This window comes from Chryseobacterium indologenes (assembly GCF_001295265.1).
GTDB lineage: Bacteria > Bacteroidota > Bacteroidia > Flavobacteriales > Weeksellaceae > Chryseobacterium > Chryseobacterium indologenes_A.
On record NZ_LJOD01000011.1, the window covers coordinates 1 to 57,671 of the forward strand.

General features: G+C 37.3%; 54 protein-coding genes and 1 tRNA gene (1 of these 55 running past the window's edge). 31 read left to right on the top strand and 24 right to left on the bottom strand.

Annotation, left to right across the window (positions count from 1 at the left end):
• Nucleotides 1-247 precede the first annotated feature (247 nt).
• Complete coding sequence (panC, locus tag AOB46_RS15430; RefSeq protein WP_062700981.1) at nucleotides 248-1,096, bottom strand: pantoate--beta-alanine ligase; 849 nt, start codon at nucleotides 1,094-1,096, stop codon at nucleotides 248-250.
• Between the two features lie 171 nt (nucleotides 1,097-1,267).
• On the opposite strand from panC, the gene AOB46_RS15435 reads away from it, so the two are divergent.
• The 9 genes from AOB46_RS15435 to AOB46_RS15475 all read left to right on the top strand — a co-directional run bounded on the left by AOB46_RS15435 (nucleotide 1,268) and on the right by AOB46_RS15475 (nucleotide 11,788).
• Entirely contained in the window at nucleotides 1,268-2,038 is a 771-nt protein-coding gene (locus tag AOB46_RS15435; protein ID WP_062700983.1) for a glycogen/starch synthase, read from the top strand.
• Nucleotides 2,039-2,051: 13 nt separating this feature from the next.
• Nucleotides 2,052-3,644 carry a DUF4270 family protein gene (locus AOB46_RS15440; protein WP_082377167.1) on the top strand — a complete coding sequence of 531 codons (1,593 nt, stop codon included), beginning with the start codon at nucleotides 2,052-2,054 and terminating at the stop codon, nucleotides 3,642-3,644.
• A 24-nt stretch (nucleotides 3,645-3,668) separates the two neighbouring features.
• A complete protein-coding gene (gene glmS / locus AOB46_RS15445) occupies nucleotides 3,669-5,522 on the top strand; it encodes a glutamine--fructose-6-phosphate transaminase (isomerizing) (protein WP_062700987.1) in 1,854 nt (617 codons plus the stop codon).
• 108 nt (nucleotides 5,523-5,630) lie between these two features.
• Nucleotides 5,631-7,049 (top strand): gliding motility lipoprotein GldK, encoded by a 1,419-nt coding sequence (gene gldK, locus AOB46_RS15450; protein ID WP_062700989.1) that lies wholly within the window; start codon nucleotides 5,631-5,633, stop codon nucleotides 7,047-7,049.
• A 59-nt stretch (nucleotides 7,050-7,108) separates the two neighbouring features.
• On the top strand, nucleotides 7,109-7,804 hold the full coding sequence (gene gldL / locus AOB46_RS15455; protein WP_062700992.1) for a gliding motility protein GldL: 696 nt from the start codon (nucleotides 7,109-7,111) through the stop codon (nucleotides 7,802-7,804).
• 52 nt (nucleotides 7,805-7,856) lie between these two features.
• Nucleotides 7,857-9,449, top strand: a complete 1,593-nt coding sequence (locus tag AOB46_RS15460; protein WP_062700994.1) for a GldM family protein — start codon at nucleotides 7,857-7,859, stop codon at nucleotides 9,447-9,449.
• A gap of 22 nt (nucleotides 9,450-9,471) precedes the next feature.
• Nucleotides 9,472-10,410, top strand: a complete 939-nt coding sequence (gene gldN, locus AOB46_RS15465) for a gliding motility protein GldN (RefSeq protein ID WP_062700996.1) — start codon at nucleotides 9,472-9,474, stop codon at nucleotides 10,408-10,410.
• Between the two features lie 54 nt (nucleotides 10,411-10,464).
• Nucleotides 10,465-11,499 (top strand): NAD(P)/FAD-dependent oxidoreductase, encoded by a 1,035-nt coding sequence (locus AOB46_RS15470; protein WP_062700998.1) that lies wholly within the window; start codon nucleotides 10,465-10,467, stop codon nucleotides 11,497-11,499.
• A 31-nt stretch (nucleotides 11,500-11,530) separates the two neighbouring features.
• Nucleotides 11,531-11,788, top strand: coding sequence for a SemiSWEET transporter (locus tag AOB46_RS15475; RefSeq protein WP_062701000.1), 258 nt, complete (start codon nucleotides 11,531-11,533; stop codon nucleotides 11,786-11,788).
• A gap of 74 nt (nucleotides 11,789-11,862) precedes the next feature.
• On the opposite strand, the gene AOB46_RS15480 is transcribed toward AOB46_RS15475, so the two are convergent.
• Together AOB46_RS15480 and AOB46_RS15485 are read right to left on the bottom strand one after the other, a co-directional pair.
• The gene (locus AOB46_RS15480) at nucleotides 11,863-12,294 is read right to left on the bottom strand and encodes an META domain-containing protein (protein WP_062701002.1); all 432 of its coding nucleotides are present in this window, start codon (nucleotides 12,292-12,294) and stop codon (nucleotides 11,863-11,865) included.
• A gap of 42 nt (nucleotides 12,295-12,336) precedes the next feature.
• Entirely contained in the window at nucleotides 12,337-12,726 is a 390-nt protein-coding gene (locus AOB46_RS15485) for a hypothetical protein (RefSeq protein WP_062701004.1), read from the bottom strand.
• A 543-nt stretch (nucleotides 12,727-13,269) separates the two neighbouring features.
• On the opposite strand from AOB46_RS15485, the gene AOB46_RS15495 reads away from it, so the two are divergent.
• The 8 genes from AOB46_RS15495 to AOB46_RS15530 all read left to right on the top strand — a co-directional run bounded on the left by AOB46_RS15495 (nucleotide 13,270) and on the right by AOB46_RS15530 (nucleotide 23,687).
• Nucleotides 13,270-13,659, top strand: a complete 390-nt coding sequence (locus AOB46_RS15495; RefSeq protein WP_062701008.1) for a hypothetical protein — start codon at nucleotides 13,270-13,272, stop codon at nucleotides 13,657-13,659.
• A 152-nt stretch (nucleotides 13,660-13,811) separates the two neighbouring features.
• Entirely contained in the window at nucleotides 13,812-14,894 is a 1,083-nt protein-coding gene (locus AOB46_RS15500) for an efflux RND transporter periplasmic adaptor subunit (protein WP_062701240.1), read from the top strand.
• Nucleotides 14,895-14,917: 23 nt separating this feature from the next.
• Nucleotides 14,918-18,109: an efflux RND transporter permease subunit gene (locus tag AOB46_RS15505; RefSeq protein ID WP_062701010.1), complete on the top strand. Its 3,192-nt coding sequence runs from the start codon at nucleotides 14,918-14,920 to the stop codon at nucleotides 18,107-18,109.
• A complete protein-coding gene (locus AOB46_RS15510) occupies nucleotides 18,090-19,538 on the top strand; it encodes a TolC family protein (RefSeq protein ID WP_062701012.1) in 1,449 nt (482 codons plus the stop codon). The genes AOB46_RS15505 and AOB46_RS15510 overlap by 20 nt, the downstream gene beginning before the upstream one ends.
• Nucleotides 19,539-19,701: 163 nt before the next feature.
• Nucleotides 19,702-21,234 (top strand): M20/M25/M40 family metallo-hydrolase, encoded by a 1,533-nt coding sequence (locus AOB46_RS15515; RefSeq protein WP_062701014.1) that lies wholly within the window; start codon nucleotides 19,702-19,704, stop codon nucleotides 21,232-21,234.
• Nucleotides 21,235-21,381: 147 nt separating this feature from the next.
• Complete coding sequence (locus tag AOB46_RS15520; RefSeq protein ID WP_062701016.1) at nucleotides 21,382-21,984, top strand: hypothetical protein; 603 nt, start codon at nucleotides 21,382-21,384, stop codon at nucleotides 21,982-21,984.
• A 162-nt stretch (nucleotides 21,985-22,146) separates the two neighbouring features.
• Nucleotides 22,147-22,692: a hypothetical protein gene (locus AOB46_RS15525; RefSeq protein ID WP_062701018.1), complete on the top strand. Its 546-nt coding sequence runs from the start codon at nucleotides 22,147-22,149 to the stop codon at nucleotides 22,690-22,692.
• A gap of 296 nt (nucleotides 22,693-22,988) precedes the next feature.
• Entirely contained in the window at nucleotides 22,989-23,687 is a 699-nt protein-coding gene (locus AOB46_RS15530) for a hypothetical protein (RefSeq protein WP_062701020.1), read from the top strand.
• 93 nt (nucleotides 23,688-23,780) lie between these two features.
• On the opposite strand, the gene AOB46_RS15535 is transcribed toward AOB46_RS15530, so the two are convergent.
• Together AOB46_RS15535 and AOB46_RS15540 are read right to left on the bottom strand one after the other, a co-directional pair.
• Nucleotides 23,781-24,584: a DUF2490 domain-containing protein gene (locus tag AOB46_RS15535; protein ID WP_082377169.1), complete on the bottom strand. Its 804-nt coding sequence runs from the start codon at nucleotides 24,582-24,584 to the stop codon at nucleotides 23,781-23,783.
• A 192-nt stretch (nucleotides 24,585-24,776) separates the two neighbouring features.
• The gene (locus AOB46_RS15540; protein WP_062701024.1) at nucleotides 24,777-25,676 is read right to left on the bottom strand and encodes a hypothetical protein; all 900 of its coding nucleotides are present in this window, start codon (nucleotides 25,674-25,676) and stop codon (nucleotides 24,777-24,779) included.
• A gap of 320 nt (nucleotides 25,677-25,996) precedes the next feature.
• Between AOB46_RS15540 and AOB46_RS15545 the strand changes: the two genes are divergently transcribed.
• The gene (locus AOB46_RS15545; protein WP_062701026.1) at nucleotides 25,997-27,244 is read left to right on the top strand and encodes a hypothetical protein; all 1,248 of its coding nucleotides are present in this window, start codon (nucleotides 25,997-25,999) and stop codon (nucleotides 27,242-27,244) included.
• A gap of 365 nt (nucleotides 27,245-27,609) precedes the next feature.
• Here the strand turns inward: AOB46_RS15545 and AOB46_RS15550 are convergent.
• Both AOB46_RS15550 and AOB46_RS15555 read right to left on the bottom strand, forming a co-directional pair.
• Nucleotides 27,610-27,696: transfer RNA gene (locus AOB46_RS15550), tRNA-Ser, on the bottom strand.
• Nucleotides 27,697-27,751: 55 nt separating this feature from the next.
• On the bottom strand, nucleotides 27,752-28,768 hold the full coding sequence (locus AOB46_RS15555) for an asparaginase (protein WP_062701028.1): 1,017 nt from the start codon (nucleotides 28,766-28,768) through the stop codon (nucleotides 27,752-27,754).
• Nucleotides 28,769-28,935: 167 nt separating this feature from the next.
• On the opposite strand from AOB46_RS15555, the gene AOB46_RS15560 reads away from it, so the two are divergent.
• Nucleotides 28,936-29,607, top strand: coding sequence for a TrmH family RNA methyltransferase (locus AOB46_RS15560; RefSeq protein WP_241489226.1), 672 nt, complete (start codon nucleotides 28,936-28,938; stop codon nucleotides 29,605-29,607).
• 94 nt (nucleotides 29,608-29,701) lie between these two features.
• Here AOB46_RS15560 and AOB46_RS15565 read toward each other — a convergent pair whose 3' ends face one another.
• The gene (locus tag AOB46_RS15565) at nucleotides 29,702-30,403 is read right to left on the bottom strand and encodes an RsmE family RNA methyltransferase (RefSeq protein ID WP_062701030.1); all 702 of its coding nucleotides are present in this window, start codon (nucleotides 30,401-30,403) and stop codon (nucleotides 29,702-29,704) included.
• 44 nt (nucleotides 30,404-30,447) lie between these two features.
• Nucleotides 30,448-31,464 carry a tRNA (adenosine(37)-N6)-threonylcarbamoyltransferase complex transferase subunit TsaD gene (tsaD, locus tag AOB46_RS15570; RefSeq protein WP_062701246.1) on the bottom strand — a complete coding sequence of 339 codons (1,017 nt, stop codon included), beginning with the start codon at nucleotides 31,462-31,464 and terminating at the stop codon, nucleotides 30,448-30,450.
• 4 nt (nucleotides 31,465-31,468) lie between these two features.
• Here tsaD and AOB46_RS15575 point away from each other — a divergent pair, with 4 nt between their 5' ends.
• The 3 genes from AOB46_RS15575 (at nucleotide 31,469) to AOB46_RS15585 (ending at nucleotide 37,313) form a co-directional block, all read left to right on the top strand.
• On the top strand, nucleotides 31,469-36,259 hold the full coding sequence (locus AOB46_RS15575; RefSeq protein ID WP_062701032.1) for a hypothetical protein: 4,791 nt from the start codon (nucleotides 31,469-31,471) through the stop codon (nucleotides 36,257-36,259).
• Nucleotides 36,260-36,393: 134 nt separating this feature from the next.
• Nucleotides 36,394-36,864, top strand: a complete 471-nt coding sequence (locus AOB46_RS15580; protein ID WP_029298841.1) for an Lrp/AsnC family transcriptional regulator — start codon at nucleotides 36,394-36,396, stop codon at nucleotides 36,862-36,864.
• Between the two features lie 71 nt (nucleotides 36,865-36,935).
• Nucleotides 36,936-37,313: a hypothetical protein gene (locus AOB46_RS15585; RefSeq protein ID WP_062701034.1), complete on the top strand. Its 378-nt coding sequence runs from the start codon at nucleotides 36,936-36,938 to the stop codon at nucleotides 37,311-37,313.
• Nucleotides 37,314-37,320: 7 nt separating this feature from the next.
• Here AOB46_RS15585 and gwsS read toward each other — a convergent pair whose 3' ends face one another.
• The 7 genes from gwsS to AOB46_RS15625 all read right to left on the bottom strand — a co-directional run bounded on the left by gwsS (nucleotide 37,321) and on the right by AOB46_RS15625 (nucleotide 45,016).
• Nucleotides 37,321-38,388: a grasp-with-spasm system SPASM domain peptide maturase gene (gene gwsS, locus AOB46_RS15590; RefSeq protein ID WP_062701036.1), complete on the bottom strand. Its 1,068-nt coding sequence runs from the start codon at nucleotides 38,386-38,388 to the stop codon at nucleotides 37,321-37,323.
• A 196-nt stretch (nucleotides 38,389-38,584) separates the two neighbouring features.
• Nucleotides 38,585-39,487: a grasp-with-spasm system ATP-grasp peptide maturase gene (gwsG, locus tag AOB46_RS15600; protein ID WP_062701041.1), complete on the bottom strand. Its 903-nt coding sequence runs from the start codon at nucleotides 39,485-39,487 to the stop codon at nucleotides 38,585-38,587.
• A 185-nt stretch (nucleotides 39,488-39,672) separates the two neighbouring features.
• Nucleotides 39,673-40,578, bottom strand: a complete 906-nt coding sequence (locus AOB46_RS15605; protein WP_117590583.1) for a hypothetical protein — start codon at nucleotides 40,576-40,578, stop codon at nucleotides 39,673-39,675.
• Nucleotides 40,579-40,655: 77 nt separating this feature from the next.
• The gene (locus AOB46_RS15610; RefSeq protein ID WP_062701043.1) at nucleotides 40,656-41,522 is read right to left on the bottom strand and encodes a hypothetical protein; all 867 of its coding nucleotides are present in this window, start codon (nucleotides 41,520-41,522) and stop codon (nucleotides 40,656-40,658) included.
• A 53-nt stretch (nucleotides 41,523-41,575) separates the two neighbouring features.
• Nucleotides 41,576-42,463 (bottom strand): hypothetical protein, encoded by an 888-nt coding sequence (locus AOB46_RS15615; RefSeq protein WP_062701044.1) that lies wholly within the window; start codon nucleotides 42,461-42,463, stop codon nucleotides 41,576-41,578.
• Between the two features lie 65 nt (nucleotides 42,464-42,528).
• On the bottom strand, nucleotides 42,529-42,759 hold the full coding sequence (locus AOB46_RS15620) for a grasp-with-spasm system A modified peptide (RefSeq protein WP_062701046.1): 231 nt from the start codon (nucleotides 42,757-42,759) through the stop codon (nucleotides 42,529-42,531).
• Nucleotides 42,760-43,144: 385 nt separating this feature from the next.
• Entirely contained in the window at nucleotides 43,145-45,016 is a 1,872-nt protein-coding gene (locus tag AOB46_RS15625) for a helix-turn-helix transcriptional regulator (protein ID WP_062701048.1), read from the bottom strand.
• A 242-nt stretch (nucleotides 45,017-45,258) separates the two neighbouring features.
• Here AOB46_RS15625 and AOB46_RS15630 point away from each other — a divergent pair, with 242 nt between their 5' ends.
• From AOB46_RS15630 to AOB46_RS15660, 8 genes are all read left to right on the top strand, one after another.
• Nucleotides 45,259-45,579, top strand: a complete 321-nt coding sequence (locus AOB46_RS15630; protein ID WP_062701247.1) for an import component protein — start codon at nucleotides 45,259-45,261, stop codon at nucleotides 45,577-45,579.
• Between the two features lie 6 nt (nucleotides 45,580-45,585).
• On the top strand, nucleotides 45,586-46,050 hold the full coding sequence (locus tag AOB46_RS15635) for a hypothetical protein (RefSeq protein ID WP_062701050.1): 465 nt from the start codon (nucleotides 45,586-45,588) through the stop codon (nucleotides 46,048-46,050).
• Between the two features lie 7 nt (nucleotides 46,051-46,057).
• Nucleotides 46,058-47,011, top strand: coding sequence for a DUF3829 domain-containing protein (locus AOB46_RS15640; protein WP_062701052.1), 954 nt, complete (start codon nucleotides 46,058-46,060; stop codon nucleotides 47,009-47,011).
• Nucleotides 47,012-47,028: 17 nt separating this feature from the next.
• Nucleotides 47,029-47,205 carry a hypothetical protein gene (locus AOB46_RS23410; protein ID WP_157845073.1) on the top strand — a complete coding sequence of 59 codons (177 nt, stop codon included), beginning with the start codon at nucleotides 47,029-47,031 and terminating at the stop codon, nucleotides 47,203-47,205.
• Nucleotides 47,206-47,314: 109 nt separating this feature from the next.
• Nucleotides 47,315-47,848 carry a DUF4303 domain-containing protein gene (locus AOB46_RS22960; protein WP_082377175.1) on the top strand — a complete coding sequence of 178 codons (534 nt, stop codon included), beginning with the start codon at nucleotides 47,315-47,317 and terminating at the stop codon, nucleotides 47,846-47,848.
• Between the two features lie 195 nt (nucleotides 47,849-48,043).
• Nucleotides 48,044-48,586, top strand: coding sequence for a hypothetical protein (locus tag AOB46_RS15650; protein WP_062701054.1), 543 nt, complete (start codon nucleotides 48,044-48,046; stop codon nucleotides 48,584-48,586).
• Nucleotides 48,587-48,651: 65 nt separating this feature from the next.
• Nucleotides 48,652-49,116 (top strand): hypothetical protein, encoded by a 465-nt coding sequence (locus AOB46_RS15655; protein WP_062701056.1) that lies wholly within the window; start codon nucleotides 48,652-48,654, stop codon nucleotides 49,114-49,116.
• The gene (locus AOB46_RS15660) at nucleotides 49,113-49,634 is read left to right on the top strand and encodes a hypothetical protein (RefSeq protein ID WP_241489227.1); all 522 of its coding nucleotides are present in this window, start codon (nucleotides 49,113-49,115) and stop codon (nucleotides 49,632-49,634) included. The genes AOB46_RS15655 and AOB46_RS15660 overlap by 4 nt, the downstream gene beginning before the upstream one ends.
• A gap of 93 nt (nucleotides 49,635-49,727) precedes the next feature.
• On the opposite strand, the gene AOB46_RS15665 is transcribed toward AOB46_RS15660, so the two are convergent.
• From AOB46_RS15665 to AOB46_RS15675, 3 genes are all read right to left on the bottom strand, one after another.
• Nucleotides 49,728-50,675 carry a transketolase family protein gene (locus AOB46_RS15665; RefSeq protein WP_062701058.1) on the bottom strand — a complete coding sequence of 316 codons (948 nt, stop codon included), beginning with the start codon at nucleotides 50,673-50,675 and terminating at the stop codon, nucleotides 49,728-49,730.
• A gap of 27 nt (nucleotides 50,676-50,702) precedes the next feature.
• Entirely contained in the window at nucleotides 50,703-51,557 is an 855-nt protein-coding gene (locus tag AOB46_RS15670; RefSeq protein ID WP_262486718.1) for a transketolase, read from the bottom strand.
• Nucleotides 51,558-51,662: 105 nt separating this feature from the next.
• Nucleotides 51,663-52,181: a hypothetical protein gene (locus AOB46_RS15675; protein WP_062701062.1), complete on the bottom strand. Its 519-nt coding sequence runs from the start codon at nucleotides 52,179-52,181 to the stop codon at nucleotides 51,663-51,665.
• Nucleotides 52,182-52,576: 395 nt separating this feature from the next.
• Here AOB46_RS15675 and AOB46_RS15680 point away from each other — a divergent pair, with 395 nt between their 5' ends.
• Nucleotides 52,577-54,811 carry a reprolysin-like metallopeptidase gene (locus AOB46_RS15680; protein ID WP_062701064.1) on the top strand — a complete coding sequence of 745 codons (2,235 nt, stop codon included), beginning with the start codon at nucleotides 52,577-52,579 and terminating at the stop codon, nucleotides 54,809-54,811.
• Between the two features lie 237 nt (nucleotides 54,812-55,048).
• Here AOB46_RS15680 and AOB46_RS15685 read toward each other — a convergent pair whose 3' ends face one another.
• The 5 genes from AOB46_RS15685 to AOB46_RS15705 form a co-directional block, all read right to left on the bottom strand.
• Nucleotides 55,049-56,608: a sodium:solute symporter gene (locus tag AOB46_RS15685; RefSeq protein ID WP_062701066.1), complete on the bottom strand. Its 1,560-nt coding sequence runs from the start codon at nucleotides 56,606-56,608 to the stop codon at nucleotides 55,049-55,051.
• Nucleotides 56,609-56,753: 145 nt separating this feature from the next.
• The gene (locus tag AOB46_RS15690) at nucleotides 56,754-57,041 is read right to left on the bottom strand and encodes a GNAT family N-acetyltransferase (RefSeq protein ID WP_185113876.1); all 288 of its coding nucleotides are present in this window, start codon (nucleotides 57,039-57,041) and stop codon (nucleotides 56,754-56,756) included.
• Between the two features lies 1 nt (nucleotide 57,042).
• The gene (locus AOB46_RS15695) at nucleotides 57,043-57,438 is read right to left on the bottom strand and encodes an OsmC family protein (protein ID WP_062701067.1); all 396 of its coding nucleotides are present in this window, start codon (nucleotides 57,436-57,438) and stop codon (nucleotides 57,043-57,045) included.
• Nucleotides 57,438-57,656, bottom strand: coding sequence for a (4Fe-4S)-binding protein (locus AOB46_RS15700; RefSeq protein ID WP_062701069.1), 219 nt, complete (start codon nucleotides 57,654-57,656; stop codon nucleotides 57,438-57,440). The genes AOB46_RS15695 and AOB46_RS15700 overlap by 1 nt, the downstream gene beginning before the upstream one ends.
• Before the next feature lies 1 nt (nucleotide 57,657).
• Nucleotides 57,658-57,671, bottom strand: the 3' portion of a protein-coding gene (locus AOB46_RS15705) for a TMEM175 family protein (RefSeq protein WP_062701071.1). It continues 565 nt past the right edge of the window; only the last 14 of its 579 coding nucleotides appear in the window; its start codon lies beyond the right edge, outside the window; its stop codon occupies nucleotides 57,658-57,660.

Genomic DNA, 57,671 nt, shown 5'->3' on the forward strand with positions numbered 1-57,671 from the left:
TGGGTCCTGGGTTCGAATCCCAGCCGGGTCACAAGTTTACTGAAAAGTAAATTTTTTTCATATTAATATTTTGTGATTTGGTGTTTCAAAGGTCTCCCTCAGGAGGCCTTTGATTTTTTATACCATTTTCTTACATCCGGCTCTGCATATCTTAAAAAGAAAGTGGTTTAACCATAATTCAGAATAAAAAACCCTGATCACGAGGCAATGATCAGAGTTAGTTATAAGTATTTTCTTTAAAATAAAGTTAATCCAGATGCATGTTGTCAATCAGTCTTACACCGTCTACAACAACTACGATAAATGCTCTGAAATTTCTGTCTTTGTAGAAGAAATCAGTCTCTTTTAGGGTATCTTCATCTGCAATCAGGAAATATTCTAGCTTCATTCCCTGCTGATGGTCAAAGATATCAGCTACTCTTTCTTTAATTTCGGGAATGGTAACAGTCCGGAACCAGTCATTTACTTTTTTTAATGTTTCATAAATGATTTTTGAAGCTTCTCTTCTGTCTTCATGAAGTCTTTGGTTTCTGGAGCTTAATGCCAGTCCGTTTTCTGCTCTGTAAATAGGTACTCCCTTTATTTTTACAGGTATCTGTTTTTTCTCGACCATTTTTTTGATAATAGCCAGCTGCTGAAAGTCTTTTTCTCCAAAATAAGCATTGTCAGGCTTTACTTGTCTGAAAAGTTCTTCCACAACAGTTCCTACACCGTCAAAATGTCCCGGTCTGGATTTTCCTTCCATTTCATTTTCGAGTCCGTCAAAATCATAATGAAGACTTTCAGTTTTTTCAGGATAAATATCAGTAACTTCAGGAATGTATACCGCATCCACCAGCCCGGAGTTTTCCAGAATTAAAATATCCCTGTTAACATCTCTCGGATATTTTTCAAGATCTTCGGCATTGTTAAATTGAGTAGGATTTACAAAAATTGAAGAAACAACCAGGTCATTTTCTTTTCTGGCTTCTTCATATAAGGAAAGGTGACCTTTGTGAAGTGCTCCCATAGTAGGGGCAAAGCCAATCCGTTTTCCCATTTCTTTCTGTCTTTCAATGAAATCCTGAAGGGTTTTCCTGTTTTTTATAACTTCCATAGTTTATTGTAATACTATTTCAAAAATACTAAAAATATCATAAAATAATATGTGTTTTTAATAATTTGAAAAAGGGAATTATCGTAAAAAAATGTTAATTAAAATAATGTTGGATGTTTTTTTGTAATTTTGCACATTAAAGCATTTTTACAAAAAAATAGATAGAAGTTTATGCCGAATCAAAAAATACTGTACATTACTACAGAGATGTATCCATATCAGGAAGATACAAATATGGCTGCAGTGGTTAACAAAATGGCACTTAAGATGCACAATGAAGGCAATGATGTAAGAGTTTTTATGCCAAGATTTGGACAAATAAGTGAGAGGAAATTCCAGCTTCATGAGGTGATCCGTCTTTCAGGAATGAATATTATTATCAATGACCTGGATCAGCCCTTAATTATTAAAGTAGCATCCCTTCCGGGAGAAAGACTTCAGGTTTACTTTATCGATAATGAAGAATACTTCAAAAGAAAACAATACTATTTCGATGACGAAGGAAATCCTTTCGGAGATAACGACGAAAGAGCTATTTTCTTTGCCAGAGGCGTTATTGAAACCATTAAGAAACTGAACTGGGTTCCGGATGTAATCCATCTGAACGGATGGATGTCTTCTTTTGTTCCGATTTATCTTAAAACCTATTACGAATCTGATACTTATTTTAAAGACGCGAAAATTGTTCTTTCTTTATATAATGAGAAAGATGCGGATCTGGATAAGAATATTGCTGAAAAGCTGGCCTTCGATAATATTTCCGGGCTAAAAGCGTTAGATAACCCGACGATAAAAAGCTTTGTTACCGAAAGCATGAACTATGTAGATATGGTAGTGAAAGGAGATGAGTTTCTTGATGAAGATCTTGACAAAGGCTTCAATGAAACAACAACTCCCAAATCAGAATACGTAGACGTAGATTCTATAAACCAACTTTATTAAAAACACTTTTTTAATGACTCATACTGTTAAAAGGACTTTCGCCATGCTTTTACTGGCGTTTTTCGGGAGTGCACTTCTTTATAACTGTGAACCGGAGGCAGATTCGCTGGGAGAACAGCTGTTTATAAAAGACGCCACAGACGGAAATGAAAAATCATACCCTCTTATCGCTTACAATATTGATAACAAAGATAGTATAAGCAGTGATGCCTCAAGACTGATCAACCAGATCAATACCAACGGAGTATCTCCATCCACAGCTGTTTTAGGAGCTTTTTCCGAAGGTCAGTTCGGAATGCAGAAAGCATCTTTTATTTCCCAGCTTAGGTTAACCCAATACGATTTTGATTTTGGTACCGCACCAAAAGTAGATTCTGTTGTAATGGTAATCAGGCCGGCAAATGAGACTCAATATAAAAAAGATTCCGTAGATGCAAAACCTGCACAGGATATAGATTTCCTGGTTGGTACTGAAACGGTAAAGGCTTCCATTGAGAAGAAATTCTATCCGGTTGTAAAATACGGAAGAGGTAAAATAGGAAGTACAGAGGTGTTGTACCATGTGAAAGTACAGGAAGTTACTACTTTCTTAGATGCTAATAATCCGGATTTGAGTAAATCAAATGCCAATATAAGTACCGGAGATCTGTTGGGAAGCACAACATTTAACGGAAATTACAGTGAAGTAACGGTGTCTAAAAAATCAGATAACACCATTATCTTTACAGGAGCTGTCGGAATGAGAATTCCTTTGGATAAAAATATTTTCCAGACCAAAATCCTGGATAAAAATAAGAAACCTGAACTTCTGAATGCTGCTAATTTTGTCAGATATTTTAAAGGTCTTAAAATTTCTGTAGATGAAACGAACGGATACCTTTTCCAGTTTTCTCCTGATAATACAGAAATAATTATGTATTACAGTAATGAAACCACATCGGGTGGAACTGTAACAAGAACACAGCAGACGCCATTCAGATTTACTCTTGGAGGAGCACGTCTTGGTCATTATGAATATAACAGATCAGGAAGTGCCTGGGAAACAGCAAGAACGGCTATCAATACACAGGATGGAGATCAAAAGCTTTTCCTTCAGGGAATGGGAGGTCCTTCCATTGCTGTTAAAATTCCTGATGCTAAAATTGATGAACTTAGATCTTTATATCAAAATAATAAAGCTGCAATCATCAATGCAAGAATCAGAATTTATACAGACCCTACAGACTGGGCTAACAATTATCAGAAACCACAAAAACTAACGTTGGTGACTGCCTCTGCATCTCCAACAACATCAGCGCTTCTTCCTGACGGGTTTACTTCAGATCTTACTTCAGGCTTTGGATTGTTTAACGGTTACGATTTAGATAAAAACCCAGCTTATTATGAGTTTTACGTAACCAAAACACTAAAGGATATTGTTGAGAAAAATACGACGAATAAAGTATTGGTTCTGAATGCAGGAGATTTCATAAAAGATACATCAAGCGTATTAGCCGGATTTAAATATACCACCAGAGCATTTGCAATGGACAGAGCAGTATTTGTAGGTACAGCGAATAACCCAAATAGCATTCAGCTAAAAGTAACTTACGGTACAAAAAAATAACACAATAAAAACACTAGAAAAAATATGTGCGGAATAGTAGGATATACAGGATTTCAGGATGCGTATGATATTGTGATCAACGGTCTTAGAAGATTAGAATATAGAGGATATGACAGTGCGGGAATCGTTTTGGAAGATGCAGACCGAAAGTTTGAAGTAGAAAAAACGAAAGGAAAAGTAGATGACTTGGTTAATATTTCTGCGCAGCTAAAAGGGAAAGCCAAAATAGGAATGGGGCACACCCGTTGGGCAACCCACGGAGTTCCAAGCGACAGGAATTCCCATCCCCATTTATCAAACAATGGTAAAGTAGCCATCGTTCATAATGGTATCATTGAAAATTATGATACCATCAAAACAATGCTTACCGGGAAAGGATTTACCTTTAAATCAGAAACAGATACAGAAGTATTGGTGAATCTTATCCAGTATTTTATGGATCTGAATCCGGAAACGGATTTTCCTTCAGCAGTAAGATTTGCACTCAATGAAGTATACGGTGCCTACGCTATAACCGTAATGCATGAAGATTATCCGGGAGTGCTGGTAGTAGGAAGATTAGGTTCTCCACTGGCTATCGGAATCGGAGATAAAGAATATTTTATTGCTTCTGACGCTTCCCCTTTTGTAGAATTCACAAAAGAAGCTATTTATCTGGAAGAGGGGCATATGGCAACAATCTCTTTAGAAAATGGAGTAGATATCAGAACGATTACAGAGAATTCTAAAATTGAGCCGGAGATTCAAAAGCTTAAACTGAGCTTAGAGCAAATCGAAAAAGGAGGATATGAGCATTTTATGCTTAAAGAAATTTTCGAGCAGCCTAAATCCGTACATGATACCATGAGAGGAAGACTTCTTGTAGACGAAGGAATTATCAAGATGGCCGGAATCTGGGATCATGTAGAAAAGTTCAGGAATGCCAACAGAATTATCATCATTGCCTGCGGAACTTCATGGCATGCCGGTCTTATCGGAGAATATCTTATTGAAGAATATGCAAGAATCCCTGTAGAAGTGGAGTATGCATCGGAATTCAGATACAGAAACCCTATTATTACCGATAAAGATGTTGTTATTGCAATTTCCCAGTCCGGAGAAACTGCAGATACCATGGCTGCACTAAAGCTTGCTAAAGAAAAAGGAGCATTTATTTATGGTATATGTAATGTAGTAGATTCATCTATTGCAAGAATTACCGATGCCGGTTCCTATACACACGCCGGCCCGGAGATCGGGGTGGCTTCTACAAAAGCGTTTACAGCACAGCTTACCATTCTTACTTTAATTGCATTTAAACTAGGAAAACATAACGGAAACCTTGGTAATGCTGAATTCATGAGCTTAATTGCTGAGCTGGATGCAGTTCCTAAGAGAATTGAAGAAGTTTTGAATTCTACGCATGAACTTGTTCAGAATATTGCAAAAGACTTTGTGGATGCTACCAACTTCCTTTATTTAGGAAGAGGATACAACTATCCGGCGGCACTGGAAGGAGCTTTAAAGCTAAAAGAAATCTCTTATATTCATGCAGAAGGATATCCGGCAGCAGAAATGAAGCACGGACCAATTGCTTTGATCGATGAAAACATGCCGATCGTTATTATTGCTCCTAAAAAAGGTCATTATGATAAGATCGTAAGCAACGTTCAGGAAATTAAAGCAAGAAAAGGAAAAATTATTGCAGTGGTTAATAAAGGAGATCAGCAGGTAAGTTCAATGGCAGATTATGTTATTGAAGTTCCTGAGACTTCAGAATGTTTCTCACCAATCGTTGCGTCAGTGCCTTTACAGCTGTTAGCATACTATATAGCAGTGTATAGAGGAGCTAATGTAGACCAGCCGAGAAACCTTGCAAAATCAGTAACCGTGGAATAAAAAATTGTTGTAAATAAAATAAATTTAGATTTCTTCCGTTATTTCAAAAAAAATCTTAAAAGTTTCTTAAAAAAATTATATATTTACGGCTTAATTATAAAAATTAACATGAAAAGGATATTTCTTTTATTATTGTCTGCGTCAGTAGCATCGGTATCTTGTTCAGGTGGTGGCAGCTCTTCAGTTGGGAAGCCAGGAACAAAAGGAGAATTGATACCAAGAGAAAAAACGAAATCATTTGTTGCGGAAAGACCATACGGAATGGTCGCAATTCCTGCAGGTTCATTTGTTGTTGGTTTAGCAGACCAGGATCCAACAAATACTCCTGAAAAAGCTTCATTGAAAACAGTTACTGTTTCTTCTTTCTTCATGGATGAAGCAGAGACTACCAATGCAGAGTACAGGGTATTTATCAACTATGTAAGAGATTCTATCGCTAGAACACTACTTGCTGAGGCTGCCGGAGAAGGCGGAGAAGGCGGACGTAGAGGAGCAAGCATAGGAGATTATGCATACCTTGCTAAAAAAGAAGAAAATTTAACACCTTATCAAGAATATTTAGAAGGCCAGGGAGGAAGAGAAGACGGAAGTTATGATGCAAGCAAAAGACTAGACTGGAAAATCCCGTTACATTGGAGTACAGGTAAGTATCCTGATGTAGAATATGCGGAAGTTTTAGAATCTATGTATCTGCCGGCTTCTTCCAGAATCGGAAACGAAAGAATCCTGGATGTAAGTAAGCTTAAATATACCTATCAGTGGGGAGATATGGATGCTGCAATTGCTGATAACGAAAGAGGGGCAAACTACCTGAAGAGTTCAAGCATTGCGATCTATCCTGATACTACAGTTTGGGTAAAAGATTTCCATTTTGCTTATAATGAGCCATTGTTTGAACAGTATTTCTGGCACAAAGCTTATAAAAACTATCCTGTAGTAGGGGTTACATGGGATCAGGCTAGAGCTTACTGTAACTTCAGATCTAAACTGAAAACAGACTATAACGAAAGTTTAAAAAGAAAAAAACAAAGACCATTGACATTCCGTCTTCCAACTGAAACAGAATGGGAATACGCTGCAAAAGGGGGAATGCAAAATGCTACTTATCCATGGGGAGGTCCTTATTTAATGGACGACAGAGGTTGCTACCTTGCCAACTTCAAACCTAAGAGAGGTAACTACATGGAAGACGAGAAAAAAGGTACTTATACATATACAGCTCCAGTTAAGAAATTTAAGAAAAATGGGTTTGGGTTATTTGATATGGCTGGAAACGTTTCTGAATGGACAGCATCTGCTTATAACAACTCTTCTTATGGATTCTCTTCTACTTTAAATCCTTCTACGAAAGATAAAGTAGATACAAAAAGATCTGTAAGAGGTGGATCTTGGAAAGACGTTGGCTATGCGCTGATGACCGGTGCAAGAGATTGGGAAAGAAAAGATTCCGCAAGAAGTTATATCGGATTCAGAACTGTACAGGATATTCCTGAAGCAGCTGTTAAACCAAGAAGAGTTAACAGATAATCAATCAGACAATTATTTTTCAATACAATTTTATTTAACATTAAAAAAACTAACTTAATATGTTTAAGACTAAAGATGCTTGGATGAATTTCTTTTATTCATTCGGGGCTGCAATTGTAATTCTTGGAGCTTGGCTTAAAATTACTCACATTACCCTGGGACCTATTAACGGAAATATGGCTCTTACTGTGGGACTTATTACGGAAGCTATTATCTTTATCATTTTCGCATTTGACCCTCCAAAATCAGAAGAGTCTTATGCTTGGGAAAATGTATATCCTGAATTATTAGATAAACATGCGAATCCAAACCCGCTTCACTCTAATGTATCTACTAAAGTGAATGCTCAACAGCAGTTTGCAGAATTAGAAAATTCTCTTTCGACGAAACTAGATAAAATGCTTGAAGATGCTAAACTTGATGTTCAGTTATTCGAAAGATTAAGAACAGGAATCGACAAGTTTTCAAATTCTGTAGACCAGATCAACCAAACCGTTGATGTATCTGCATCTACTCACAAGTACAATGACCAGCTTAATAAAGCAGCTCAGCACATGGAAAGCATGAATGCTCTATATGCAATGCAGCTTGAAAGCGGAAAAAGACAATCTGAATTTGCTAATAAATATGTAGCAGATATGCAGAAGTCTGCAGAGCAGTCTGAGAAATTCAATCAAGAGCTACAAGGTTTAACATCTAATCTGAATAACTTAAACAGAGTTTATGGCGGTATGTTAACTGCTATGAAGTCTTAATCCTGAACCATTTCTAAATTTAACTACTTAATCAAAAAACAAAGAAAAGAGAATGGCACAAGGAAAACAGACCCCTCGTCAGAAGATGATCAACCTGATGTATCTGGTGTTCATCGCGATGATGGCCCTCAACATTGATGCAGAAATCATCAGATCATATTATGACTCAACCAGAGCGTTGAATGAAACAAGAACTTTAACAGAGAAAAAGAACGAAAAGATCTTTGAAAGAACGCTTGAGGCTAAAGCTCAGCAGGTTCCGGATACTTACGCTCAGCCTTGGGAACAGTATAAAGTTCTGAAAGGTAAGATTGATGTATTGGTATCCTCTGCTCAGGGAATCAAAGACGCTCTTAAGAAACAGTCAGAGTTCCACGATAAAGATCCTAAAACAGGAAAAGATATTGATGTAAGCGAAAACTTTGCCGCATTAAATAACAATGAGGCTACTACAGAATATTTCTTTAAAGAAGGTGACGAAAATACACCTTCAAAAGGAGCTTTAGATCTGAAAGCTAAGATTGATGATGTAAGAAATTATATCAATGCAACTTTTGGTAATAATGAACAATTGAAGGACCTTGTAGATAGAGCAAACAAATCTCTTATCGCAGAATATCCTAAAGGAAAATCTCCGAATGATAAAACATGGTTCCAGAATAAATTTTATCACCAGCCGCTTATCGCTGCAATTTCTAATCTGGAGATTATCCAAAATGATGCCAGAAATGTACAATCTGATGCATTGGCATTATTACTTCAGGAAAAAGTAGATGCGAGTATCAAATTTACAAGCTATGAAGCTATTGTTTCAGGTCCGGTAGATATTCAGGCAGGTAAACAGGCAGAGGTAAAAGTAATGTTAGGAAACTATTCTAACAGTAATAAGATCAGTATTTCTGGTGTTAGCAGAGTAGAAAACGGTAAAGGTACAATTTCAATTTCAGGTTCTGGACTTGGAGAGCATAAATTAGGAGGTGTAATTACACTAACTGATGCTTCAGGTAAATCACAGCCTTTCCCTTGGACGCATACGTATAACGTAATTGCAGGACCAAGAGAAGTAAAACTTGAAAAAGGATTATTACTTTCTGCAGATAAGATGAATGTAATGTACAGAGGACTTGAGAACCCTGTTTCAGGATCTATCTTAGGTGCTGATAACTCTAGACTTTCATTATCTGCTCCAGGAGCTGTTGTGAAGAGCACAGGTCCGGGTAAATGGGATGTAACTCCTACTACAGGTAATACTGTTAAGTTAACATTATCAGGAACTGATCCATATGGTAAGACTGTTTCTCAGGTATTTGAATACAGAATTAAAAATATTCCTAGACCTCAGGGACAAATCAGAGGCAAGACGGTTAACTATATGCCTGTAGGTTCTATTCCTAACCAGATTGTATCTGCAGCGTTGCCAGATTTTGATTTCCCTGTTTCGTTTACAGTAAACAGCTTCATTATCAAAGTTCCTGGAAGAGCTGGTACATTGATCCAAGGAAGTTCACTTCAGGGTGCAGAAGGTATGCTTAGAAATCTTAGACCAGGCGATGTCGTTCAGATCTATGATATTCAGGCAACAGCTACAGGTCTTGGAAACCAGAAACTTAAGGAGATATCACCTGTAATTATTAATGTTCAATAAGGTTAATTTGTAAAATCATATTATGAAAAAATATATTAGCAGTCTTTTAGTACTAGTTTCGGGATTTGCTTTTTCCCAGACTATTCTGAACGCTTCTTCTCCTGAGGAATTTAGACAGATGAGAGCTGAATCTATGAGAAAAGCAGGGGATACTGTTATCAGTAATAAAGTGAAACCACTGGAATATGGATTCGTAGATGATAAAGACATCATGAAAAGTATGTTTGTTTGGGAGATCATTGATATGAATGATAAGATCAACCAACCTTTCTACTATGACAATCCGGATGGTCTTCTTTCTTCCTCTACAAGATCTATATATCAGCTTTTGTTAGATGGTGCGCTTAACGGAACCATCAAGGAAGTATATGATGATGATAACTTTGTAACCAGACTTAGCCCAGAAGCTATTCAGAAAAGACTGGAAAGTGTAAGACTGGATGAAGAAGCTATCGATATTCTTAACTCCGGAAGAGCATTAACAGAAGAAGAAAAGAAGAGATTAACAGATATCATCAGAACAACAACAGATAAAGTTAAAGTTCTTAAGATAATGGGTATGTGGTTCATCGATAAGAGAGACGGGCAAATGAAGTACAGACCTCTGGGTCTTGCAGCTATGGGTCCGGATCCATCTTCAATAGGAAGAATTGGTCCTGACGGCCAGCCTCTTGCAGGTGGTGATGATCTTGTAGACCTGTTCTGGATCTATTATCCAAATGCACGTGAAATCCTTGCGAATAATTATGTGTATAACAGAAAGAACTCTTCTGCGGACCTGTCTTTTGATGATATTATCAATGCAAGAAGATTCTCTTCAATAATTTATAAGTCATCAAGCGGTTTAGGAGACGGTAAAATCAAAGATTATATTCCTAGAGATGCTGATGATCAGCTGGAAGAAAGCGAGAGAATTAAATCGCAGATTCTTGAAATGGAAAATGAAATGTGGAATTACTAAATTTCACTTGATATTTATAGAAAACCTGAGTATTTTTACTCAGGTTTTTTTATTATGAAGAATGTAGATTATATTATTGTCGGGGATGGCTATGCAGGGCTGTTTTTTGCCCATCAGCTTATAAAGAACGGTAAATCCTTCGTCATCTATTCTGAGGGAAGGAAAAGCGCTTCTCAGGTTTCAGCAGGAATTATCAACCCGGTAGTTCTGAAGAAATTTACAACTTTCTGGAAAGCTCAGGAGCAGATTGATTTTCTGAAGATTACTCTGGATGAAATTAAATCTTATACAGATAAAAATTATCTTATCAAAGCACCCATCCACAGAATTTTTCATGATGAAAATGAACAGAAGCTCTGGCTGAAGAAATCAGAAAATGAAGACCTGTCTGATTTTCTTGACAAAAATTTCGATCGTTTAGAGGGCGTAAAAAACGAGTTTAAGACCGGAAAGGTTAATCAGTCTGCCAGACTGGATGTAAGTGGATTTTTTGAGGGTTTATTCAGTTATTTCAAGAAAAATGAGCTGATCGAAGAAGAAAAATTTGATTATGCAAAATTAGATGCTCAGAATTCATCCTACAAAGATTATCAGTTTAAAAATGTTGTATTCTGTGAAGGTATGGGAGTGAAAGAGAATCCATATTTTTCTGATATTGCAGTTAATCCCAATAAAGGGCATCACATAAAAGTGAAACTGTCTGTATCTCTTCCTGAAAATATTACCGTTAAAAAGAAACATTTCCTGTTTCCAACTGATAATGGAACGTATTTTTATGGTGGAACCTATGACAGAGAGCAGCTTCATCATCATATAGATGATTCTGCAGTGGAGCAGCTTGTCAATGGTCTCTCTGAAATTTATCCTTATGATTTTGAAGTAAAAGAAGTGAACTTTGGCTTCCGTCCTACAGTAAAAGACCGAAGGCCTATCATCGGAAGACATGAAGAATATAAAAATCTCTATGTTTTCAATGGATTAGGGGCAAGAGGAATTCTTAACGGATGTTATTTTTCCCATAGCCTGTACCGTTTCATCGAGGAAAATATCCCTCTGCATGAAGAAGTTTCCTTAAACAGATTTCAATAAGAGTTAAAATATATATTCAAGAAACAGGTCTATGAATGAAAATCTTCTCGGAATCACAGCCGGTGTTCTTACCTCCATTTCGATGATTCCCCAGCTAATAAAAGTGATCAGGAAAAAAGATGTGAAAGATATTTCTTTGGTTATGCTTCTGATTCTTATTTCAGGACTTTCACTATGGGTATGGTACGGTATTAAGAAAGATGAACTGCCTATAATTCTGTCGAATTCATTTGCTGTATTGGTGAATTTGAGTCTTTTAGGCTGCTATATCCTCTATAAAAAATCTTGAGTTCAGATAATAGTATAATAGTAGCGGCGGGCCATTCGGCCCGCCGCTACTGCTTGACAATATATTTTTTTCAATTAGTTCTGAAGTGTGAACTTTGCCAAAGGAGCCATTTTGGCCTTATTTAAAGTCAGTGTATTTCCGTTAACCGAATAATTATCTGCTGCAAGTACAGCTTTTGTAAATTGATTTTCAATATCCAGATCTTCACAGGCCATCATGGTGGACATTCCCTGGTTGAATTTGATTCTCATAGCTTCTGGCTTAATTTCATAAGTTCCTCCAAAGCCATTGCACCCGGCATGTCCCTCATATCTCATACCTTCTGTATTAAGCTTGAAATAAGGATTATTTTTAGGGTTTTTAAGCTGAATAGGTTTTCCGTTTAATTCCGTCAGTTTCCATGTTTTCCCTGTAATATCGGTACTGTTCTGAGCTGAAGGAGTTTTACATGAAATTAAGAATGCAAACAAGAATACAGTAGATAAGTAATAAAGTAAATTTTTCATAATAATTGATATTTTGATTAAAAGTAATGGTTCTGCCTTATTTTAGTAAGAAGCCATTTTTGCAGATCCGGAACCTTTAGAGTCACGTTTAGAATGGAACAGTACCATGTCTACATTTTTCTTTAAAAAAGTAATGTTTCCTTTAATGTCAGAATATTGATATTCCTCATTAGAGGCCGTATATTCAGGCAGTGCATCGCTTTTCTTCAGATTATAGGTTTTTCCGTTCAGATGAACAGTAGCCGTGTTTTTTGTACTGTTTACGGTGACTTCTATTGTTTCGCCATAGCTGTCAGTGAAGACATTTTTAGATATTTCATCTTTGTTTTCCGGAGCGGCAGTAATGGTTTCAGCTTCTTTACCAGGATGTTTACACGCTGTTGAGGAAAAGACGGCTACTCCTACAAGGACCGTTGTTAATAATTTTTTCATAGTGATAAGTGATTTTAAAGTGTTGCATGAAATTGCGATATTAATATTATATAAAATTACAAATATTATTGATAATTATATGTTAATTTTACATAAATTAATTATATTTTTTTATTCAAAAACAATGCGATTTCTTTTAAAGTACTTTCATAAGCCCTCAAAGAAGGAAGTATTAAAAAAAATCAGAAGGATATGCCCGGATTTCAGGGTCCGATTTCAGAATAAAAAATATATTCTTTTACCATTTCACGGTGCTGTTTTAACGCGGTGCAAAAGTATTAAAAATTACAACATGCTGATACATAGGTTTAAATGATTTAAATCATGCTGTAATGAAATATAGAATTTAATTGAACTGCCATTCTAATAAATATATCCTTCAAAAAAACAGTAAAGAAAATAATGATGGATCATTCATTGAAAGAAGATGAAAATAATTATGAAATCCCGTAATTACCTTATTCAGCTTATTTAAAGGAGCGTTAAATTTTGTTAATCTGCTATGAGGATATATATTTCTAAATGTACATTTGCGACTTCAAAATGAGAAACTTTATAATATATTTTTTGACAGGCCTTTTCCTGCTATTTGTAGTAGAGAGCCGTCTGAATGTTAAAACACTTCGGAATGACTATTCCGGACATGTTTCTCATCATATGCCCAAAAGAGCCAACCGCCTGAATCAGACGTACGAAAAGCTTACCATTCAGCAGATGGCAGATCATATAGACAATTCCACATTAGAACTTTATGAAGATGATTTCCATCTTTCTGATACTTTTCAGGCCATTGTTGTTCTTGCCGGAGTGTTTAATCTGGTTTATATTTTTGGATTAAGATCTTTTAAAAGCAAAAAACCTGATATTCATGGTTTCCTTTCGCTGTTTTCCCATGTAAAAAGATTCATTCTGATCCGTTCTATCAGAATTTAAAAATTCACTTTTTTTAATTTGTTTTCTGTTCTCAATGCAGGCAGGAAACACACTGTGTTGTGTATGCCGGTAATCATCACATCGCAGAAATCTCTGTTACCTTTTATTTCCATTCAAAACATTAACGAATTTATATTAACTCTAGAATTATGATGAAAAGAGTTGCCTCAGGCATTGCGCTTTGTACCCTTTTGCTGGCAGTAAGCTGCGGTCACAAAAAAGAAGAAAAAGAAGAAGCGGCAGTTTATCCTGTTACCAGTCCTGTAAGGATGGATACTGTGATCAATAAAGAATTTGTAGCCCAGATCCAGTCCGTAAAAAACATTGAAATCCGCGCACAGGAAAAAGGATTTCTCGAAAAAATTTACGTAGATGAAGGCCAGTATGTACACGCAGGCCAGACCCTGTTCAGAATTATGCCTCAGTTATACCAGGCAGAGCTGTTAAAAGCTAAAGCAGAAGTAGAGCAGGCATCTATTGAACTTAAAAATGCCAGTACGCTGGCTAATAACAACATTGTTTCCAAGAATGAAAGAGCAATGGCTAAAGCTAAGCTGGATGCAGCTAATGCTGAAATGAAACTGGCTCAGATCCATTTATCATTTACCGATATTAAAGCCCCGTTTTCAGGAGTAATCAACAGAATTCCTCTAAAATTGGGTAGCCTTGTGGATGAAGGTGATCTGTTGACTTCTTTATCAGACAATACAAGTGTTTACAGCTATTTTAATGTTTCAGAACCAGAATATCTGAGCTATCAGACCCATGCGGCAGACAGGGGAAGCAATCAGGTATCCTTAATCATGGCCAATGGAGAAACACTGCCTCAAAAAGGAGAGATCCAGACCATTGAAGGAGAATTTGACAACGAAACCGGCAATATTGCCTTCAGAGCAAAATTCCCCAACCCGGATAAGCTTCTGAGAAACGGAGAAACCGGGAAAATACAGATGACCCTTCCGGTACATAACGCATTAATTATTCCACAGAAAGCAACCTATGAAATCCAGGATCAGAAATATGTATTTGTGATTGATAAAAACGGGGTAGCAAAATCCAGAAACATAAAAATAGCTTATGAACTGCCTGATCTTTATGTAGTGGGTTCTGGCCTTTCGACAGGAGATAAAATATTATTGGAAGGAGTACAGAAAGTAAAAGACGATCAAAAGATAAAAATAAAATTCCAGGATCCTAAAAAAGTTCTTCAGTCGTTGAAATTAAAAGCAGAGTAGTCTACGTCTAATAAAGAAACAGTATGTTTAAGAAATTCATCCGCAGACCTGTTCTGTCTATCGTAATCTCTTTGATTATCGTATTTATGGGAGTTTTGTCATTGGTAAAACTTCCGGTGACCCAGTTTCCTTCAATTTCTCCGCCTAAAGTAAATATTACTGCGGAATATCCCGGAGCCAACAACGAATTATTGATCAAGTCCGTGGTTATCCCCCTCGAAAGAGGACTGAATGGAGTACCGGGCATGAAATATATGACTTCCGATGCAGGAAATGACGGGGAAGCTTCCATTCAGGTGGTGTTCGATCTTGGAACAGATCCCAATGTTGCCGCAGTAAATGTTCAGAACCGTGTATCTTCAGTAGTCAATAAACTTCCACCGCTGGTAGTACGTGAAGGAGTGAAAATTACCCGTGAAGAACCCAATATGCTCATGTACATCAACCTGTACAGTGACGATCCTAAAGCTGACCAGAAATTCCTGTTCAATTATGCTGATATTAACGTAATGTCCGAATTGAGAAGGGTAAGCGGGGTAGGATTCGCAGATATTCTAGGAACCCGTGAATATGCCATGCGTATCTGGCTGAAGCCAGACAGGCTTACCGCTTATAATATCTCAGCTGACGAGGTAATGGAGGCCCTGAATCAGCAGAGTCTTGAAGCTTCTCCGGGAAAAACAGGAGAGAGCTCCGGGAAGCGCTCGCAATCATTTGAATACATCCTGAAATATCCGGGACGTTTCAATAATGAAAAAGACTACGGAAACATCATCTTAAAAGCAAAATCAGCCGGAGAATTTGTAAGGCTGAAAGATGTTGCAGATATTGAATTCGGAAGCTCAATGTATGATATCTATTCCACGCTGAACGGAAAACCTTCGGCAGCAATTACTGTAAAGCAGTCATATGGCTCCAATGCAAGTGATGTTATCAAAAATGTGAAGGCTTTAATGGCGGACCTTGAGAAAAATACATTTCCGAAAGGTATGCATTATGATATCAGCTATGACGTTTCCAGGTTCCTTGATGCTTCCATGGAAAAAGTAATTCACACATTGTTTGAAGCTTTCATTCTTGTGGCAATCGTAGTATTTCTGTTCCTTGGAGACTGGCGTTCAACGCTAATTCCGGCTCTGGCCGTTCCCGTTTCATTGGTGGGTACATTTGCTGTAATGTTTGCATTCGGAATCACCCTGAATATGATTTCACTCTTTGCTCTGGTAATGGCCATCGGGGTTGTAGTAGATGATGCGATTGTAGTGATTGAAGCTGTTCACGCCAAAATGGAGGAGAAACATCTTTCCCCTTTGAAAGCCACAGAAGAAGCAATGCATGAGATCAGTGGGGCCATCATTGCGATTACATTGGTAATGGCATCCGTATTCATTCCAATTGCCTTTATGTCCGGCCCGGTAGGAGTATTTTACCGTCAGTTCTCTATTACCATGGCTTCGGCAATTATCCTTTCCGGAGTGGTTGCATTAACGCTTACACCTGCACTTTGCGCCCTGATCCTGAAAAATAACCACGGAAAAGCCAGAAAGAAGACACCCGTTACCATTTTCCTGGATAAATTCAATAACCTGTTTACAAAAGGAGCCGGGAAATACGAGAAACTGCTGAATAAAACAGTAACAAAGAAAGCATTTACCCTTCCGTTATTGCTGGCATTCTGTGCCTGTACTTTCTTCCTGAGTAATTCCCTTCCTTCCGGATTTATCCCGGCAGAAGACCAGGGAATGATCTATGCGATTATCCAGACCCCGCCGGGATCTACACTGGAAAGAACCAATCAGATTGCGAGAGAATTGCTTCGGGAATCTGAAGATATTGACGGGGTGCAGTCAGTTTCCTCACTGGCAGGATACGAAATTCTGACAGAAGGAACCGGTTCCAATTCAGGAACCTGTCTGATCAACCTGAAAAGTTGGGAAGAACGCAAAGAATCCGCCGCAGAAATTATTGAAAAGCTGGAAGAAAAAGCCAAAAATATTCCCGGAGCCAATATAGAATTTTTCCAGCCGCCTTCCATTCCGGGATATGGTGCCGCGGGAGGTTTTGAACTCCGCCTGCTGGATAAGGCCGGAAGTGGAGATTACCATAAAATGGAACAGGTAAGCAACGATTTTGTAAAAGAATTAAAGAAACGCCCTGAACTGGGGTCTGCATTTACTTTCTATTCTGCAAGCTTCCCTCAGTATATGCTTAAGGTGGATAATGATCTTGCCGAGCAAAAAGGGGTTACCATTGATAATGCTATGGGCAACCTGTCTACTCTGATCGGCTCCAACTATGAGACCAGTTTTATCCGTTTTGACAGGCCTTACAAAGTAATCGTACAGGCCGGACCGCAGTACCGGGCACTTCCAACCGACCTTCTGAAACTGTATGTGAAAAATGATAAAGAACAGATGGTTCCGTACTCCGATTTTATGAAACTTGAAAAAGTATACGGACTTTCCGAGATTACAAGACATAATATGTATAACTCTGCCGAAGTGAGCGGAACTCCGGCGCCGGGATACAGCAGCGGACAGGCCATCAAAGCCATTCAGGAAGTTGCTGATAAAACACTTCCTAGAGGTTTTGGAATAGACTGGGCAGGTATTTCTAAAGACGAGGTGAGCCGTGGAAACGAAGCTATATTTATCTTTCTGGTGTGTCTGGGATTTGTTTACCTGATCCTTTCAGCACAATATGAAAGCTTTATCCTTCCGCTTCCGGTAATTTTATCCCTTCCTACAGGTATTTTCGGAGCATTTTTATGCCTGAAATTATTAGGTCTGGAAAATAATATTTATGCACAGGTTGCCATGGTCATGCTGATTGGCCTGCTGGGTAAAAATGCTGTACTGATTGTGGAATTTGCGGTTCAGAAGAAAGCCGAAGAAGGAATTCCGGTGGTTAAGGCGGCTATTGAAGGCGCAGCCATCCGTTTTCGTCCTATTCTGATGACTTCATTTGCCTTTATTGCAGGTCTTATTCCACTGGTAATGGCTACAGGCCCCGGAGCAATAGGGAATCGTACTATCGGGACAGCTGCAGCCGGCGGTATGCTTATAGGAACTGTTTTCGGACTGATGATTATTCCGGGACTGTATTATATATTCGGAACCATTGCAGAAAAATCAAGACTGGCCAGATATGAAGAAGAGAACCCATTAACAGAACAAACTGAACCTTACGAACACGATGGAAAATTTGAAGATTAAGAATATATTCACTGCGGCAGTAATATCGCTTGTATTAGCAGGTTGTAAAGCTCCCATGGCAACCGTTATAAAAGATGAAGTAAAAGAAAACCTTCCCCAGAATTTCAATCAGGAAGAGCCTCAGGACGCAAATAACAATAGCGGAACAACCCCATGGAGACAATTTTTTACAGATCCTAATCTGGTTAGCTTAATTGAGACTGCCCTGAAAAATAATCAGGAACTGCTGATTACGCTTCAGGAAATTGAAATTGCCAAAAGTGGTGTTTTAGCTAAAAAAGGAAAACTGAGCCCTGCTGTTTCTGCCGGAATAGGAGCGGGACTTAAAAAAGCGGGACGTTACACCAGTGAAGGAGCAGGAGATGCTACTACAGAAATAGAACCCGGAAAAGAAATGCCGGATCCACTGGGTAATTTTGAAGGAGGATTGATGGCCAACTGGGAAATCGATATCTGGAAAAAACTCAGAACCGAGAAAGAAGCTGCAGTAGCTCACTATCTTTCTACAGTTGAAGGGAAGAACTTTGTATTGTCCAATCTTATTGAAGAAGTGGCGGATAATTACTATGAATTGCTGGCTCTTGATAATCAGTTGGATATTATTCAGCAATATATCAGGCTTCAGGAAAGAGCCCTGGAAATTTCTAAAATACAGAAAGAAGCCGCGGCAGCCACAGAACTGGCCGTGAAAAAATTTGAAGCTGAGCTGGCAAAATCGAAAGCTGCAGAATACACCATCCGCCAGCAGATTACAGAAAAAGAAAATCAGATTAATGCCCTTCTGGGTAGATATCCGCAGCCTATTATAAGAACAAAGGAAAGCTTCATGTCTACCATTCCGCAGACTGTTTATACCGGGATTCCGTCTCAGCTTCTGTCTAACCGTCCGGATATTAAACAGGCAGAACTGGAGCTTAAAGCAGCAAAACTGGATGTGCAGGCCGCAAGAAAAGAGTTTTATCCGTCACTTGAAATTTCTGCAACCTTAGGGCTGGAAGCTTTCAAACCTTCCTATCTGGTTAAAATGCCGGAATCCATTGCCTATAATTTAGCAGGAGAGCTGGCCGGGCCGCTGATCAATAAAAGTGCTATCAAAGCCAATTTCCAGACAGCTGATGCCAAACAGATACAGTCTCTTTATGAATATGATAAAACAATTCTGAATGCTTATCTGGACGTGGCCAACCTGATGTCTAAGATTAAAAATATAGACCAGTATTATCAGCTGAAATCTCAGGAAACCAAAGCGCTGGACCAGTCTATTGATATCGCTAACCAGCTATTCAGAAATTCAAGAGCAGATTATCTGGAAGTGCTGTTAAATCAAAGAGATGCTCTGGATGCAAAAATGGAACTGATTGAAGCTAAACAGAAACAGCTTAGCACAGTGGTGGATATTTACAAAAGCCTTGGAGGAGGCTGGAAATAAAAATATCATAATTCTCAATAAAACAGTTAATGTTTTGAGGCTGGCCCCTGCGGGGGCTGTTTTTTTTTTAATAATGAACCAAATAATTGATTCTTAAAATAATTCCGGAGGATTTGTTTGCTATATTTGTGATACTGTCACACCACACAAAATCTAGTCCGCCATGAAAAATGTTCTTTTAGCCGTTCTTGCTGTTATCATTATCCTGATTGCCATATTACTGATTAAAACCTATACGTATCCATTTAAAAAGAACAAAGCGGATGCTTCTGAAGGTTGGAAGCCTGTTAAGAATGATTCTGCGGTGATGCGTCTGTCCGGCGGGATCAAAATTCCTACCGTTTCTACGGGAAGCCTGGGCGTTTTCAATTATGCACCTTTTGATCAGTTGAAAGAATATCTGAAAAATTCCTACCCCTTAGTCTACCAGAATACCGAAAATTACGAGATCAATGGATATGCATTGGTTTTTAGGCTGAAGGGTAGTACTTCCGGGCTTGAACCTGTTTTGTTTCTTTCCCATATGGATGTAGTTCCTCCCGGTGATGCTGATGTGAAAAGTAAAGAACAGAATGTTTTCAGACCGGATGACCAACCGGTTCCTGCTGTATCTAAAGTTGCAGAAGACTGGGATTTCGAGCCGTTTTCAGGAGCAGTTGCCCATGGAAGAATTTATGGAAGAGGAGCAATAGATATGAAAGGAATGCTTTTCTCTTTAATGGAATCTATGAACAATATGATTAAAAGCGGCCAGGTTCCTAAGCGGGATATCTATCTTGCTTTTGGCTTTGATGAAGAAGTAGGAGGGCAAAAAGGTGCAGTACAGATTGCAGAACATTTCAGGAAAGCAGGATTGAAGTTTGAGGCTGTGTATGATGAAGGAGGCCTGATTATGGAAAAAGGAAATGTTGCCGGAATAAATTCAGATGTAGCAGTGGTAGGCTGTGCAGAAAAAGGTTTCTTATCTGCAAAAATCAAAGTAAAAGGGCTTGGAGGCCATTCTTCTATGCCACCTATGGAAAGTGCTATCGGAAAAGCGGCAGTGATTATGCAGCGTCTTGAGGACCATCAGATGAAACCGGTAATTACTCCCCTGATTAAGAATTTTTTTGATAATATCGGTGGATCGATGCCTTTTACCAGTAGGCTTGCTATTGCTAATCAATGGCTTCTGAAGCCTCTGCTTTTGTCACAGCTCACTAAAAATAATACCACCAATGCATTGGTGCGGACCACAACTGCCCTTACCATGATGAAAGGCAGTGACGGCGCCAATGTTCTTTCCCCGGAAGTGGAATTTGTAGTTAATTTCAGGCTTATTCCCGGAAATTCCGTGCAAGAGGTTCGTGAGCATATTGCAAAAGCAACAGAAGGTTTCGATGTTGAGGTAGAAGATATTGATAATACCAGAGAAGCCTCTGCCGTATCACCAACAGACACAAAAGCCTATCAGATGATAGAAGCCGGAATAAAGGAGATTTATCCTGAGGCCATTGTTACACCTTACCTTACCATGGCCGCCACAGATGCTTATAAATACCAGATAGTAAGCAGGAATATTTACAGGTTCATGCCTGTTAAGATCAACCGTTCGGAGCAGCAAAGCATTCATAGTACCAATGAGTATATCAGCATTGAAAACTATCTGAAGATGATCCGTTATTTTGAATATATCATGAAAAATTACGATAAATAACTTAAATAAAAATTCAGTAAAAGAAAACAAAATAAGCAGGGCTGCAATCCAGGATTTTTCTAAAATGAAAAAAAATATAGAATATGATCTTGCAAAGGTTTTATTTTTATATTACATTTATGAACCTAGTTTCTAAATAGATACACCATGCGCACATTATTATTTACGGCCCTTTTACTTTCTTTTATTAGCTGTCAGAGTAACGAAAAGCCGAATGCAAAAACTACAGAAGCGGTAGCTGAAAATAACCTGTCGCCGACCCATCAGGAAGAAGTTCCATTACAAGACGCGGAAGCCATCGTTAAACAAATAAAATCCGATTACGCAGCGGTGAACAGCAAAAAACTGGCAGCCCGAAAAATCGTTATTGAAGAAGGAGCATTTGCGGAAGATTGTCGTATCTCCGTTGCCAATGTCGCTTATTTTGCACCGGCAGGCGGTAAAACAGAGAAGATAACTTCTATCGTAGGCTCAGATTCTCACGTAGATACTTTCGAATATTATTATAAGGACGGGCAGTTGTTTTTCATCTTTCACAAGCAAGAATATTTTCCGCCATTGAAAGGCGCGAAACCTGAGGTATCGGAGCTAAGGGTCTACATCAGCAACAGCAAGGCAGTGAAGTATATCAGCAGTACAGGTGGTGATTACAAACTTATGGATTTTGAAAAGCAAATCCGGGAAGGCAATGCTTTGTTCCGGGCAACAACCCGGCAGCAGGTACAGGATGCGATCTGCTCAGGCCAATAAAATATACATAAAATAAACATGTATTAGATGAATCGGAAAAAAGAGCTGTTACAGCCTTCAGGGATAACATTTATCCGGGTATTATAAGAAATAAATGAAATAGCAGGATCTTTAGCTGAGTTTGACGTAAACAGGGATACACTTTCTGAATAAACAATAAACATGCAGTTCTTTAACTATATAACAACCATTTTTATATTACTTTTTGTGATGATCAATACAAATGCGCAAACAAAATTATCGGGCAGGGTATATGATTATGCTCCGGAAATGGATTTAAAAACAGCAAAACTTATCACTGATGACAATGATTCTAATGGGATATTTCTGTTTTTAAACGATAGTGTGTTGATAAAAATAGATTACCGTAATGATACGCTATATACAAAGGCTGCTTACCACATCAGGAAAGGTGTATACGAACAGCTGTCTAACGGTAACAGACGATGGGCAGCAGAAGTAATTGATATCGAAATGGATAAAAATACAGTGAAAGAGACTACCGGAAATAACATTGAAAAAATAAACACTGACACAGTTCTGCATATTTCGATGCAATACAGTACAACTCTTAATGACAGGCCATATTATTTTTCAGAGGAAGGACATGGGAATTATTTATACATGGTACCGAGCCGGAGAAAATTGAATGCTGTTTTAAAAGAGCTGAAGGCAAAAGGAATTTTAAACCTGTTGGGGGTGAAGTAAAGTTAACCTGTTAGTGGTAGCACATCTCAATGAGTAGGAAGATAAAGTAAACATTATGTAGAGCCGTTGGCTGCTAAAATGGCATTAAGATGAATACAGGAAAGAATGTTTGTTTTATTGCAACTGCCTGTTATGGAGGTTACAATGCTTACGAAGTTATACTTCTTAGGAATTATCGGGATGATAAAATAAGTTGGGGAAACTATTTGCCCTGGGATTTTTCATCAAAAAAAATATATTACGTCAAGTTCTGTCGCATTACCGCAATAGCTTTGCTTTATCAAAATTACAGAGCTATGGAATTGCCGTTTTATTTAAGTTTTAATGAGTTTGAGAGCCATTATTATGACAACCTTGAAAAATGGTTTGAAGAATATCATAATACCAGTGAAACCGACTATGTGAGAGCATTGGCAGAAATGTACAGCCCTTACTTGTATTACAGTTTTACAGATGACAGGATTATGGCAGATGCTTCTATGGAGATTAAGGACTGTTTTTTTCCTTACTATGATAAAATAGGCCTCTCTTTCTGTACCAGCTGTGAAAATGGTAAAACGCCTAAGCCAATCAAAGGAATGAATCATATATTTGAATGGAAAACGATTACCATGATGGAGTACGCACAGCATATTCTGGATAAAATCAACAGGTATATTTCAAAAAACAAAAACGTAGCTGAAACAGGAAGTATTCATGATTATATCAATGACTATGGGATTATTACATCCAGAGAAGGAGCCGGATACTGTGTTAATTACAACAGGCATCAGAAGGCAGTTCCTTTCCTCAAGGCTTATCTTCCCCATTACGGACAGACAGTAAATATTGCAGTTTACAGAGATTTTATTTTTTCCGCAGCTCAGATTGCGGAATATATTGACCGTAAACTCAGGTCAGTACAGGATTTTGAACATACGGTATATGTAAAGCTGAAATCGGAGGCAAAATTCAGAGTACAGATGAGTCATCAGTTTCTGACGATCTGCAATTAATCATTCGCACCAACATTCATATCTAAATTATATTTTTGCCGGAGAACGTTAAGCCGTTTTCCGGATTAAAATCCCGGTCATTTGATTGGGATTTTATTGCTTTTTATAAGGCAGGTTCCAGATAAGGTCAGCAGCCAGATAGTGTACCCCGCCTTTTTTTATACTTCGGCTGCCTCTGATCAGATCATCCATATATCCGATATCTACGGTAAAAGGAGAGTGGGGAATATTGAATGTATAATAAGCCGCAATACGCATTTCTCTATACCCGAAGGGCGTCCAGGCATGATCCTGATCATTGAGGTAGCTTGCAGAAAAAAGTCCTTCCGCACTTAAGGCCAGTCTTTGATTGTTTTTGGAAGATAGACTATAGGTAAGCTGGCTTTTGATACGGGTTCTTAACTGGAAATTTTCTTCAGCTTTGTTAAAATCAGCATCAAAAAACTTTCTGAACTCCTGACGTACTGTATTTTTCAGCTTCCACCTTTTTCCAAGGTTAAAAGTATAAGCATATCGTCCATAGATTCTGAATTCCTGTTCCGTACTTTCTTTTTCATAAGGATAATCACTCTCATATTTGGGCTGGCGCCGGTAGCTTAAGGCATAGCTGTACTGCTGGTGAGGAGCAAACGAATGGTAAACCTCGTGATTTAAAACCATGATCGCCTGTTTTGAAAACAGATTATCATTGTCGGGACTGCTCTTTCGGCCTAATGCAATATAGCTTAAGGACTGTTTCTTTCCCAAAGAATCCAGCTGGCGTTTAACTCCGAAAGCCGACCAGAATGCGGTATTGACATCTCCCAGACCCGGCGGACTGATCTGTGCTTTTACAAAACTGCCTGTACAGCCCAATAAAAGTAACCCTGCAAAAATCTTTTTAATGCTAATCATCATGATAACTTCTTCAATAGTAATGTATATGATTTGTCAAGTCAAAATATAGAAACGGAATATCCGGACTTAACAAATTTAAACGTTCAGGGAATTTAATGTTTACTCAAAATCCCTTAATACTGTTTAAAAACATGACAAAATAAAAACATGATTTAGGATAGATTTGGGAATAAATTAATGTGTGCTCCGGGTTTAGCGGATTCCAAGTTTTTCACTAGGGCAGTCAATATAAATACAGTTTTGTAAAAAAAGCTTATTGCCCAGCATTCCGGTCATTCCGGAAAACTTCATGAGCATATATTGAGACTGAGAGAAACCTTCTACGTAAGTTACCTCTGTTAAAGGAATTTTCTTGTCTTTAAAACGGATGATCATGTTGCTTTTCGCAGTATAGGAAGTCAGGATATCAGGCCTTGATTGAGCTTTTTCTACAATAATTTTTGATTGGGGTAATTTCAGGTCCGCCCACTGCTCTTTATGGGTCAGCAGCTCATAAGCACTGGTTCCCGAATCATAAAGAAATAGCTCTTCTTTTCCTTTTAAGATACCGCGGATCATAATTTTTCTCTTTTTAAATGTAAAATCAATAAGATTGCTTTGAAATTCCAAAGGTGCTTCAGACAGGTTAAAAATGATAAAATTTTCCTTAAAATTGATAATGGTTTTTCTGTCTTCAAGAATATCGGCTCCAAGTGTACCGATGATCTTCCCGGATTCTTTTTCTATTTCAGAAATTTTGAACTTATCGGATGAGATTTCTGTTTTGCCAATGTAGAACGTTGAAGAAGCATGATCATCATGAACCGTAATTCCTTTAATCTTTTTTATGGGAAAGCTGTAAAATTCAGTATATACGGCCCCGGTATCAAATTGAAGATAGTAAATGGCCGTATCTCCCGGAAAACGGACAGGTACAAGTAAAGCGCTTTTATCTTTTTCCGGCCATTTCATCGGAGTCTTTCCACTTTCATTTTTTACCGTTAAATAATTTTTCTCCGGAGTGAATTTCTGGTTAAAATAAAAATAGCTGCCCAGAAACAGAATCACCGTAATAATTAAAATCCCCGACAGAATTCTTCTGATTGTTCTCATATTAATTTTTGTACAAGATTCGGAAATCCGGACTAGTTTTTAGTCCAAAAGGATATGACAGTTTTACGACAATTTTATGACTTGGATTGTAAGGCGTTGTATTTGAAGGTTATGAAAGTGTTGTGGAGTTTTTTATCAATCGCTAAGGTAAACAAAGAATGAGCAATATTGGAATGCTTTTAAGATAAACAAAGCCGCTTCCTTATCTTTGAAATACAAGGTTATATCTATTGGCTTACGTCTTTGAAAAGTTAAATAATATTAAATAAATTTTGGTTTATTATATTAGCATTAATAATAACCCAAAAACCAATTTACACATGAACGAAATTAAACTAGATTACAATTCTACATATATCAGTTCAAATTTAATTGATGAATTAGATTATTTTATTGGTGGATATTCTAGTCCAGATGCAACTTTTCTTTATAGTTTAAATGCGTTCTTAGAGGCTTATATTTTGAATACAACATTTTATTTGTCAGAGACTGAATATAAACATATAAGTTTGATTTCTAAATCTCTATTTCCTAACGGCAGGCCAATTCTTGAACTATTAATCAAAAATAAGCAGGTAAAGATAATTGGTGGGATAGGTACAAATATAGCTACAGTAACAGGTATTTTTAAGACAGATTTAAGTAACCCTCAAACGTATCAGGAAAAGATTAATGAATTTTTAAATAATGGTTTAAAGACGGAGATTGCACAAAGTAAATACATGACAATTTCAAACATACATACTGCTCCAGATAAAATTAATTTCTTAAGTATTGGTAAAATTGATAACGGATTTATTGCAGTTGATATCAATGAGACGCCTCATAATTTTTATAAAAGTCTATCAACTATGACACATTATTCAAATGTTCAGGCCGCTCTTCCTTTCTATTCTTATAAATTACAGATGAACGAACTAAGAAGTAGAGGGACTTCTACAGATATCATTTATCAATTGACAAAATTATTTGAAATAAAGCAGAAAGATTTAAACGAATATTTTGGTGTAAGTAAGCAACAGATACCGCCACTTGTAAATATATTGTTGGGTCAATGTCAAAACTTATTTGAGTTACCCAATAAAATAGAACAGTTAAATCAAGACTTTACAGAATTGAGAAGTTCTATTATTAAATATGAAAAGAGATTAAACGAATCAAAAAATATTAAAGAACAAATAGACTCAATTGATGAATATAATGAATTTTGGAAAACTTTTAATCGCAAATATGTCGATAGTAATAGGCTCCATTTTAACTTTTGGGAATCAGTTGATGATTTAGAATATGATAAAGCTATTGACAATGCAATTGATAATAATACTTATTCTAATTTACTTGAAGATTTAAATGTTGGAAAGATTATTGGCAAAGGCGCAAAAAAACTGATAGACACATATAAAGAAAGAAGAGTTATAAATAGATTTAGAGGCGTTACGGACTTATGGAATTTGTTTAATAAATCTCCTAATGTTACAGAACATATAAAGAACTTTGAACGGGTTTTTAATGTGAAATTAGATAGAAGTTCTTTAGAAATCCTAAAAAAACAATTGGATGAAAGGTGATAAGTTATTTATTTTATAAATCTAAAAAATAGACAAATCAAAATATATAAAGCACTCCCTCTCTTTGTAAAAAAATTCGATTTTAAAACATAAGGATAAATCTTGGAACTTACTTATTTTATCAAAAAAAAGAATTCATAAAAATATGCAATATTCTATAGCTATTTTGTTAAGTATTGTAAGAATATTTTTAACTATCGAATTGAGGTAGTGATAAAACAAATGATATAAATAATATCAATTGCTGTCGATATTGATATTTGACAGATGCTTTATATTGTTTACTGACAAGGATTGTAATTTTGTAACAAAGAAAGACTATGAGAAAATAGAAAAACCTGCTGAAATTCAGCAGGTTTTATTTGCAGAGAGGAAGGGATTCGAACCCTCGATACAGTTACCCGTATACTACCTTTCCAGGGTAGCTCCTTCAACCACTCGGACACCTCTCTAATTGAGATTGCAAAAATAGAGTATTTTCCGGAATCTGCAAATTATTTGTGAAAATTAATTGGATATTTCTCCACAAAGGCTTTTAGCAAAGTTATCAGCAAATGTTCCCGGGTAGCTTGGATTGTCAATCAGGTGCATTGCCTTGGTAATTGCACTTTCTGCAGTAATATCCCTTCCGCTGATGGCTCCAATCCTTGAAAATATATTGCTGTTCTCATATTTTCCGAATGATATTCCTCCTGATATACATTGGCTTACAACCACAATCTCTGTCCCGTTGTTTCTGATAGCCTCAAGTGTTTCCTGTGTCTTTTCACTGCTGAAAATTGTTCCCGAACCGAATACCTGAAGAATCAGAACTTTCATTTTGGGAATCTCTTTGAAATGGCTGAGGTGCATTCCCGGAAAAATTCTCCAGAACAGAATATCTTCAGAAATATGTTCATCCACATGAAATTGTATCTGAGGATCACAACGGTAAAGATTTTCTTTGATAATATTCAGATGAACTCCGGACTGCCCGAGAATAGGGTAGTTAGGACTGGAATAGGCATCAAAATATTCTGCAGAATACTTCAGGGTCCTGTTTCCTCTTAATAATTTATATTCAAAATAGATCGCAACTTCCTGGATAACCGCTTCATCATTTTCATAAAGGCTGGCATAATAGAGGCTGGTCAGAAGATTTTCCTTTGCATCGGTTCTGAGGTCACCAATCGGAAGCTGGGAGCCTGTCATGATTACCGGCTTTCTAAGTCCTTTCAGCATGAAACTTAATGCAGAAGCGGTGTAAGACATTGTATCTGTTCCGTGAAGGATCAGAAACCCGTCATAATCATCATAATTCTTGTAGATATAATTGGCAATGATTTTCCATTCTTCAGGTCCCATATCCGATGAATCCAGCGGTTTTGCGAAAGGATGTACAAAAACTTCACATTCCATTAGCTTCATTTCGGGCATTTTTTCGAAAATGTTTCCAAAATCAAAGGCGCGAAGGCTTCCGGTTTCATAATCTTTTTCCATACCGATGGTTCCCCCGGTATAAATGAGCAGGACTTTTCGTTTCATGAATTACTTTTTAGTAAGAATTTGAGCCTCATTCAGGTTCATAGCCCAAAATTACGTTAATTTGCAAAGATTTGAAAATGAATGAAAGCTTATCATGAAATTTTATCAGAATAAGCCGGTAATCATAAGTGTTATATGGAACTATTGAAAAAAATAACAGGATGCAGATGAAAGATTTAACGCAGACTTTTGAGTATTTGAAACAGTTTTTAACAGAAGAAAGACTCTCAAAAATTGAACATTTCTCCCGGGAAAGTTCAGATTTTGTACTGCCGGTTGTAGAAGATATTTATCAGTTTAGAAATGCAGCGGCCATTGTACGCTCTGTGGAGGCCTGCGGATTTCATAAAGTAGTGGCGTTACAGGAAGAATACAGTTTTGAACCCAATCTCCGGGTAACAAAAGGGGCAGATACCTGGGTAGAGGTGGAAAAACTTCCCAGAAACAAGGAGTCTTTTCAAAATATTAAAGACAGAGGATATAAAATTGTGGTTGTTTCTTTAGAAAATAATGCAAAAATGCTTCCTGAATACGAAATTACGGAACCTATTGCTTTGGTTTTCGGAACTGAAATGGCAGGCGTATCGGAAGAAATTCTGGAATTTGCAGATGAGACGCTGGCTATCCCGATGTATGGCTTTACCAGAAGTTTTAATGTTTCTGTGGCAGCCTCAATCTGTATGTATGAATTGAAACAGAAGCTTATAAAATCTGATATTGATTATAAATTAAATGAAGAAAAACTATTGAGAATGAAAATACTCTGGGCAGTTAACTCAATAAGAAGCGGGCAGCAGATCTTTGATAAATACCTTAAAGACCATAATCTTGAAATATAGCATTGGGTATTTTAAGTTTAAAGTTTGGCCTTTAGGTTTTTAAAATCTGGGTAACCTGTAAACAGAAATTCGTGTATTAGTGGCAATATAAAGCTTAATCTGTTTGCATATTGAAGTAGTTCCACGCTGCTACAAATACTCCGGCCGTTTCCGTTCTCAGTCTCTGGCTTCCCAGTGAAACGGCTTTAACTTTATTTTCGGCTAAAAATGAAATCTCTTTTTCAGAAAAATCACCTTCCGGGCCGATTAAAAAAGTAAGCTGCTCCAACTGAGGAATAGTTTTAAGCTCTTTTCTTTCCAGGTTTTCATGGCAGTGTGCCACAAAAGTATGTTTGGAGTCAATATTCTTTAAAAAGTCACTAAGCTTTATTGCGTCATTAATTGCCGGAAAATGAAATCTCAGGCTCTGTTTGGACGCAGCAATAGCCTGCTTTCTGATTTTATCGATATTGATATTCTTACGCTCGGTTTTTTCCGTTACAATAATACTGATCTCTGAAACACCCATTTCCACGGCTTTCTCCACAAAAAATTCTATACGGTCAATATTTTTTGTCGGAGCAATAGCAATATGCAGTTTCGGACTGAATTCCGGAAGATTCTTTTTGATTTCCGAAACTTTTATTCCTGCTTTTTTACCCTCAACCAACAGCTGGCCCGAAGCCAGATTTCCTTTCCCGTCAGTTACATGAATTTCTTCACCATCCTTCATCCTCAGCACTTTCACAATATGCTGCTGTTCATCATCATTAATGGTTACTGTGTTGTTGTCTATAGATCCGTAAAATAATTTCATAAAAATGGGTGTTGTTCACAAAGTAAAAAGGCTAATCTGCCCTTTTACAAATCATATTTCGCTGTAGCTGTTGTTCTGAGATCCGTAAACTCTCCTCTTTCAAACTTCAGCTGGGCTACCATGGCAATCATAGCTGCATTGTCTGTAGTATATTCAAATTTTGGAATGTAGATGCTCCATCCCAGTTTTTCTTTATTATTTTCCATCGCTTTTCTTAAAGCAGAATTGGCAGATACACCACCGGCAATAGCAACTTCTTTGATGTTTAAATCAATGGCTGCTTTTTCAAGTTTATCCATAAGGATTTCGATGATGGTTTTTTGTACCGAAGCACACAGATCATTGAGGTTTTCCCTGATGAAATCCGGGTTTTTTCTGACCTCTTTCTGTATGAAATAAAGAACCGAAGTTTTGATACCGCTGAACGAATAATCATACTGCTGCATTTTAGGCTTGTTAAACGTAAAAGCATCCGGGTTTCCTTCTTTCGCCAGCCTGTCAATAATGGGTCCGGCAGGGTAGTCAAGATCAAAAATTTTCCCGATTTTATCAAAGGCTTCTCCTGCAGCGTCATCAATTGTTTTTCCGATAATTTCCATATCGAAATAATCTTTTACCAATACAATCATGGTATGTCCGCCGCTTACCGTAAGACACAGAAACGGGAATTTAGGCGGCATAGGATTTGCATCCTCAATAAAATGGGCTAAAATGTGAGCCTGGAGATGATTTACTTCTATTAACGGTACATTTAAACTCATTGCCAGAGACTTGGCAAAGGAGGTTCCTACAAGAAGAGATCCTAAAAGTCCGGGTCCGCGTGTAAATCCTATAGCAGAAATAGCATTTTGTTGTATATTTGCTTTAGTAATAGATTTTTCAACAACGGGGATTATATTTTGCTGATGTGCTCGCGATGCCAGTTCGGGAACCACACCACCGTATTCTTTATGGATGGCCTGATTCGCAGCAATGTTCGACAAAATGCAGTTTCCCTTGATGATAGCTGCTGAGGTGTCGTCGCAGGACGATTCAATACCTAAAATTATAGAGTCGCTCATAATAATGGCAAAGTTAGAGAATAATAACGAGAATGAGAATAAAAAATCAGTAGCTGAAAACATAAGTGATCAGGTACAGAAAACTGTAGGAAATGTAGAAGGTAGTGTAAAAGAAACAGTTAAAGAAGCGTCTGAACTGGCATCAGATGCTATTCATCATCCTATAGAAACAGCTGAGGAATTTGGGAAACAGGCTATGAAAGATGTTACCAGCTATTCCTGGTGGGCAAAGCTTCTTCTCATTCTTTTCTGGCTTGGGATTATTCTTGTGGGCAGTGTTCTTGTGATAATCAACCTCCCTGCAACCAAGCAGTGGGCAGCCGATCAGGCTCTTCAGATTGTAAACAAAGATTTTAAGGCGGATATGTCTACAGAAAGTGTAGACGTTAATTATTTTGGAAATGTAACGATAAAAGGACTAAAAGTTAAAGATTACAAGGGTCTGGAATTTATCACCGCAAGAGAGTTCCGTGCCAATTCAGACTGGATGTCGCTTGCTTATAATGCTATTTCGGGAAACAGTAACTCTTTAAGTTTTAATTCTCTCACGCTTGTAAACGCAGATGTAAAGGTCATTACCTATAAAGGAGACAGTATTTCCAACTTTATCAGGTTTACAGAGCTTTTTGACAGCGGGAAAAAAAGAGATCCGAAGAAACCTCCTTTTCAGCTGGATTCCCGCGTACAGATTATTGATTCAAAAGTATCCATTGTTAATCAGAATTCTCCCGGAGATCCCGGAAAATGGCTTACTGCAACCAAGTTCAATCTTAAAGCTCCCAATGTAAAAGTCAACGGACCCAATGTATCAGCATTGATCAATAATATGTCATTCGTTACTTCAAGATGGGGAAAATCTCATTTTGTAGACACATTTTCAACCGAACTTTCTTTAACGCACCAATTTCTGTCATTAAAAGATCTGACCTTAAATACAGACCATTCATTACTGCAGGGAAATATTAAATTTAACCTTAATAACGGTTCATGGGCAGGTTTTGCAGATCGTGTGCGCTGGGATATGGATATTCAGCAGGGAAGCCAGCTTAGCGGATATGATATCAGCTATTTTGTAACCAACTGGGATAATTTCAAACCATTTAACCTGGCAGGGAAAATGACCGGCCCTTTAAATAAGTTTCACCTCGAAAACTTCCTGATCAGAAATCCTGATGTGAATATTGCAACCAGTACAATGAAGGTAGACAGGCTGCTAAAAGGAAATTTTTCTATTGAAACCAATGACCTTTCTGCAGATTTTACCTATAAGGACCTTAAAGCAATGATGCCCTCATTCATTGCCAAAAAAATGAAAAATTTTGCCGATGATTTCGGGAAACTGAAATATAACGGCACAGCAAAAGTAAATCCACAGCAGGTATACGTATCATCAGGAAACCTGATGACAGGAATCGGGCAGGCAAAAATTTCAAAATTTTCTCTTACTGAGTACAGTACAGCCATGCCTAAATATTCCGGATATGCTGAAGTAAAAGATCTGAATACTTCAGTGATCACAAAAAACAAAACGGTAGGTCTTATTTCCGGTAAATTTGATATTAACGGGCAGAGCTTTGACGTGAATACGATGCGTCTGACTACGAAATCCCAGATCTCCATTATTGAGATTATGAATAAGGAAATTAATAATCTGTATCTGGACGGACTTTTAGACCATAAAAAATACAACGGACTGATCACCGTAAATGATGAGCAGACCAAAGCAACAATTAAAGGGCTTATTGATTTCAGCACCTCAAAGGTGGCAATGGATGTGAATGCAGATGTAAGCCATCTGAACATGAATTATTTCACCAACAAACCCGGAAACCAGATTGTCAGCGGAAAGGTAAACGGCAAAATGGCTATGTCTTCCGTTAATGATCTTACGCTGGATGTTGAAGCCAGTGATCTTCATTTTGCAACGGCTACTCAGAAGTATATTATTCCTAAAGCTAAAGCCAAAACGTTTATTGAAGGTGGCGGAAGAGTGATAGAAATTGATGCGCCGGGAGCTGCGAACGGGAAAATATCCGGGAAATATAACCTGGCAGATCTTGCCGGAATGGTAGAAAACGGAATCGGGAAAATATTAGTGGGACCTCCGCCAAGAAAATTGTACAGAGGCCAAAGCTTTACAATGAATTTTGACGTTCAGCAGGGAGTTATCAATTATTTTCTTCCGGACCTGAAACTTCCGCAGGGAGCTGTGGTAGAAGGTGAATATGACGGAAATTCAAACAATCTGATTCTAAATATGGATGCTTCTTCTTTAAAGTATATCATGACGAAGAAGGAAGAGGTCTCGGATGCTGATAAAGCACTCGCTGCAGCCAATCCTGAATACAAGATCAACGACCGGACCAATATTTCCAGAGATAGTGCCATGATTGACAGTGTTATGGTAAGAATCAATACCGCGAATCTTGATGAACAGCTTTATGCAAGAATCGGCAGGCTGGAATATAATAAGAATGTTATCAGGAATTTTGAGCTGAAAGGTAAAAATGAAAACGGAACCGCCTTACATCTTGCAACCACATTCAGACATGGCAGTCCTGAAGATGAAATTGATGATAATCTTAAAGCGTATGCAATTAATGTAGATCAGTCTACCAATGCTGCCGGAGATTATGTTTTCAAATTTGAGCCTACAGAAGTGAAGTTCAATGATGTGACATGGGCTATTGATACGAGCCCGGAACTGGATCACTCTATTACTTACAGGAAGAAAACAGAAGATTTTGATATACGGAACCTTAGGATATATTCGGATAAAAGCGCATTGTTTATTAAGGAAGCACAGTTTAAATCAATAAAAGATTTTTACGTAGATGCGGATATTCATGATTTTGCTATTGAGAAACTTCTTGAAATGAAGTCCGGAGGAAATCCTATGGATATTAAAGGACTTGCTAACGGAAGCGTGAAGATCAGAATGGATAAGAATACGCTGCAGCCCCTGGTAGACCTCACTGTGGATGACATTATGATGAACGGAAATGATATGGGAGATCTTACCGTTTCTGCAACAAACGGATTCTCTCTTAATGTTTATGATATTGATGTAAAGGTTTCTTCCGCAGGGATCATCGGAAATAATAATCTGAACCTTACCGGTACCGTAAATAATAATACAGCATCACCAACTATTGATCTTACGGCAGAAATGCGTGATTTTGACCTTGGATTTACCCAGCAGTTTGTTCAGTCTATCTTTGGAAATCTTAGAGGAAAGGCAACAGGAGATCTTAAAATCAGTGGAAAGTTCAGCGATCTGGATTATAGCGGGGATATTGCTCTGAAAGATTTTGGATTAAAATTGTTATTCACCGGGGTAGATTATTCATTTGATGATACTGTGATTGGCCTTTCAAGAGGGCTTGCGATCCTTAATAATATTGAAGTGCATGACGGAAGAACCAATTCCAAAGGAACAATTTCCGGTGCTATCCAGTTTGAAACGCTTTCTTCAATGGGGGTCAACCTGATCATGAGGGCAGATAATCTTTTGATGCTGAATACCACCCAGAAAGATTTTGATTTATTTTGGGGAAGAGTATATGGACAGGGGGATCTGTATGTGGATGGCCCTGTTTCGGGATTGAGTATTTCTACGCCTAATATGAAGGCTCTTAACGGAAGTACTTTCACTTTTAATTCCAGCTCTACATCCAATGTTGAAGAATTTAAAATGCTGAGATTCCTGAAAGAAGGAAAAGACGGGCTGATTACCCTGGAAGAAAAGAAAAGAACAGGAGCTAATATGAATATTGACTTCAGTCTTGATGTAGATAAAGGAACCACTGTAAATGTTCTTGTAGGGGATGATGTGGGGAATATTTCTGTAAAAGGTATGGCAGATAAACTCAGGTTCCAGATGGGAAGACAGGGGAATATTGCCATGAACGGTACCTATAAAGTGGATAACGGAACTTTTGTTTCTAAAGCAATTCTCAATAAAACGTTCCAGATTGAAAAGAATAGCAGCATCAGATGGGACGGAGATGCTATGAAACCCGCGCTGGATATTAAAGCCAATTATGTAAGAATGGTTTCCAATGCCGGAGAATATTTAAGTATCGGCAGATTGCAGCCTATCAGTGTACTGCTTCAGGCCAGCATTACCCAGACCCTTATTAATCCTAAAATAGACCTGAACGTTACAGCGCTGGATGTTTCCAGCCAGGTAAAGGAAACACTGGCTGCAAAGATGAGCCAGGAGGGGGAAAAAGTACTTCAGTTCGGTTCTGTACTGCTTCTGAGTACCTTTAATGTATCGAATACCGGTGGAGTAGGATTTGACGTGGCCGGTGTTGCGGAATCCTCGGGGTATAATATGCTCCTTAAGCAACTGGGCTCCGTTCTTAACACCATGAGTAATGAATTCCAGATTGACCTCAATTACGTAAAAGGAGACCAGAACTCCAATACCGGTGATAGGGCAAATGCCGGAGTAAGTGTCGCTCTTTCACCGAGGGTGAACATCAAAACCGGGCTTGGAATTCCATTGAATAAAACAGAAAGTACCCAGAATAATTATCTGTCCGGGGAAGGCTCTATTGAATATGATATTTCCAAGAAAAATGACGGTAGCCTTATCCTGAGAGGGTATTCCAAGCCTACCAATATTGGGATGGTGAGTACGAATGGTTCTGCAAATCAGGCGTATGGAGGGGGTGTTGTATGGAGTAAAAGCTTTAATTCTTTATTTAAAAAGAAGAAAAAAGATAAAAAACTGCCAGAGTCCAAAACAGAAATAAAAACAGATTCTATAAAATCAGATAGTAAATAATCGTAATATTTTAATGATTTTTATCATCTGTGTTAATTATTGTTAATATTTGATATAATTTTTTTAGTTAAATTATTTTTTATAAATTTGCAAAAAATACATAGATTTTTTAAGAAAATTGTAATTTAACTAATATGAACTATCAACTGGACGAAATAGACAAGAAGATTCTTGATTTCTTAGTAGAGAACACAAGAATGCCTTTTACTGAAATTGCTAAACAGATGGATGTTTCCGCTGGTACAATTCACGTAAGAGTGAAAAAAATGGAAGATGCAGGTATTATTTTGGGATCATCTCTTAACATTGATTACGGTAAGCTGGACTATCACTTTACAGCTTTCATCGGGATTCTTTTGACAAAATCAAACCGTACTCAGGAAGTACTGAAAGAATTGTCAACCATTCCTAACGTAATTGAAGCTAGTGTTATCTCCGGAAAATACAATATTTTCTGTAAAGTAAGAGCGAAAAACACCGATGACGCAAAGAGAATTATCTATCAGATAGATGACATTCAGGATGTAATGAGAACGGAGAGTATGATCTCTATGGAGGAGTATTTGAGTGACAAAAACAGATTGATTAACGCTATCTCTGTTTAATTCAAATTTTAAACGAATAATATATCCAAAGAACTTATGAAATTATTCATAAGTTCTTTATTTTTGTACCTATGGAAGAATACAGTTATTTTGACGAAGATCCGAAGAAAGGATGGGGATTTATTCTGGCGTTTGCCGCCTTGATGCTGTTTACAATTATGGGACTGGGAATTGATGTGGATGAATATCTTCAGCATGAATATCTTCAGATTCCGAGATGGTATTTCTACGTTATTTTTTCCATAGATGCCCTGATGATGATTGGCCTTGTTCTGATGCTTTTCTACAGGAAAATAGGCATTTATATGTTCCCTGCATTGCTTGTGCTGCATTTCTTTATGCACAATTACTATCTGTCTACATTCCTGTATACTGATGTAACCAATCTTTTCCTTTTCACAGGATTCGGAATGCTGGCGATTATTCCGAAATGGAAGTTTTTCAGGTAAAGTATGGCTATAGCCTATAATGATTGATTGCTTTTTGTTTCAGCGGATTCTTACTCCATTCTTCCCATTTTCCGGTGTAAGGATCATAACCGCATTTTAGAGGCTTTGAACTGTCTAAACCCTGGTTATCCGTATGGGTTCTTTCTGTATAAGCCCTGCAATCTGTACAGACATTCCTGAATTCACAATCTTTGCATACTTCAATATGATCTTTGGTAAGATTCCAGTATTTTTTGAATCCGGGCTTCAGTAATGCTTCTTCAAGACTGGATTGATAAATATTGCCATACACTTCCGGCATTAAGGGGCAGTTTTTGATGTTTCCCTCAATGTCGATTCCTATTTTTTTATGAAGGCAGGAATTGTGATTGATGGCTTCCAGTACTTTACGCTGATTGGTATTGAAATATTTAAGGTCAACCTTTCCGCAGGAAGATATTTCAAGCTCTTCCTGAATAAAATTAACCGTAAACCTGAATTGGTGTTTTGTGCGTGGATGAGGTTTCCTGCATTTATAAAAAACGAGATTTGAAATTCTTGAAGTTGTATCATTCAGAATATTCAGAGAATTCTGATCAATACAGGATGAAAAAGGTGAAAATATCTGAATGCTATTGACTACCGATTCTGTAAAGATGGCATCAATGTCCTGGAAATCGGTTAAAGAAAGCTCTTTTTTGCAGTATATATTGAGATGTTTTACCCCGAGATTATCAATAGACTGCTTTATTTTATGCAGCACAGAGGCATCATTTATTTCCATAAAAATATTGGATATTTCAACCGGATTCTGAAACTGATGAGACAGGGGCAGGAAGTTTGTATTCCGGTTTCCATTAGTCAGAAAGCCATATTCCTGTTCAAGCAATACATCAATATATTCATGAACAATAGGTTGGGATTCTTCGGCATAATCCTGTATCATATTCTCAATGGAATGTATTTTTAATTGCTCTATAATTTCGTAAAGTTCAATAGGATAAAGTTCTGAATTATTCCTTTGAAGATCAGAAATAAGGATTCTGTTAACTCCTTTGGTAACCAGAATATTGCTGAATAAATTGAAGTAGGTCATAGTAATCTCACTAATGATTTTTCAGGTTCTTCGATAAGTAGAAAATCAGTCTGGTATTTTTTTGACTTTGTGTAATAAGCGATTTGAACGGATTTTCGTATTGTTTTTTTTCTTTTGATAATTTCCAGGTAGCTAAAAGTGAGCGGAAGCTTATTCTTCTCTTGAATTATATTTTTCATCAGGTATACTATAAGGGTTATGACAGGTATTCAGCAATTTCTTTGTCCAATAAATAGTTACAGCAGCTGGACAGGTGCATAAACTGTCCTACAGGATTCACTTCAAGAAAATAATATATTTCGCCACTTTTTATAAAATCCAGAGAACCGCTGTTTAAGTCGAGAGCTTTCATTAAGCAATGTATTTTTTTCTCAACATGGTCCGGCAGCTGATAAGGTACATTTCTGTTAGGCTTATCGTCATTGTATTTCCTGTAATCTACTTCGGTCTGCTTATCATTTTGAGAAAATATGGCCATAGACCAGCATCGGCCGTTCAGATAAAATGTTCTGATTTCATAATCTTTCTTTATTTTTTCCTGAAAAAAAGAAATGAAAAAGTTGGATTCATGTTCATTGACAATACTGGTATACATCATACCGTCTGTATTTTTTTTGAGATCTCTCAGTACAGGATTTCCGGAAATGGGCTTAACAATGGTATTTCCTAATTCTACATGATCAGTATGGTCAGAAAGAAAGTATGAAGGAATATCCAGGCCTGCTTCTTTTGCTTTTTCAAGGACAACCAACTTATTAACCTTACTGTTCACTTGCTTATTGATGTGCTTTTTAGATTCCAGTATTTTTAAAACATAATCTTCCAGCCAGTGTTGGGTTTCATTCATATGCTGGTCTACAGCTTCATTGAAATACCGGAAACGTCCGAATTTCAGACCTCCTCTTCTGTACCATACGCTGGAGATATCGTCAAGAAAAAAAGCATTGCGGGAGCTTTCCAGAAAGATTTTCTGTTGATGGATCCTGATTTCAAAAAAATCATCTTCATGAACCCGGATGAATTTTTTATCCATTGTATGCAGCCACTCAATAACGCATTCAGTAGCTCCTTCTTTGTTATTGGATATAATGAGTATCATTTTATCAGTTTCTGGTTTTATAGATTTTGTTTAGCAGCTTCTATTCTCTTAATATAGGTTTAGAAGATTCTTTAATAATGAGATTGGTATGTTTTATAATAGGTAACCCTATACTTTTCTGTTGTGATTTTGATCTTAGCTGAATCTATTGACATTTAATCATTAATAATGAGAGTCCAATAAAGTCATTCTTTTACATTTTTCAGTAACTCCCATATGGGTTTAGAAGAATCTGCTATAATCAGATTCGTATGCTTTATACTTGGTAAGCCAATACTTTTCCTATTACGGTTGATCTTTGCAGAATCTTTTGATACATTGGGATTGAAGCTGTATATCCTTTCTTTATTCAGTAGAAAAGCCATGTTGTCAATCATCAATATATAATCGCGTGGCGGGCAGTCACCGGACTTCACATATTCATACAGTTTTTCCCTAATTTTGGGGTAGTATTCTTTTGTTTCATTCATATGCGTAAGAAAGGTGGTCATTGCAAAAAACGTATCATTATGCCCCATGGTTCCCATTTTTCGTGGGGTAGGGTATCCGTATTTCTGGAATGTCCAGAGAAGAAGCCTGGCGTTTTTCATTACATTCCTTTGGGCCAGTGCTGTATCAAGCGGTCTCCCTTCTGAATCCCTTCTCATAGCTACTGTAAAAGAATCGATAAGTGTCTGATTTAAACCTTCTTTCCAGTCTGCAATCTGTTCTTTTACCTCTAAACTGTCTATTCCGTATTTTCTTAAAATAGGATAGTATTCTTTGCAGTTGTCCCCATGTTCTGCTTTTAAAAGAATCAGTTTTTTCAGGCTTTTTTTTCCTCCGAAATCAATATTAAATCGGTCAGCCAGAATAATGTAGGTTTCATATTCCCGTAGGCGTTCCTGATTTTTGGGTTCGTATTCTTCAAAAAGCTTCTTGTATTCTTCTACAGCAAGTTTTGGTTTTTTTGCTATCCTGTAAATACTATCAATTTCATTAGCTTTTTGATAGTATAAAATATAATTTACTGAAGCTTTCTTACAGCTGATCATAAAACTTAAGCTTAGGACTAGCGAAAATCTTAAAGCCATGATATATCTATAGTTCATAATAATAAATTTGTTTTCAAATTAAAACAAAAATGAAATTCATCCTATGCTCTAAAGTTTTGTATGACTATTATTGTTCAAAGTATTTTGAAAAAATCTCTTTTAAGAGCAGCAGTGTGCTTCAGGCTTGGAAGACCTATGCTTTTTCTGTTGCGATTGATCTTGGCAGAATCAGTTGATACACCGGGGGCAAATCTGTATAATCCTTCTTTGTCATAAAGAAAAGCATTAACATCTACCATCAAAGCGTAATCACGGGGAAGACAGTCTCCTGATTTTATGTATTCATATAATTTAGATTTTATAAAGGGGTATTGCTTTGCTTCTACCATATGGGTAAGAAAGGTTGTCATGGCAAAAAAAGTATCATCATGTCCCATTATACCCATTTTTTGTGGAGTAGGATAACCATACTTACTAAACGTCCAGATAAGGAGTTTTGCATTTTTTCGTACATTAGGCATTGACACAGCACTATCAAACGGTCTTCCTAATTGATCTCTTTTCATGGCTATTGTAAAAGAGTCAATGAGTGTTTGGTTTAGGCTTTTTTTCCAGTTGGCGATCTGATCCTTTACATACAGGCTGTCAATCCCATATTTTTTGAAAAGAGGAAAATATTTTTTACCATTGCCACCATGTTGAGCATCCAAAAAAATCAGCTTCTTCAGGCTCTCTTTTCCTCCGAAATCGATATTATATCGGTCAGCTAATATTATATAGGTCTCATATTCGTTGATTCTTTCCTGGTTTTTGGGCTCATATTTTCCCGCCTCGAAAAACTTTTTGTATTCTTCTGCCGCCAGTTTAGGGTTGTTGGCCAGCCTGTAGATGCTGTCAATTTCATTAACTTTTTGGTAATAGAGAATATAATTGACTTCTTTTTTCTTACAACTTACTAAAGAAATAATGCTTAATAATATAAATATACTTCGATACAACATAAGGCAAAACAGATTTTTTTATTTTAAAACGAATAATGTTACCCCGTTATTTTCTATTCTCTTAACACAGGGTTAAAAGAATCTTTTATAATAAGGTTAGTATGCTTTATACTAGGTAATCCTATACTTTTTCTGTTACGGTTGGTTTGTGCAGAATCTTTCGAAACGCCGGGATTAAAAAGATATATAGGCTCTTTATTGTTTAGCATCGCCATATTATCTACCATCAATGCATAATCACGGGGAGCACAGTCTCCTGATTTTATATATCCGTATAATCTGGATTTTATTTCTGGATAATATTTTTTTGTTTCGTTCATGTGGGTAAGAAAAGTAGTCATGGCAAAAAAAGTATCATTATGTCCCATGATTCCCATCTTTTGCGGAGTAGGATAGCCATATTTATTAAAAACCCATATCAGGAACCGTGAATTTTTTTCTACGTTTCTTCTTGTCAATGCAGTGTCTATAGGCCTTCCTTCCCTATCTCTTTTCATCGCAACGGTAAATGAATCTATAAGCGTCTGATTCAAATCCTTTTTCCAGTCTGCAACCTTTTCTTTTAGACTAATGCTGTCTATTCCGTATTTTTTAAACAATGGAAAATATAGCTTATAGTATTCTCCATAAGGTGCTATTAAAGGGATGAGTTTTTTAAGGCTCTTTTTACCGCCAAAATCTACGTTATACTTATCTGCAAGCTGAATATATGTCTCATATTCTCGGGTACGCTCCAGATTTCTGGGTTCATATTCGTCGAACAGCTTTTTATATTCTTCTGCCGCTAATTTGGGATTATTGGCGATTCTGTAGATGCTGTCAATTTCATTAACTTTTTGGTAATAGAGAATATAATTAACATCTTTCTTCTTGCAACTTACTAAAAAAAGTATACACAGAAATATTGATATATTAAATTTTAATGGAAACCTATAACTCATAATATAAAACAGTATTAATCGTGAAAAAGGATTAAGGAGAATCGTAATTCTCCTTAATTAATATATTAATCAACTCGCTCAATTTCACCAATAATTAATCGGCTTTTATACTTCCACTTTCCTGGGCTATCATTATCAGTATAATAATCAGTATCCTGTACTACTCCTTGAGGTGTAGGATATTCAGACGGTGCATTTCTGCTACTTGCTGTTCCTCCTGTAATCACCTGTAAATTTCTAAGTTTCTTGTTTTCTAATGAAGAGAAGCTGCTCTTCATTCCCTGTAGTTTTTTCATAATGTTGATAATTTTTAATTACAATTTGTGTTGCCATATGATCCCTGGCATGGGCTGGGTTCCTCTATTTTATCCGGCACTGTACACATGCAGGTAAAATAGAATGAACATTTGCTCAACGTTGATGTATCAAAACTAAAAATATCTATCTCACTATCTCGTGATTTTCAATGTATTTTGTTTGTAATTTTTGATTGTACAAACCCTAAATGATAAGGCTGTGAAAGGTTTATCCGAAATTGAAAATCGGAGAAAGGGAAAAGAAAACTGAAAATGTTTTAAAGTAAAAAATTAAGAAAATTGCAAAATGTGTATAATGTATTTTTTATGTACAATATTGCAATAAATCTGGAAAATAAAAATGTATGCAAAATGTGCATACATATTAAGTTAATCTTGTATTATTTTGAGGAAATGCTCCCTGAAAGAAAGAGTCCAGTGCTGTGTTTTCATCCAGCCCGAACTTCTTTTTAAGGCGGTATTTGGTCATTCTTACACTTTTGGGCTCTACATTCAGCAGATGAGCGATCTGCTTGGTTTCCATGCCGAGATAAATGTAGGCACAGTATTTCAGATCTAGCGCGGTAAGCTTTTGCCGGGCTCTTTCATTGATGTTTTTAAAGAAATCCGGGTGGAGTTCCTGAATTCTGAATGTGGTTTTTTCAAAATCATTATCTACACGGCTTTCATCTTTTACTACCTGATGAATATTAATATCAGTATCAGATAGCTGGGTTTGAAGCTGCTGAAGAACCTCATTTTTGTGCTGGATATGAAGCTGGCCGGCCAGAACTTCACTTTGAAGTTTCTGTTGCTGAAGGGTAAGCAGTTCCTGTTCAGCCTTTAATCTGGCCTGTTCTTCTTCCTGAAGCTTTACCTGCATTTCGGCTTCGTGTTTCTCCGTATTAAGCTTTTCCTCCCTTTCCATGGAATATCGCAGTTTGTAATGATAAGAACGGAACATAAAAAATGCTCCGATCAATCCTATGATTCCCAGTCCTATATATAAGAATTTTTCTTTTTTCAGGCTGTCGGCTTTTTCATTCAGGGCTTTCAGCTCAGATTCTTTTTTCCGGGACTGGTATTGTGCTTCCAGTCTTTTAGCGGTTTCAACCTGGTTTTCATCATACAGAAGGCTGTTGTATTCTGTTAATTTAGACTGATATTCGTAGGCTTTCCGATAGTTCTGCTGCTTCAGATACAGTCTGGCCAGATCAGTAACTACGTTGATCATAACGTGGTAGTATATCGGCTTTTGTGTTAAGAGCAACTGCTCAGCCTGCAGAAGATACTGTTCAGCCAGTGCATCATTCTGATCCTTCATGGCAAGGGCGCTCAATATACCAAAGGCTCCGGCCCGGATGTTCTGATTATAGGTCTTATGCTGGGTAAGGCTGAATATTTCTTTGGTATTATTTTGAATTTCCTGCCGGATTTCCGGGGTAATCGTTGGATAGCTCAGATAATAATTAGTAAGATTCAGCAAGGCCAGTGAATGGGTATAGTCTGAAACATGTCCGGGAAACTGATGATAAAGAGAAACAGCTTTTTTACACATTTCGATAACAGATTTTAAATCCCTCAGGTCACCTGTTTTTTCATAACGGAAAGAATAGCATACAGCCATGGCCGAATACGCCGAGCTCAGCATATTTTTATTCCCTGATTTCTCAGTCTGGTCTATTGCTTTTTGGGCATAACGGGTAGCGCTTTCTGCATCATTCCATTCAGCGTAAATTCCGTAAAGGAGATAATTCAGCTTAGCGTTTAAAAGAATTTCAGAAGGATTTTTCTCTACTTCGGAAAGTGTTGTCTGGATAAGCTTAATTGTGTTTTCAGAATCGCCTAATGTATTATGGTAATAAATATTGAGATAAGCAGCATACAGGGCTGCCGTCTTATCTTTACTTCTCTGTGCAATGGCATTTGCGACATCAATAATCTTAGGAACTTTGCTATATTCAGATTGATTGAGCAGTATGATTCCTTTCTGTGACAGAGCTTTTACTTCTTCTGCATCATCATGTTCGGTTTGAGCTAATTTTAACTGCTGAAGCACATATTTTTCAGCTTCAGAATACTGATCACTGATTCTGTAATATTCCGTAAGCTCATTATAGATCTTAAATTTCTCAGAAGCTGAAATACTGTTTTGGGTCAGCTTACTTTTGAGACCGTCAATAAATGTATTCTGGGCAGTACAGATAATGCCGGAGATTAAAAACAGGAAGGATAAAAATGAGTGTTTCAGTTTCATAGGGTGAAAGTACAAAAATTGTAGACATTGATCAATTGGCAAGCAGAATTAAAAAATGTAAATAAAATTTTAATATGTTGATTATTAATATTTTATGTAAATATGTAGTCGTTTTGTAGTCACTAATGACAGGTGTTGAAGATATTTTGTAGGCATAGAAAAAAGTGTTTTCCTGTTTTTATGCTGCACCTTTGACGGGAATAAATTTCACATCAGAAATATTAACTTTTAAACTTTTTATCATGAACAGCAAAACATTATCGGTTGTATCGTACATTACCCTGATCGGATGGTTTGTCGCTTTCATTATGGGAAAAGAAAAAGCAGACGGAGCTTTAAGGTATCATCTTAAACAGGCATTGGGGCTGGCTGTTTTTTCATTCGTATTAGGAATTATTCTCAGAATATTAATGGCTGTTACTCACATTGGCCTTTTGGGTATACTGGGTTTTATTCCATTAATACTGGCTGTTATCGGAATTATTAATGCAGCCAATGAAGCTCAGAAACCATTACCTTTTATAGGGAAAATGTCTGAAGATAAATTTTCATTCATCGGATAAACCGGCATGAGAGAATTTAAACATCTGAAGAGGGAAGGAACAGGTTATCTGGTGAAACAGTATAGGTCATTACCGCATATCATTGTACTGATGTGGGTTTTAATTTCCATTCTGGTACTCATGTACAGCAGTTACCAGAAAACAGGAATTATCCTGTTATTGTTTTCCTTGCTGCTAACGATTATTTCTTTCATTCCACCCAGAGTTTATTTTGATCCTGCTTCAGAGCTCCTAACGGTGGCGAATACAGGATTGAAACGAAGGGAGCTTACCTATAATCTGCATGAATTTGAAGGATTTGAACTACAGACTATCCGCATGGGAATTATTCCTTTAGGATGTTTTCTGTATGCCAGTTTTAAAAATGTTTCCGATTTTAAACGCCCGGTAATTTCACAGTCTTTCAGGAAGAAGACCATGCAGGAAATTGTCAATGAACTGGAAGATCTTAATAAAAATACCTTATTATAATTAAACTATGAAAAAAACGGCAATCATTGCAGGAGTGCTTATATTTAGCCTTTCTGCCGTATCCTGTGATAAATTGGATAAAATAAAAGATAAGCTTTCACAGGACCATACAAAGCAGGTAAATCCTTTCAGTGTGAATTCGGGGGATGAAAACAGAGATATTATTACTTTTAATAATAAAATAGTGAAGATGGATGACGTCCATGCCGAATTTATCAAAAATTTTCAGGATGGCCTTACCCAGATGGATGAATATGTTAAAAATGCCCTTGCTAATCCGCAGTATTCCGGGATGATACCTCTGTTTACGCCCACCATCATGATGGGAGCGGAAAATGAAATGAAGGTTCCGGATGTATTAGGCAAAGATTATCAGGTTCTTGTAGATAAAATGATCCGTACATTCTCCGAATTAAAGCTTCAGAAAAAAGAACTGGAATCTTATAAAGATGCCGAAGACTGGAAAGATGATAAAGGAAAGAAGATTTCTGAGCTGCGTGAAAAAGCAGCCCTGCTGATCAAAGAAAACCGTACTGCAGCAAATGAATTATTTACAAAACTTGCTCCGAGAGCAGATAAAGCAGAGGTAGAGGTTCTTAAAAATCATCCACTTAAAGATCAGATTCTTCAGTCTAAAGAAATAATGGAGCTGAGCCAGAAGATTGTTGATGATTCCTATAATTTTACAGACGTTGATGCTTATAAAAAGCTGTTTGCACAGCAGTATGAGCAAATGGAAAAGTTATATGCACGGAATATGGAGGAAAAGATTCCCTACAATGAAAAACAGAAAGAAAGCAGTTACCTTGCATTTAATAACTCAGTAAATGATTTTCTCGGTAAAATGCGTATCGCACAGCGCAGCCTGAATGAAAACAGTGAAAGCCTCAACGATGACCTTGATGAGTTGGAAAGAGAGGCCGGATACATTCTTGACCGATATAATACTTTCGTTGACTGATCTCTTAAAACAATAGTATGAAAAAAGCATTAGGTATTATTTTAATTATCATTGGATTTTGTCTTACTGTAGTCGTTAAAATAGGCCCTTCTAAGGAAACTTCCTGGTTATTCGGATATGGAGATCTGCCACCGCTGCTTCTGGCAGTGGCCATTATCATTCCGGGCTTGATTATGTATAACAAAAACCGATAATATATAAACATGAGTAGCCATAATCATGAAACCGGCTGGAGTTTTACAGGGTTGAATAAGCTGATTTCCCGGGATAAAAGTATTTTTGTCTGCTGCTAAAAAAAGAAATATGAATTTTGAAGACCTGAAACAACAAATTGAAGATGCTGCAAAGAAAGCATTTCTGGAAGTATACGAGAAACACGGCGCTGAAAAGATCTACAGCTTTGCTTTATACAGTGATGAAGGAGCAATGACGGTCTGCCCGGCCGCCAATTCCATGGAAAACCTGAAAGAAGCAGATGAAGAGGACTTTCTTTACTATAAATATGAGCCCGCCGAATGGGCTTATGAAATGGATGGAGCAGAAGAGGAGTTTGATGAAATCTGCAGCAGTCTCCGCAATATATTGGATCAGCATGAAGATGATGAATGGTTTGCAGGATTTCAGAATAAGCTTTATTCAACCTGTATTGAAGTGCTGGAAAAGCTGAAAAATGAAGATTTCTTCAGGAAGATCACCGGAGAAGATGTTTTTCTGATCTTTACCGTTTCAGATTATGAATTTGAAAAAGAAGAACAAAAAGAAATGATTGTAAGACTTAATGATAATGCCTATAAAGATGAATATCTGGGCTGGATGAATACCTGGGGAGCTTATTAAAAGCAGAAGGCTGGAATGTATACAGGTTTGGAGCCGGAAGAGGGGAGTTATGAAAGTTATTACTAATAATTGTCTCTCTTTTTACAGTAATTTGATTTTACTGCGTTCAATACCTGTAATAAAAAGTAACTTCCGGCTTCCTGCCACTCTTAAAATAAAAACTGATAACCATGAAAACATTTTAAAAACAGACTTATGAAACTAAACAAAATCATTGTATCTGAGACCTCTTTTAACAGTACTGAACCTTATGATGTTATTTTTTCTAATATTTCCGTGGTGAACCTTTTAGAGGAAGAAGGGAGCGATATAGGGAACATTCATGAAGACGCTGTAGCAAGCTATTATGTAGATTATTATCTTTCACAATACAGAAATGGGAACTTCTCCCAGTTTGTGTGGAATACGGGATGGTCTCCGCAACTGAATAAGGTCATTAAAGAAGGGCTCAAAAAAATGGGAGCTGAGAAACATCTGGAATTATTCAATGAGCAATCCTCAAAAGTAGAAGACCTGGAAGAGGGTGAACTTCAGAAATTCCTGAAAAGTGAATATTTCGGCCCTAATGAGATCCGGGATAAACTGAAAAATAGTGCATTTTACAGCTTGGAAGAAGATCTGGTCACTTTAAACTCCCGATGGCTGAAAAATCATCCGGATCTGCTGGTACTCCCTATTGAAGAGATGTTTCTGGAACTGGAGAAATTTATCGGAAGAAAGATTGCCCGGGAAAATTAAAATGATAAAAAACACATAAAAACACATCATCATATTACTTTACAACCATAAACAAAATAGTATTTATGAATACATACAAGCACTACAAACAGGACGGAAACCTTTATGTATTTAAAAATCAGCCTGTATTTATTACCATACTTACGGTGCTGATATTTGCCGCTGCTGTAATGGTTTACAGGCTGAATATGCCTTTATTTGCTTTATTTCTGGCTGCCGTAGGAGTGCTGATCATTGTTAATTTCTTTACCAAAAAGTTTATTATTGACCCGGAAAGACAAACCATTACGGGGAAGCATACCGTATTTGTTCCGGCGAAAACCTATTCTTTTAAGGATTTCACCAATTTTGAAGTATATACGACCCGGTATATGGGCTTTATTACAATAAATGTAATGCTGTCCATACATTTCGAAGTAGACGGAAAAAACAAAAAGCTGACGATCGGACAATCTCTTACCCAAAGAGGAATTCAGAAAATGGTAAATGAAACAGAAGACATTATGGGAATTAATGAAAGCAGGAGATGAATGCAGCTGACCGTTATAAATTCAAAGAGTTTGGTAACCAGATAAGCTTTATGCCCAATTATTACTTCCTGAGAACGCTGGTCTGGTGGCTGGGATCAGGAATTATTGCCCTTCCTGTTATTGTTTATTATTTTATGGATACAATGTCCGGTGACCAGTTTAGAATCACTGCCGGGCTCTGGATAATATATATGGTCTACTTCCTTTTTGAACTGTTTTTCCGGATTCCTGTAAAATATATTTTTGATAAATCTGAGAAGTGTATCTACAGAAAGCTGCTTCTCACCCAAAAGATCATGAGCTTTGATGAGATGACTTACTTTATCAATGAAGACAATGGCGGATATTTCTATGCGATCGGGAAAAAAAGAAACCAGTTTGTGAAAAGCTACAGGATCAGTAATTATTTTTCCAATTCCAAAGTTTCGGAAAAAAGAGAGGAAGAGTATATCAGGGATATACTGTATCCCGTCCTGGAAGCTGTGGGAATTTCTTTCAATCAGAGGGATGGTCATTAACAAGATAAACCTTAGAAAAACAATACGATGAAAACAGAACCCGGGCTGTTCCGAAGGAACAGCCCGGGTCGTTTATTGAATGATCAAAGAAGTCTAGTTGGCTAAAATTCTTTTCACTGCTTCTTTTACAGCAGCAGCATCAATCTTATATTTCTTCATCAGCTCAGCAGGGGTGGCAGATTCTCCGAAAGTATCATTTACTGCCACAAACTCCTGTCTTGTAGGTCTTCTTCTGGCCAGCATTCCGGCAACAGATTCACCTAACCCGCCAAGATAGTTGTGCTCCTCAGCTGTTACAATTTTTCCTGTTTTTTCCACAGACTTTAAGATGATTTCTTCATCAAGAGGCTTGATGGTGTGGATGTTGATCACCTCACAGGAAATGCCTTCTTTTTCAAGCTCGTCAGCTGCTACAAGAGACTCCCATACCAGGTGGCCTGTTGCAACAATCGTTACATCTGTACCTTCCTGAAGCATGATTCCCTTACCAATTTCAAAAGGCATATCTTCAGGAATAAATACAGGAACAGTTGGTCTTCCGAATCGTAAATATACAGGACCTTCATGCTCTGCAATAGCAATTGTAGCTGCTTTTGTCTGGTTGTAGTCACATGGATTGATTACCGTCATCCCCGGAAGCATTTTCATCATACCGATGTCCTCCAGAACCTGATGGGTAGCTCCGTCTTCACCCAGGGTAAGCCCTGCGTGAGAAGCACAGATTTTTACATTTTTCCCTGAATAGGCGATAGACTGACGGATCTGATCATAAACCCTTGAAGTAGAGAAGTTGGCGAAAGTTCCCGTGAAAGGAATTTTTCCTGTAATGCTTAAACCGGCGGCAAGTCCCATCATGTTCGCCTCAGCAATACCTACCTGAAAGAATCTTTCCGGCGCTTTTTCAATGAATTTTTCCATTTTCAAAGAACCGATAAGGTCTGCGCAAAGGGCTACTACATTAGGGTTTTTATCTGCAAGTTCCGCTAATCCGGCTCCGAATCCTGAACGTGTATCTTTTTTTTCTGTATATGTAAATTTCATTTTTATTTTTTTTATCGGGATTAAGAATTAGTAATCAGCAGGAGCTTCTAAGTACAATTGTTTGAATGCGGTATCCAATTGCTCATCATTAGGAGCTTTTCCGTGCCATGCATGAGTCCCCATCATATAATCTACTCCGTAGCCCATCTCAGTGTGAAGGATGATGGCTACAGGTTTTCCTTTCCCTGTTTCTGTTTTAGCTTTTTCAAGAATAGCGATAACAGCTTCAAGATCATTCCCGTTTTTCTCTTCAAGAACAATCCATCCGAAGGCTTCAAGCTTGGCATGAAGATTTCCAAGACTTAATACATCATCTGTATCCCCGTCAATCTGACGTCCATTGTAATCAATAGTAGAAATAATATTGTCTACTTTTTTAGCAGCAGCATACATCAGAGCTTCCCAGATCTGGCCTTCCTGAAGCTCGCCGTCTCCGTGAAGAGAGTAAACAAGAGACTGCTCACCGTCTAATTTTTTTCCCTCAGCTACACCAAGTGCTACGGAAAGTCCCTGTCCAAGGGAACCGGAAGCAATTCTGATACCAGGAAGCCCTTCATGAGTAGTAGGGTGTCCCTGTAATCTTGAATCCAGCTTTCTGAATGTTCTCAGTTCATCCACCGGAAAGAAGCCGAATCTTGCTAAAGTCGAATAGAAAACCGGAGAAATGTGTCCGTTTGACAAATAAAAATGATCTTCATTTTTGCCCTCCATAGTGAAAGGTAGCTTATAGTTCATTACCTTCCCGTAAAGCGCTGTGAAGAATTCCGTACAGCCTAAGCTTCCGCCCGGGTGTCCTGAATTTACAGCGTGAACCATTCTTAAAATGTCTCTTCTGATCTGCGTAGTAAGAGATTTTAGCTCTTCAATACTTTTACTCATTATATCTGATTTATTTGCACGCGAATTTACAATTTTTTAATGGCTTATGGAAATAGAAAAATCCGGACCTAAGATCCGGATTTTGAATTATTTGAATATTTCCTGCTTTTAACAGCCTTCATTAACGTAAACGGTAATTTCCGTAACAATGTTATTCACAAATTTAAAAGTCAGCTCTGTCCCTGCATCATAATCCTCAAGATTAAAATATCCTGCATCTTTAATACGTTTGCCGTTATCGTCAAATTCAGGACGGATACTGAACGTAGGATAATTTTTGTAGGTATTGATCAGCTCATCACGGGTGCTTCCTACACCCATTCCGCTTTTGGTTTTAAATTTTTTACTGGTGGTTGTTAATCCGGTAATGGTAACTGCATTGGGTCTTGCTTCGCCTCCGTAGCCTTCAAAAACATCAATATTAATAAGTTCACCGTTATATTTTACCGTGTTTTTTACATCCCCTGTTGAAAGTTTGATAGAAGTACCGGCTATTTTCTCAGCTTCGCTTTTTTCCATAAAGATTTTATATGGGCCGATTCTTAAAGTGGATACTTCAAAGTTTTCCTGCGCATTCATAAAGCCAAAAGTGATGAGCAGTACAAGAAATGAGATCATTTTTTTCATAAGTTGTAATTCCTGTTTTGATGTTTTAATAATTTGCCTCAAAGATACTCAAAATAGATGCAGTTATAGAATTGTTGGATAATTTATTCTGGCAGATAAGGATAAAATAGGATTAAAAAATAAAGAGAAAACCTTAAAACAAGAGCTGAAAAATGCATTTTTTTGATTGATATTTTACATCATATTGGTAATAATTTAGATTTTTATTTAATTAAAATTTAAAACTGGTTGCTTTTGTTAATTAATGTTAATTTTATGTTTTTTTTAACATTGAAGTTGTTTAATTTTGCTTAATTAATAATTGTTACGAAGTTAAATTGTTAACTTTTCATAAGGAAGGCTTTCTGTCTTTTTATTTCTTAAACTATACTTTGTAAAAATTAAAATCACTTAATATGAAAATTAAAAAGCTATTTTATGTAGGGATATTCATTATATCCATTTCTTTGGGAAAGGCTCAGGATTTTTTTGCCGCGATCAGTGAAAAATCCATTAGGGCAGATCCTAAAAACAGGGCTATAGAGCCTGAAAAGTATCTTACTTACAAACTGGATATGGCCGGGATAAAAAGTTATTTTAATTCAGTTCCGGAACTGAATGACAACGAACTTAAAAATAATGCACCAATCATTGTTTTGCCAATGCCTGACGGAACAAAAGCGAAATTCAAAATCTGGAAGTCTTCAGTAATGGATCCCGGGTTAGCTCAAAAGTTCCCTCAGTTAGTTACGTTAACAGGGCAGGGTGTTGATGATCAGTACGCAACCGTAAAACTGGATATTACAGAGTTTGGGTTTCATGCTCAGATAAAATCCGTAGTCACAGGAGATACGTATATTGATCCTTATGCAAAAAATGATGTCAATAATTATATCGTTTACAAAAAAGGGGATTTAATTAATAAAAATCCCAGAATATGCGAAACGAAAGATGAGGGTTTTCTGCCGGAAAAAAAAAGCGGACAAAAAACCGTAACACCAAGCGTAGGTAATCAAATTAGAATTTTTCGTCTTGCAATAGCCTGTACAGGAGAATATGCACGGGCGGCTACAGGCTTAACTTCCCCTACTGTTGCTCAAACCTTATCAGCTATTGTAACCACGGTAAATAGGGTAAATGGAGTATATGAGCAGGAAGTTGCTGTTAGATTAATTTTAATTGCTAATGAAACCAGCATTATTTTCACAGATCCGGCTACAGATCCTTTTAACGGAAATGATGATGCAGATACATTGATTAACGAAAGCCAGACCCAGATTAATTCCATCATAGGAGCAGCTAACTATGACATAGGGCACACTTTTAGCACAGGTGGTGGCGGTTTAGCCGGCTCAGGCATATGTAATGCTAATTACAAAGCAAGTGGGATTACCGGATCTTCCAATCCGGTTGGTGATCCTTATGATATAGATTATGTGTGCCATGAAGTAGGACATCAATTTGCTGCGCCTCATACTTTTAATGCAGTAACAGGAAGCTGTGGTGGTGGTAATCGTAGTGCTGCCACTGCCGTAGAGCCGGGAAGTGGAATTACCATTATGGCTTATGCCGGTATTTGCGGCACTACAAATAATTTAGCCAACAATAGTATTCCTATTTTTCATACCAATTCATTTGAATCTATTACTGAAGAAGTTGAATCAATCTCATGTCAGGTGACCAATCCTGTTTCCAATACAGCTCCTGTAGTGAATGCAGGAAATAATTACACCATTCCGAAAAGTACCCCGTTTAAACTGACCGGTTCTGCAACGGATGCTGAAAATACAGCGCTTACCTACTGCTGGGAACAAAACGATGCAGGACCTGCAGGAAACTGGAATGCCCCAACAGGAAATGCTGCGCTGTTCAGGTCATTTATGCCCGTAACAGTTCCTTACAGATATTTCCCAAAAATTACAGATATCATCAGTAATACGACAAACAAAGGAGAAGTTCTGCCTTCTTATGGAAGAACAATGGCGTTCAGGCTCACTGTGAGAGATAATAATGCAGGATGTGCCGGGGTGGCTAATGATGATGCAACTATTACTGTTGATAATAATTCCGGACCATTCACAGTTACGGCACCTACAACAGCTGTAAACTGGAACGGGAATTCGTCTCAGACAATAACATGGAATGTTGCCAATACAACGGCTGCTCCTGTAAGCTGCGCTAATGTAAGTATCTTACTTTCGACAGACGGAGGGCTAACATATCCAACAACCATTATAGCCTCTACTCCTAACGACGGATCAGAGGTGATTACAGTTCCTAATGTGAATACTACACAAGCCAGAATTATGGTAGCAGGAGTGGGTAATGTTTTCTTTAATATCAACCCTGTTGATTTTACCATCAGCCGTGTATTGGGTGTGGACGAAACAAAAAAAGATAAAGAGGATGTATTTGTAGTATACCCTAATCCAAGCAAAGGCCTTCTTAATATTAAATTTACCCATCAAAACGATGTATACGATGTTCTGATATATGATGCAAGCGGAAGAGTAGTTTTCAGCCAGCTGAATAATAAATTAAATGCCGATAAGCTGGGAACTTTCAACCTGTCTCAATTGGTAAAAGGAGATTACCTGATTAAGATTAAAACAAAAGATATGGATAAAACCGTAAAATGGATTAAAGAATAATCAGTTCCTGAAAAAATTACCTTATGAAAAAGGCTGTTTTCCAATCTGCGAAAACAGCCTTTTTTACAATGTGTACAAAAATTTTTGAGAGAATCCTGATGTTTATACAGTTTAAGTTAATCCTGTTTTCTGGCTTAAGTCTACTGATATTTCCTCACTGTCATTTTTCCTGAGGTAAGAGCATAAAAAAAGAGCAATAAGAATTACTCTTTTTGATTTTATCCGGAAATTTCCATATTAAACAGCCTTTAAATACTGTTTATTTTTCACCAGCCATAAACCGATGAAGGTCAGAAGTCCGTTAAGAACAATCAGTTCAACACCGATCCGGTAATCCGTATACGTTGTAACGGCTAAATTGATCAGATACGTAACGATAGGTGCTAAAATGGTTACTGCCAGGATTGAATATTTTCTTGAGATCTGGAATTTGGTGAAAATTCCGAAAGCAAAAAGCCCTAATAACGGTCCATAAGTGTAACCGGCAATTTCCATGATCAGATAAACAATAGATTTGTCATTCAACGCTTTAAACACCATGATCAGGATGAAAAATACTACGGTGAAAATCAGGTGTACTTTCATACGCAGACGTTTTTTCTCTTTTTCGGTTTTAGTTTTATCCTCATTAAGATTAAGAAGATCTACACAGTATGAACTTGTTACCGCTGTTAATGCACCATCCGCAGAAGGGAATAGCGCTGAAATAAGCCCGATGATGAAGATAATGGAAATAGCCATTGGAAAATATCCCTGAAGTGACAGGGCCGGGAAAAGATCATCCCCCATAATATTTTTGATATTCCCTGCGGAATCTTTAAATCCGAAGATATTGGTAATGGTTTCCCCGTTGAGTTGCCCGTATTCCGCACCATTCTGTAAGGCAAAAAGATAAAGAAGACCTCCCAGGAACAAGAATGCGAGATTTACAAACAGAAGCGTTCCTGCAAAAGTCAGCATGTTCTTTTTAGAATTCTTAAGGTTGTCTACAGAAATATTCTTTTGCATCATTTCCTGGTCCAGTCCGGTCATGGCAATGGTAATGAAAATACCACCCAGAATCGTTTTAAGGAAGAAGGTTTTGGAATTAGGGTCAGAATTCACAAAATGAGTGTAATTTTTCTGTTCCAGGATAGCGTAGGCTTCGCCAAAAGATAAATTGAGATTGGACAAAATATAGATGATACAGCCTACTAAGCTGATGATCATAAATGATGTCTGTAATGTATCCGTAATCACAATAGTCTTTACACCGCCTTCAAAAGTATATAAAAGCACCATCAGGAGGAGAACAAGGGCAGTTGCCCAAAAAGGAACTCCCAGACCTTCAAGCAGGAATATCTGTAAGACATTCACAACCAGGTAGAGTCTTGCAGTTGCTCCAATGGCCCTGGAAATGATAAAAAATATTGAACCAATTTTATGAGCTTCCACATTGAATCTTTTCCCCAGATAGGTATAAATGGAAGTCAGGTTCATCTTGTAGTAGAGTGGAAGTAGTATGGCGGCAACAATAAAATATCCGATGAAAAATCCAATTACCATCATATAATACTCAAAACCACCGTAGATATATTCCGAGCCCGTCATTTTTCCAACAGTTCCCGGAACCGAAATAAAGGTAACACCACTTAAACTGGTTCCTATCATTCCAAATGCAACAAGCCACCATTTACTTTTTTTGTTGCCGATAAAAAACGATTGATTATCAGAGTTTCGGCTGGTAAAATAAGAAATCACCAGAAGACCGATGAAGTAAATAAAAACAAATAGCAAAAGGATCGTTCCTGAATTCATGCTTTAATTAAATTTTAGCAAATATAGTTTTTTTCTGTTCTGCTGAAACCTCCATGATTCAAAAATAATAGGATAACCTCAATATAGAAAAAACCTTCCGGAGTAATATCCGGAAGGTTGGTATGATAAAAGACGAAAATAGCAATTAATTCACTAAAACATCCTGGAGTTCTTCACTCTTCTGAAAGCTTGCTTTTGCGAAAGGGCATAGCGGAATAATCTTTTTATTGTTCTTTCTGGCAAAATCTACTGCAGCCAGAAGCATTTCTTTACCTACACCTTTTCCGTTATAGGCTTCCTCCACTTCAGTGTGGTCAATAATAAATCTTTCTTCTCCTGCCCAGGTATAGGTCATTATTCCTGCGCGTCTTCCATCTATGAAAGCTTCAAAACTTCCGTGTTTTTCGTCGTTGTTTTGTTTTACTTCGATCATATTATGAGAATTTAGTTAATATTTCTATGTCGTTGGTTAAAATTTTATGAACAGGGCAGGCATCTGCAATGGTATGGAGTCTTTTTATCTGCTCGTCATCCAGATTGCCTTCAAAACTGATGTCTCTTTTGAATACAGCTCTTTTGGTGAGTGGGAAATTTTCAAGCTCTACTTCTACATTGATGTTTTCCACTTCCCATTCCTTTCTGTCAATATACATTTTTAAAGTAGCAGCCGTACAGCTTGCCAGCGAGGTCGCCAGGATTTCAAAAGGATTAAACCCTTTATTCTGCCCGCCTTTGTCGGTAGGCTCATCAGTAATGATCTTGTTTTCTCCGGCTGTTACCTCAGTATAATATTTTGTTTTTCCTAAAATTGCTTTTACGGTTACTGCCATTATTGTTTTGTATTGAATTTATAACTTAATGCTCCAGAAGGGCATTGATCTATTTGGTTTTTAAGTTCTTCCGGGGTTGCGTTTTCTGCTTTTATCCAGGGTCTTTCTTTCGGGTTGTAGACTTTGGGAAGCATTTTTACGCAGACCCCCGAGTGGATACACTTCTGGGGCTGCCAGATGACAGTGATACTGCCGTTAGGGTATTCATGTGTTTCCATATCAATTTTCTTTTA

Bases quoted from the DNA above. Each gene is read 5' to 3' on its own strand.
- panC (WP_062700981.1), bottom strand. From the start codon at position 1,096: ATGGAAGTTATAAAAAACAGGAAAACCCTTCAGGATTTCATTGAAAGA.
- AOB46_RS15435 (WP_062700983.1), top strand. From the start codon at position 1,268: ATGCCGAATCAAAAAATACTGTACATTACTACAGAGATGTATCCATAT.
- AOB46_RS15440 (WP_082377167.1), top strand. From the start codon at position 2,052: ATGACTCATACTGTTAAAAGGACTTTCGCCATGCTTTTACTGGCGTTT.
- glmS (WP_062700987.1), top strand. From the start codon at position 3,669: ATGTGCGGAATAGTAGGATATACAGGATTTCAGGATGCGTATGATATT.
- gldK (WP_062700989.1), top strand. From the start codon at position 5,631: ATGAAAAGGATATTTCTTTTATTATTGTCTGCGTCAGTAGCATCGGTA.
- gldL (WP_062700992.1), top strand. From the start codon at position 7,109: ATGTTTAAGACTAAAGATGCTTGGATGAATTTCTTTTATTCATTCGGG.
- AOB46_RS15460 (WP_062700994.1), top strand. From the start codon at position 7,857: ATGGCACAAGGAAAACAGACCCCTCGTCAGAAGATGATCAACCTGATG.
- gldN (WP_062700996.1), top strand. From the start codon at position 9,472: ATGAAAAAATATATTAGCAGTCTTTTAGTACTAGTTTCGGGATTTGCT.
- AOB46_RS15470 (WP_062700998.1), top strand. From the start codon at position 10,465: ATGAAGAATGTAGATTATATTATTGTCGGGGATGGCTATGCAGGGCTG.
- AOB46_RS15475 (WP_062701000.1), top strand. From the start codon at position 11,531: ATGAATGAAAATCTTCTCGGAATCACAGCCGGTGTTCTTACCTCCATT.
- AOB46_RS15480 (WP_062701002.1), bottom strand. From the start codon at position 12,294: ATGAAAAATTTACTTTATTACTTATCTACTGTATTCTTGTTTGCATTC.
- AOB46_RS15485 (WP_062701004.1), bottom strand. From the start codon at position 12,726: ATGAAAAAATTATTAACAACGGTCCTTGTAGGAGTAGCCGTCTTTTCC.
- AOB46_RS15495 (WP_062701008.1), top strand. From the start codon at position 13,270: ATGAGAAACTTTATAATATATTTTTTGACAGGCCTTTTCCTGCTATTT.
- AOB46_RS15500 (WP_062701240.1), top strand. From the start codon at position 13,812: ATGAAAAGAGTTGCCTCAGGCATTGCGCTTTGTACCCTTTTGCTGGCA.
- AOB46_RS15505 (WP_062701010.1), top strand. From the start codon at position 14,918: ATGTTTAAGAAATTCATCCGCAGACCTGTTCTGTCTATCGTAATCTCT.
- AOB46_RS15510 (WP_062701012.1), top strand. From the start codon at position 18,090: ATGGAAAATTTGAAGATTAAGAATATATTCACTGCGGCAGTAATATCG.
- AOB46_RS15515 (WP_062701014.1), top strand. From the start codon at position 19,702: ATGAAAAATGTTCTTTTAGCCGTTCTTGCTGTTATCATTATCCTGATT.
- AOB46_RS15520 (WP_062701016.1), top strand. From the start codon at position 21,382: ATGCGCACATTATTATTTACGGCCCTTTTACTTTCTTTTATTAGCTGT.
- AOB46_RS15525 (WP_062701018.1), top strand. From the start codon at position 22,147: ATGCAGTTCTTTAACTATATAACAACCATTTTTATATTACTTTTTGTG.
- AOB46_RS15530 (WP_062701020.1), top strand. From the start codon at position 22,989: ATGGAATTGCCGTTTTATTTAAGTTTTAATGAGTTTGAGAGCCATTAT.
- AOB46_RS15535 (WP_082377169.1), bottom strand. From the start codon at position 24,584: ATGATGATTAGCATTAAAAAGATTTTTGCAGGGTTACTTTTATTGGGC.
- AOB46_RS15540 (WP_062701024.1), bottom strand. From the start codon at position 25,676: ATGAGAACAATCAGAAGAATTCTGTCGGGGATTTTAATTATTACGGTG.
- AOB46_RS15545 (WP_062701026.1), top strand. From the start codon at position 25,997: ATGAACGAAATTAAACTAGATTACAATTCTACATATATCAGTTCAAAT.
- AOB46_RS15555 (WP_062701028.1), bottom strand. From the start codon at position 28,768: ATGAAACGAAAAGTCCTGCTCATTTATACCGGGGGAACCATCGGTATG.
- AOB46_RS15560 (WP_241489226.1), top strand. From the start codon at position 28,936: ATGAAAGATTTAACGCAGACTTTTGAGTATTTGAAACAGTTTTTAACA.
- AOB46_RS15565 (WP_062701030.1), bottom strand. From the start codon at position 30,403: ATGAAATTATTTTACGGATCTATAGACAACAACACAGTAACCATTAAT.
- tsaD (WP_062701246.1), bottom strand. From the start codon at position 31,464: ATGAGCGACTCTATAATTTTAGGTATTGAATCGTCCTGCGACGACACC.
- AOB46_RS15575 (WP_062701032.1), top strand. From the start codon at position 31,469: ATGGCAAAGTTAGAGAATAATAACGAGAATGAGAATAAAAAATCAGTA.
- AOB46_RS15580 (WP_029298841.1), top strand. From the start codon at position 36,394: ATGAACTATCAACTGGACGAAATAGACAAGAAGATTCTTGATTTCTTA.
- AOB46_RS15585 (WP_062701034.1), top strand. From the start codon at position 36,936: ATGGAAGAATACAGTTATTTTGACGAAGATCCGAAGAAAGGATGGGGA.
- gwsS (WP_062701036.1), bottom strand. From the start codon at position 38,388: ATGACCTACTTCAATTTATTCAGCAATATTCTGGTTACCAAAGGAGTT.
- gwsG (WP_062701041.1), bottom strand. From the start codon at position 39,487: ATGATACTCATTATATCCAATAACAAAGAAGGAGCTACTGAATGCGTT.
- AOB46_RS15605 (WP_117590583.1), bottom strand. From the start codon at position 40,578: ATGAACTATAGATATATCATGGCTTTAAGATTTTCGCTAGTCCTAAGC.
- AOB46_RS15610 (WP_062701043.1), bottom strand. From the start codon at position 41,522: ATGTTGTATCGAAGTATATTTATATTATTAAGCATTATTTCTTTAGTA.
- AOB46_RS15615 (WP_062701044.1), bottom strand. From the start codon at position 42,463: ATGAGTTATAGGTTTCCATTAAAATTTAATATATCAATATTTCTGTGT.
- AOB46_RS15620 (WP_062701046.1), bottom strand. From the start codon at position 42,759: ATGAAAAAACTACAGGGAATGAAGAGCAGCTTCTCTTCATTAGAAAAC.
- AOB46_RS15625 (WP_062701048.1), bottom strand. From the start codon at position 45,016: ATGAAACTGAAACACTCATTTTTATCCTTCCTGTTTTTAATCTCCGGC.
- AOB46_RS15630 (WP_062701247.1), top strand. From the start codon at position 45,259: ATGAACAGCAAAACATTATCGGTTGTATCGTACATTACCCTGATCGGA.
- AOB46_RS15635 (WP_062701050.1), top strand. From the start codon at position 45,586: ATGAGAGAATTTAAACATCTGAAGAGGGAAGGAACAGGTTATCTGGTG.
- AOB46_RS15640 (WP_062701052.1), top strand. From the start codon at position 46,058: ATGAAAAAAACGGCAATCATTGCAGGAGTGCTTATATTTAGCCTTTCT.
- AOB46_RS23410 (WP_157845073.1), top strand. From the start codon at position 47,029: ATGAAAAAAGCATTAGGTATTATTTTAATTATCATTGGATTTTGTCTT.
- AOB46_RS22960 (WP_082377175.1), top strand. From the start codon at position 47,315: ATGAATTTTGAAGACCTGAAACAACAAATTGAAGATGCTGCAAAGAAA.
- AOB46_RS15650 (WP_062701054.1), top strand. From the start codon at position 48,044: ATGAAACTAAACAAAATCATTGTATCTGAGACCTCTTTTAACAGTACT.
- AOB46_RS15655 (WP_062701056.1), top strand. From the start codon at position 48,652: ATGAATACATACAAGCACTACAAACAGGACGGAAACCTTTATGTATTT.
- AOB46_RS15660 (WP_241489227.1), top strand. From the start codon at position 49,113: ATGAATGCAGCTGACCGTTATAAATTCAAAGAGTTTGGTAACCAGATA.
- AOB46_RS15665 (WP_062701058.1), bottom strand. From the start codon at position 50,675: ATGAAATTTACATATACAGAAAAAAAAGATACACGTTCAGGATTCGGA.
- AOB46_RS15675 (WP_062701062.1), bottom strand. From the start codon at position 52,181: ATGAAAAAAATGATCTCATTTCTTGTACTGCTCATCACTTTTGGCTTT.
- AOB46_RS15680 (WP_062701064.1), top strand. From the start codon at position 52,577: ATGAAAATTAAAAAGCTATTTTATGTAGGGATATTCATTATATCCATT.
- AOB46_RS15685 (WP_062701066.1), bottom strand. From the start codon at position 56,608: ATGAATTCAGGAACGATCCTTTTGCTATTTGTTTTTATTTACTTCATC.
- AOB46_RS15690 (WP_185113876.1), bottom strand. From the start codon at position 57,041: ATGATCGAAGTAAAACAAAACAACGACGAAAAACACGGAAGTTTTGAA.
- AOB46_RS15695 (WP_062701067.1), bottom strand. From the start codon at position 57,438: ATGGCAGTAACCGTAAAAGCAATTTTAGGAAAAACAAAATATTATACT.
- AOB46_RS15700 (WP_062701069.1), bottom strand. From the start codon at position 57,656: ATGGAAACACATGAATACCCTAACGGCAGTATCACTGTCATCTGGCAG.